Origin of the sequence: Lacticaseibacillus songhuajiangensis, from assembly GCF_003946025.1 — a bacterium.
Lineage (GTDB): Bacteria > Bacillota > Bacilli > Lactobacillales > Lactobacillaceae > Lacticaseibacillus > Lacticaseibacillus songhuajiangensis.
Genome location: NZ_RHNR01000020.1, coordinates 1 through 41,775, shown reverse-complemented (window position 1 = coordinate 41,775; position 41,775 = coordinate 1). Strand labels below are relative to the sequence as shown.

The following is a 41,775-nucleotide window of genomic DNA, read 5'->3' as shown; positions in this document are numbered from 1 at the left end:
GCGGCTTGGTGGAGTGAACGCAGGTAGGTGGCGCGCAAAGAACATGAACAGCCATACAACCGGCGTAAGCCGCATTGTATGGGCTGTTCATGTTCGGGGGGAATCTTTTTGCCAAGGGCCTCGGCAAAAAGTTTAGCGGTAGCCTGGCTTGCCAGGCGTGAGCGACCCCGCGCCACCTACCTGCGGGCACGTAACCAAGTCGCCCCAGGCCCGACCTTGCGGTCGAAGCCCTATTTTCAAATCCGGCATCCTTGCGGATGAAAGTTTCGACGCTATCGCTGACGGACAGCGACAAGTAAAAACGCCCTGCACAGATGTGCAGGACGTTGGCTGTGTTACTTGTCAAAACCGTGGGCGATGTAGCCGCCGTCGGCAAAAGTTTTGCGTAGCTGCAACATGGCCGTGTAGGTGGCCAGCAGGTAGACGGAATCTTCCTTAAAACTGGCGATGCGGTCGGGCAACTTGGTCAGGTCTGGTTCAGTAAGCAGTTCGTCAGGATCCACGCCCGCCACTTCCATCCGGAACTGGATGTCCTTGAAACGCTCGCCGCCGACCATGTAGGTGGTGGCTTGCTTGCTGGCGACGAATTCCTCAAGGTTGGTGTCCCAAATCCAGGAGGTGTCCTTGCCGTCGGCGTACTTGGCGTTCAGCAGGAAGCCGAAGGCGAAAGGCTTCTCGGCGTGGCCAATCATCTCGAGCACTTGGTTCATGCCGACGGGGTTTTTGACCAGGACGAGGGTCACCTGCTTACCCTTAACGTCGACGACTTCTTGCCGGCCGAAAACTTTCTCGTCATAAGCAAACGCCTTCGCACTGGCATCCGCGCCAACACCGAATTCTTGACCAACCGTGTAAGCGGCAAGGGCGTTGTAGATGTTGTAAGTGCCGCCGATGCTCAGGCTGAAGTTGTGGCCGTCGATTGTGAAGTCCGAACTGGTTGGCGTTTGGTCGGTAATGGCCGTCATTTTGGCGACCAGTTCAGGACGCTTGAAGCCGCAGTGGGGGCAGAAGTAATCGCCCAGGTTGCTGTAGCTGATTTCGTGGTAGTGCAGGATGTGCTGGCACTGTGGGCAGAGCACGCCATCCGTGTTCACCGGTGCGAACTTGTCTGCTGTGCCGCCGCGGTCGAAACCGAAGTAGCGCATGGGGTTCTTGAGTTCCCGTGAGTGGAAGATGGGGGCGTCGCCGTTTGCAATGACCAGTGCGTCCGGATGCATTTTGATGCCGGTCAGGATCTTCTCGTAAGTTGTGTAGAATTCGCCGTAGCGATCCATCTGGTCCCGGAAAATGTTGGTGAGCACGTATGCCTTGACGTTCAGGGCAGCGGACACCGGCGCCACGTTGGCTTCATCAACTTCAAGAACGGCTAAGCCGCGCTTGCCGTTCTTGTAACGCTTGCTGTGGGCAAGAAAGGCGGTGATGATACCGCGCATCATGTTACTGCCGGTCGGGTTACTCAGAATGTCCGGGTACTTTTGGGCGAGCACCTTGACCACGAGGTTGGTTGTGAGGGTTTTACCGTTCGTCCCGGTAACGACAATCACGTCGTAATCTTTGCCCAGGGCCGCGAGGACATCAGGGTCAATTTTTTGCGCGAGTTTGCCTGGGTAGGAAGATCCACCCTTGAAAACGCCGTGCAGTACTGAATAGGCCAGCTTCCCCATGCCGGTAGCGAACTGGGCCTTAATTGGGCTAGTGTTTGTGATAATCGTTCTTCCTCTCCGCATACATAATCGTCTCATTTTAGCATATTTTGCCCGTTTTCTGCGCACAGTGCGGTAAAGAGATTCTGAAGAATGGTGGTTGCGGCCGAGTTTACTGAAAATTGCTTCCGGCGGCCGCAACTGTCTGCCGCTCAGCTGTGGAATCTAGGCCTATTTTTTTGTATACTTAGATGGCTTGAGTCTTGCGCTGGAAGAATGCAAGACATAATTCGGGAGGTCAACATGGCACAACTTTTTTATCGTTATGGTGCGATGAACAGCGGCAAGAGTATTGAAATTCTCAAAGTCGCCCACAATTATGAAGAACAAGGTAAGCAGGTTGTGATTCTGACCAGCGCCGTGGATTCACGTTCCGGCGTCGGGATGGTCGCTAGCCGCATTGGCTTGGAGCGTAAAGCGCAGCCGATTTACCCAGACACGAACATCTATGACCTCGTGCAGTCAATCAAAGGACCCACGGCTTGTGTGCTAATTGATGAAGCGCAGTTTTTACTGAAGCGCCACGTGATTGAGTGTGCCCGCGTTGTCGATGAGCTCAACGTACCGGTAATGGCGTTCGGCCTCAAGAATGACTTCATGAACCACCTGTTTGAAGGCAGTGAAGCCCTGCTGCTTTACGCCGACAAAATCGAAGAAATGAAAACCATCTGCTGGTTCTGCGCCAAGAAGGCCACGATGAACCTGCGCATTCACGATGGTAAGCCGGTTTATGCCGGTGAACAAATCCAAATCGGGGGCAACGAATCATACTACCCGGTTTGCCGTAAACACTACAACAACCCGCCACTGGCTGAACTTAAAGCACTGGCCGCGGCGAAGAACAAAGGAGAGTAAGATGGACAAAATTTTTGAGCAACTCGACAGCGTCTTAATTCGCTACGACGAAGTGCAGGAACAAATGTCTGACCCCGAAGTCATTAACGATACGAAACGTTACATGGCTTTGTCTAAAGAAGAAGGGTCCTTGCGCGACGTTGTGGCAGCCTACAAGCGCTACAAGGAACTCGTTCAGGATATCGCCGACAGTGACGAGATTCTGCGTGAAAGCAAAGATCCCGACATGACCGAAATGGCCAAGGAAGAAATCAAGGCCGACGAAGAAGAAAAGGCGGAACTTGAAGAAAACATCAAGATCATGATGCTCCCGAAGGACCCCAATGATGACAAGAACATCATCATGGAAATCCGGGGCGCAGCCGGTGGGGACGAAGCGAGTCTGTTCGCTGCTGACTTGCTGAACATGTACTCCCGTTACGCTGAACGTCAGGGCTGGCAGACTGAAATCATCGACGAATCACCTACGGAAGTCGGTGGTTACAAGGAAGTCGTTGTCATGATTACCGGGGACAACGTCTACTCCAAGCTCAAGTACGAGAACGGGGCGCACCGGGTCCAGCGTGTACCGGCAACCGAAAGTGCTGGTCGTGTGCACACCAGTACCGCAACCGTTGGTGTGATGCCGGAATACGAGAAGGTTGACCTTGAACTCGACCCGAAGGATATTCGGACCGATGTTTACCGTTCCAGTGGTGCCGGTGGGCAGCACATTAACAAAACCAGTTCCGCCGTCCGGATGACCCACTTGCCAACTGGGATTGTGGTGGCTATGCAGGACCAGCGTTCGCAGCAGCAAAACCGCGTGAAGGCGATGCAGATTCTGACCGCCCGTGTTTACGACTACTACGAAAGCCAGAATGAGTCGGAATACGCCGCTAAGCGGAAGACCGCGGTGGGTTCAGGGGACCGGTCCGAACGGATTCGGACCTACAACTACCCGCAAAACCGGGTCACCGATCACCGGATTGGCCTCAGCCTCAACAAGCTTGACCGGATCATGAACGGGGAACTGGATGACATCATCGCAGCTCTAGTTCTGCACGACCAAACAGCGAAGTTGGAGCAGCTTGCAAATGACTAAGACATACAATGAGGCGCTCTCCGGGGCGTCTTTATTGCTAGAAAAAGCCGGAATTGACCCGGACGGGGCAACTTTTGTTCTCAGTGCACGTCTGAATTGGACACGCAGCCAGGTCATTTTGCACGGCCGTGACCAGATGCCGGCGGAAGTGGCAAGGCAATTCGCTGCCGATGTGCAGCAGCTGCTCCAGAATGAACCGGCGCAGTACATCGTGGGCCGGGCACCGTTTTGGGGCCGCTGGTTTCAGGTGGACAAGCGCGTGCTCATTCCGCGGTTTGACACGGAACTGCTGATTGAGTGGGTACTGGCCGACGCGCCGAGTGGTTGCGGGCTCGATCTGGCAACGGGGAGTGGGGCAATCGGGCTAACGCTGGCGCTCGAAATGCCGCAATTGCAGATGACGCTCAGTGATTTATCCGCCGCCGCGCTGACCGTTGCACGTGCCAATGCCGATCAGCTTGGCGCGCAAGTGGTCATCACCCAATCAGATTTGCTGCAAAACCTCGATGGCACATTCGACTTCATTGTCAGCAACTTGCCGTACATTGACCGGGCGGAGATGCCGGTGATGGACACGTCCACGAAGTTGTTTGAACCGGATATGGCCTTGTACGCCGACAAGCATGGGCTCGCCTTGTTTGAGCAGTTGCTACCGCAATTGCCAACGCACGTGCGCCCAGGTGGGGCAGTTTACCTGGAGTTCGGCTATCACCAGCGGGCGGCACTGGCGCGCATGATTAGTACGCTGCTGCCAGATGCCAGTGCTGAATTCCGGCGCGACGACGCGGGTAATGACCGTGCAGTGAAGATTAGTTTCTAAGGTGGACCTAACAGAAAGAAGTGTATTATATGGAAACAAAAATTTTTACACGGGCAACTGTTGCCGATGCAGCTGCTTTAATTCAGGCCGGCGAACTGGTTGCTTTCCCAACCGAAACTGTTTATGGTTTGGGCGCCGACGCCACGAATGTCAGTGCTGTTGAGAAAGTTTACAAAGCCAAGGGTCGTCCGAGTGACAACCCGCTGATTGTGACAGTCGCTGACCGGGAAACGGTCAGCCGCTTTGCCACCATCACGCCAGAGGCCGCGAAGTTAATGGATGCTTTCTGGCCAGGATCGCTCACAATTATTTTGCCCATCAAGCCCGGTGCTTTGAGCATGAAGGTCACGGGTGGTCTGCAGACGGCAGCCTTTCGTAATCCGCAGAATGAAGCCACACTTGATCTCATTCGCACCGCCGGGACGCCGATCGTGGGACCATCCGCAAATCTGTCTGGTAAGCCGAGCCCAACCACGGCACAGCACGTGCTGCACGATATGGACGGCCGCATTGCCGGTATCCTGGACGACGGGCCTTGTGAGGTCGGTGTCGAGTCCACGGTCATTGACATGTCGACTGATGTGCCCGCTATTTTACGGCCGGGTGCGGTTGACGAGACCATGTTGGAACCCATCATCGGCCCAGTGAGCTCCGATAAGCACAAGGTCGGTGCCAAGGAAACCCCGAAGGCCCCAGGGATGAAGTACAAGCACTATGCTCCTGAGGCGCAAGTGGTCATTGTTGACAAGCCTGCTGATTTTCCAGCGGCTATTGCATGGGCGCAGACGACCAGCCAAACTTTTGGTATCCTCGCGACGGATGGTTTGCTCGCGCAGTACGGACAAGACATTGAAGAATACAGTCTCGGCGCGGACATTACGACGGCAACCCGCGACTTGTTCGCCGGATTACGTTACTTTGACTTGCATCCGCAGGTTAGTTTGGTGCTCGCGGAGGGTTTCCCAACAGACGGTTTAGGTAGTGCCTACATGAATCGCATTGAAAAATCTGCCGGTGGTCAGCATTTTTCGTCAAAATCCGAACACTAGACGCGAAAATTCGTTATAATAGCTAACGGCATGTGCCTGTGTGGGGCACTGGAATAGGAGAGGACAAACTGATGGGTAAATTTACCGTATTGAACCACCCGCTGATTCAGCACAAGTTGACAATTATCCGTGATAAGAATATCGGCACAAAGGAATTCCGCGAGGTCGCGAACGAAATCGCCGAATTGATGGTTTATGAAATTACCCGTGATTTGCCACTCGAAGACGTCGTGGTAGAGACCCCAATGGGTAAAACGACGCAGAAGCAGCTCGCCGGCAAGAAGCTCGCAGTGATTCCCATTCTGCGTGCCGGTCTGGGCATGGTGGATGGCGTGCTCGAATTGATTCCTGCTGCCAAGGTTGGTCACATTGGGATGTACCGTGACGAAAAGACCCTGCAGCCGCACGAATACTTCGTGAAGATGCCAACCGACATTGATCAGCGGGACTTGTTCATCGTTGACCCAATGCTCGCAACTGGTGGTTCTGCCATCATGGCAATTGATGCGCTGAAGAAACGTGGCGCTAAGCACATGCGTCTGGTTGTCCTCGTTGCCGCACCAGAAGGTGTGAAGGCAATTCAGGAAGCCCACCCAGACGTTGACATCTACGCCGCAGCACTGGATGACCACCTCACCGAGAGTGGTTACATCTTCCCAGGTCTCGGGGATGCGGGTGACCGTCTCTTCGGTACTAAGTAATTAGCAAGGTAGGTCCGCACTCAGTCAACTGAGGGTGGGCCATTTTTGTACGCTCTGGATTGCTGGTGGCTGCCCTACTGTATGTGCAGATATTCAGGAAAATTGCTTCTTTCGTAGTGAAAACCTGCATTTTTCTGAAAATAATGAGAATGATGCAATGCGTCCTGACAAGCATATTCCGGCAAATATCAAAAATATTTTGCGACATTTTGCCACTTTTATCTGAAAAATGACACGCCGTCATACCCGGAATTTGGTAAAAAGTGCCGTCTTTATTGAAGTTAAAACGCTTTCGCTGTCAAACACGGTGAAGCCCCACCGCTAAGGCTTTTTGCTTTGTCTTTTTGCTGACAAGGTGTTAGAGTTATCAGTGTATTTTGTGGGGTAGTCTGCAAAATCCGCAAAAAGAGAAAATTTTATACCCATCGCGTCCTGAAAGGGTGCATTGGAATTCAATTTTCAAGAAGGAGGTGAATTCTGTGAACGATAAGTATCCCGAATTGCAACTTGGACCCGTTCGGTTCAACCTTGCAAATGACATTCCGATGCTGATTGCCGCCGTCGTTGTTTTCCTGCTGGTATTCTACCTGTCTCGCAAACCGAAATTACGGCCAGGCGGTAAGCAGAATCTGTTGGAATGGATCATTGATTTCACTAATGGCATTGTGAAGGGTGAAATGCCTGGTAAGGAAGGGAACACCTTTAAGCTATTTATTTTTACGATGTTCCTGTTCGTCTTCATGATGAACCAACTTGGGTTGTTCATTGACGTCAAAATTGACGGCTACACCTGGTTCCATTCCCCAACGGCAAGTCCGCTCATCACGATGACCTTAGCGATGATTGTTCTCGTTCTTTCCCATTACTATGGCGTTAAGAACAAGGGCTTCAAGGGTTATCTCAAGGGATATGTCACACCAATGGCATTCATGGCGCCAATCAACTTACTTGAAGAGTTTACCAACTTTATGACGCTGTCTTTGCGTTTGTACGGTAACATCTTCGCCGGTGAAGTTCTGGTTATGCTCATTCGTAACCTGGGGCTCATGGGCGGTCACGCGGCATTCGTCGCGTTCCCATTTGGGTTTATTGTCGAAATGGTATGGCAAGGGTTCTCAGTCTTCATTGGTAGTATCCAAGCATATATCTTTGTTACACTTGGGACAGTTTACATGTCTCACAAGGCAGTCTCAGAATAGTTTTTAGGAGGAAGAAACACTCATGAAAGAACTCGCAGCAGCTATCGTAGCTGGTATCGCAGCCCTCGCCGCAGGTTATGGTAACGGGCAGGTTATTGGTAAGACCATCGAAAGCATGGCCCGTCAGCCAGAATTGTCCGGTCAACTCCGTGGGACCATGCTTCTTGGTGTTGGTCTGATCGAAGCTGTTCCTATCATCGCGATTGCTATCTCATTCCTGATCCTCTTCATGTAATTGTGAAGCCAAACTTAGGAAAGGGAGTGGCATAGATGATTTACGGATTAATTGGTGCCGCTGGCCTTGAGCTTGGCGATTTCCTGTTCGGTCTTTTGACCTTCATCGTTCTGATGCTGCTTGTGGGCAAGTTTGCCTGGAAGCCAGTTGTCGGCATGATGGCGGCCCGTCAGGACAAAATCACTGGCGACCTGGACTACGCTGACAAGTCCCGTGCGGAAGCACAGGATTTGCTTGCAAAGCGTCAGGACGAACTGAAGAACACCCAGGCCGAAGCGGTCACGATTGTGAACAACGCGAAGGCCAACGGTGAAAAGCAGGAAAAGGAAATCGTTGCCGCTGCCCACGAAGAGGCAAGCAGCATTAAAAGTAAGGCACAGCAGGACATCGCTCAGGCTAAGCAGGACGCGCTTAATGGTGCTCGCGATCAGGTTGCAGACTTGTCTGTTACCATCGCCAGCAAGATTATTGGGAAGTCCCTTAAGGCCGAAGATCAGCAAGCCCTCATTGACGATTACATCAAAGGGTTAGGTGATTAGTATGGCGCTTACGAATGCAATCGTTGCCCCACGGTACGGAGCGGCACTTTTCGCTCTCGCTAGCGAAACAAAGCAAGTAGATTTGGTCCAGGACGATCTGCAGCAGCTTGCTGCTGTAGTCACCGCGACGCCAAAGCTTGTAGCAGCTCTATCCGCGCCGGAACTGACACCAGCAGCTCGGCAGAAGCTGCTTGATACACTCAAGCAGGGCGCAAGTCAACTTGTCGCCAATCTGTTGCAGATGGTGTTTGACTACGGTCGCATCGCGGCGCTGCCTGCAATCATTGATGATTACAAGCAGCGGATGCAGGCAGCCGCCGGTATTGTTACCGGAACGGTAACCACCGCCATTGCGCTTTCTGCTGAGCAGGAAGCAAAGATTGCTAGCGCCGTTGCTAAGAAGCTGGGTGTGCAAACCGCGCAGCTTCAGTCAAACGTTGATAGCGAGATTATTGGTGGTGTTCGGGTAGAAGCAGCCAATCTTGTGATTGACGGTACCGTTCGCACCCAAATCAACAAGATTCGTGCAAAACTACTAGCACATTAGATATTTAGCGAAGAGGTGAAGTCATGGCTATCAAGTCAGAAGAAATTAGCGTGCTGATTAAAGAACAGCTCGCACAGTACGAATCCGACCTCTCCGTCAAAGAAGTCGGTACCGTAACCTACGTCGGTGACGGGATTGCCCGTGCACACGGGCTCGACAATGCCATGTCTGGTGAACTTTTGCAATTTGCAAATGGTTCATACGGGATGGCACAGAACCTCGAAACCGATGATGTTGGGATTATCATTCTTGGTGATTTCGACGACATTCGTGAAGGCGACGTGGTCAAGCGGACCGGTCGCATCATGGAAGTTCCTGTTGGCGATGCGCTCATTGGGCGTGTTGTGAACACTTTGGGTCAGCCTCTTGATGGTCTTGGTGATATCAAGACCGACAAGACCCGCCCAATTGAAAACCCAGCACCTGGTGTTATGCAGCGGAAGTCCGTTTTCGAACCTTTGCAAACCGGTATCAAGGCTGTTGACGCCCTGGTTCCTATCGGTCGTGGCCAACGTGAATTGATCATTGGTGACCGTAAGACTGGTAAGACGAGTATCGCGATTGACACAATCATCAACCAGAAGGATCAGAACATGATCTGTATCTACGTTGCGATTGGTCAAAAGGACTCGACCGTCCGCAGTCAGGTTGAAACCCTCCGGAAGTTTGGTGCACTTGACTACACCATCGTTGTTTCCGCGGGTCCTTCCGAACCAGCACCAATGCTTTACCTGGCACCATATGCCGGCGCCGCAATGGGTGAAGAATTCATGTACAATGGCAAGCACGTCCTCATCGTGTATGATGATCTGACGAAGCAGGCCAACGCTTACCGTGAAATTTCACTGTTGCTCCGTCGTCCGCCAGCACGTGAAGCTTACCCTGGTGATATTTTCTACACGCACTCCCGTTTGCTGGAACGTGCTGCTAAGCTCAGTGATGAACTTGGTGGTGGCTCCATGACGGCCCTGCCAATTATTGAAACCCAGGCCGGTGACGTGTCCGCGTACATTCCAACCAACGTTATCAGTATCACTGATGGCCAAATCTTCTTGCAGTCTGACCTGTTCTACGCCGGGACCCGTCCAGCTATTGATGCTGGTACTTCCGTTTCCCGTGTTGGTGGGGACGCTCAGCTTAAGGCAATGAAGAAGGTTGCTGGTACGCTCCGTCTGGACCTGGCATCATACCGTGAACTGGAAGCCTTCAGTCAGTTCGGTTCCGATTTGGATGCCGCAACGCAGGCTAAGTTGAACCGTGGTAAGCGGACGGTTGAAGTTCTGAAGCAGCCTCTGCACAAGACGCTGCCAGTAGAGAACCAGGTTCTGGCTCTTTACGCACTGACACACGGCTTCATGGACGCTGTTCCAGTTGCCGACATTCAGCGTTTCCAGAACGAACTGTTCGACTACTTCAAGGCGAACGCAGCTGACCTGTCTGCAGAAATTGCAAGCACTGGGAAGTTGCCTGACACCGACAAGATGGATGCCGCAATGAAGGCATTCAGCGACGGTTTTGCAGCTAGCTCCGCCAATTAGGAGGTGCACCCATGGCTGATTCATTAATTGACATTAAGCGCCGGATTGCTTCCACGAAGAAAACCCGGCAGATCACCTCGGCCATGCAAATGGTTTCGGGTGCAAAATTGAATCAGGTTGAGAAGCGCTCCAGCGCGTACCAGCTGTACGCTGATAAGGTCCGGGCAACCGTGACGCACCTTGCACAAAGTCAGCTTTTGACCCTTGCCGCCAGCCAGGTGGCAGAAAAGAAGGACGATGACATGCGTGTCCTCGTTTCTGACTTGTTGCAAGAACGTCCGGTTAACAAGGTTGGTTACCTCGTAATCACCAGTGACCGGGGCCTCGTCGGGAGTTACAACAGCAATATTTTGAAATCAATGCTCGATGTTCTGAAGAGTGACGAACACGAAACCACCGTCATGGCGATTGGTGGGGTCGGGGCCGACTTCTTCAAGGGCCGCAACGTGAACGTTGCGTACGAGTACCGCGGTGTGTCTGACACGCCAACGTTCAACGAAGTGCGGGAAATCGTGAAGACGGCCGTCTCCATGTACCGTAATGAGGTGTTTGACGAACTCTACGTTTGTTATAACCACCACGTGAACTCACTGACCAGTGCGTTCCGTGTTGAAAAAATGTTGCCGATTAACGACTTGGACCCAGAAGAAGTGCAGGACGAAAAGCCTGTGCACTACTTGACCGAGCCTGACCTCGACGCAGTGCTGGACGCAGTGTTGCCACAGTACGCCGAAAGCTTGATTTTCGGTGCCATCATGGACGCCAAGACCGCGGAACACGCGGCCTCAATGACGGCGATGAAGAGTGCGACGGACAATGCTGACGACCTGATTAGTAATTTGTCGACGCGTTACAACCGCGCCCGGCAAGCGGCAATTACCACCGAACTGACGGAAATCGTCAGTGGTGCTGCTGCTGTTGAATAGAAAATAATTTTGCGGGGAGGACGACGCAATTGAGTAATGCAACAGGGAAAATCGTGCAAGTGATCGGACCTGTCGTCGATGTGGCCTTTCCTATTAACGATGACTTGCCAAAAATCAAGAACGCCTTGAACATCAAGAAGAGCGCTGACGAGACCCTTGTGGTCGAAGTTGCCGTTGAACTTGGTGATGGCGTCATGCGGACCATTTCGATGGCCAGCACGGATGGTTTGCAGCGCGGGATGGAAGTTACCGATACCGGTGCTCCTATTTCCGTGCCTGTTGGTAAGGACACCCTTGGCCGGGTGTTTAACGTTTTAGGGGAACCAATCGACGGCGGCGAAGAATTTGGTCCTGACCACCGGCGCGACAGTATTCACCGTGATGCACCAAAGTTTGATGAACTGAGCACTGGTTCCGAGATTCTCGAAACCGGGATTAAGGTTATTGACTTGCTTGCCCCATACTTACGTGGTGGTAAGATTGGGCTCTTCGGTGGTGCCGGTGTTGGGAAAACGGTTCTGATTCAGGAACTGATCCACAACATCGCTGAAGAACACGGTGGGATTTCGGTCTTCACCGGTGTTGGTGAACGGACACGTGAAGGTAATGACCTTTACTTCGAAATGAAGGAAAGTGGTGTTCTGAAGAACACCGCCATGGTATTCGGTCAAATGAACGAATCACCAGGTGCCCGTATGCGAGTTGCACTGACTGGTTTGACACTTGCGGAATACTTCCGTGATGTTGAAGGCCAAGATGTGCTGCTGTTCATCGACAACATCTTCCGCTTCACCCAAGCTGGTTCTGAAGTTTCCGCTCTGCTCGGCCGTGTTCCTAGTGCCGTTGGTTACCAACCAACGCTTGCTACGGAAATGGGTCAGTTGCAGGAACGGATTACGTCCACCAAGAAGGGTTCTGTTACGTCTATTCAGGCCGTTTACGTGCCTGCCGATGACTACACTGACCCTGCGCCAGCAACTACTTTCGCCCACTTGGATGCCACGACTAACCTTGAACGTCGCTTGACCCAAATGGGTATCTACCCAGCCGTTGACCCACTGGCTTCTTCATCCAGTGCTCTGAGCCCAGAAGTTGTTGGCGAAGAACACTACGAAGTTGCCATGCAGGTCCAGCAGGTTCTCCAGCGTTACCAAGAATTGCAGGATATTATTTCCATTCTTGGGATGGACGAACTGTCTGACGACGAAAAGATGGTTGTTGCGCGTGCGCGTCGCATCCAGTTCTTCCTGAGTCAGAGCTTCAACGTTGCCGAACGATTCACTGGCCAAAAGGGTTCTTACGTGCCTGTTGAAGAAACCGTTAAGGACTTCAAGGACATTCTCGAAGGCAAGTACGACGACGTTCCTGAAGAAGCATTCCGTCTTGTTGGGGACATCAACGAGGTTCTGGCTAAGGCCAAGACCATGGGTTACGAACCTGCAGCAGAAGCTAGCAAGTAAGGGGGAGCGACATGGCTGACGATAAGCACGTGCTGAACGTCAACATCGTGACGCCTGACGGCTTGGTGTATGATCACCACGCTACGATGGTCGTTGTACGCTCAACCGATGGTGACCTCGGCATTATGGCTAACCACGAGCCGATCGTGGCTCCTCTGCAGATTGGTGAAGTACGTGTTCAGCGTGTTGACAAACCTGGTCATGAAGACCGGATTGCCGTTAACGGTGGGTTCATGGAGATGAAGGACAATGTGGCCTCCATCATCGCGGACTCTGCTGAACGTGCGCGCGACATCGACCTGACCCGTGCTGAGGCTGCGCGTGAGCGTGCCCAGCGCCGGATTGATGCTGCTAAGGAAGAACACAACGTTGATGACCTGCTCCGTGCACAAGTTGCACTGCAGCGGGCGCTCAACCGAATCAACGTCAAAAAGAGTATCTAAGTACGACACGAAACGTTCCTGCTTGCAGGGGCGTTTTTTTGTGCTACTGTCCGGCAGCGTAAGTCCGTGCCTGCAAGGGTGCGACCTGCACTTTAAGCAGCTTTCACAACGCCGCAAGGCGGTGGGGTCGGCAACTCCGGTGGTGGTGCGCTTGGGCTGCGCTCCGGGAACTACGTCGGGCGGGGACCGCTTCAGCCCGCTATCGCGGTCTTCCACTGGCGGAGTTGCCGCAAGAACAGCGTCAACTCCGCGCTCCCGAGATGATTGTGTGCAGCCACGACGGCAAGTGCGGCCGTCCTGTCTCCAAACAATCATCTTTTCGCCCGACTCCGTTCCCTGCGCTTCGCCCAAGCACACCGCCACCTCCGTGACCGACACGTTATTGAGTGGGGACAGTAAGACTAACGATTGCGCGACGGTTACGAGTCACATTGACCTCAATTAGAGATTGAAATCACGGTGACAGAAGGTGTTGGGTCATTGTCACTGTGTCTGCCGGTTCGTTGATGTGTCACACCGCACATGATATGAAATCATCAGGTTAACGTCGCCCGGAAATAACACCACCACAGTATTGTGAATGCACATAGGGTCTGGGGTGGATTGGCGTAGCGGGCAGGGACGGAGTTAGCGAAAATAAAATTGGCGGTGTATTCCCGACATGATTTTCGTCAGGGGGTACACCGCCAATTTTATCGGGAGCGGGATATTGACGCTGGGTTTGCGGCAATATCCCCAGTGGAAGACGGCGTAGCCGGCTGGAACGGTCCCCGCTAACGGAGTTCCTGCCTGCGAAGCCAATCCGCACCAGACCCGACCTTCGGTCTACCCCACTATTCTCAATTCCTGCATCCTTGCGGATGAAAATTTCATGACTCACGCTGACGGACAGCGAAAATCTGCAAAAAAGACTCAATTTTGTTGGTTTTACCCTTTATTAAGCAACACAAGAGCGAACGCGCTTTTGAAACCACGATTTTTTTGGTATCATTAACGCGGAGGATTCGGTAATGGAACAATCATTCGGAGTAAACGCAGTGTTGACAATATTTTCACACCTCATTTTCATCGTGATGGTGTGGCGCACGCTGATTGCTTTGCGTTTTGACAAGTTACTGAAACCAAATCGGGTTCGCGAAGGGCAACTGTTGCTGTTTTTTGTTGCGGTTGGTCTTGGTTACCTCGTGTCGTCTTGCTTCCTAGCGCTGATTGCGGCGGTTCGGAACTTGGCATATTTGATTTAAACCGGTGGTCATTGAACCGCCATATAAACTGAGGGGAGCATTAACTCATGGCAAAAGACATTGGGATCGATTTGGGGACGGCAAACGTCCTCATCAACGTTAAAGGGAAGGGGATTGTTCTGAACGAACCTTCCGTCGTTGCTATCGATACCACGACGGGCAAGGTGGTTGCCGTTGGTGCCGAAGCCTACCGGATGGTTGGCCGTACTCCTGGTAACATTCGCTCCATTCGTCCGCTCAAGGACGGTGTGATTGCGGACTTCGATATCACCGAAGCCATGCTCGAGTACTTTATTAATAAATTGAACGTGAAGGGCTTCTTGAGCAAGCCTAATATTTTGATCTGCGCACCAACTAACATTACCTCAATCGAACAGAAGGCCATCATTCAGGCGGCTGAAAAGTCCGGCGGCGGTAAGGTTTACTTGGAATTCGAACCCAAGGTCGCTGCGGTTGGTGCCGGCTTGGACATTTTCCAGCCCCAAGGAAACATGGTTATCGATATCGGTGGTGGGACCTCTGATGTCGCCGTGTTGTCCATGGGCGAAATCGTGACAAGTCAGTCCCTGCGTTTGGCGGGTGACAAGATGGACGCGGCCATTGTCAGCTACGTCAAGAGTAAGCACAAGCTGCTGATTGGTGAACATACTGCTGAACAGCTCAAAATTGAAATTGGTGCGGTCTACAACGCCAAGGAAGACGCCACGATGGAAGTGCGTGGTCGCGACATTGCGACCGGTTTGCCACGTGAGGTCGTAGTCACGGCTGTTGAAGTGCAGACTGCACTGAGTGACGTGATGAACGCCGTGATTGCCGCTGCTAAGGGTGTGCTGGAGAAGACGCCACCTGAACTGTCTGCCGACATCATTGATCGTGGTGTCATGCTCACTGGTGGTGGTGCCCTGCTCAAGGGGATTTCCGAACTCTTTGCGGACGAATTGCACGTACCAGTGCTGCTCGCAGAAGACCCACTGGACGCTGTTGCGTTGGGGACTGGTGTCCTTTTGGACAACATTGCGCACCACAAGCAGTACTAATCTGGAGGCGGTGCTATGTCAGATTTCCGCAGCGCGCTGAAGTGGATTGGTATCATCATTCTGATCTGTCTGCTCATGATTGTGCTCGGTACAATGATTGGTTACGGCATCGGTGGGGGCAATCCCTTCCAGGTGTTCATGCCAAGCACTTGGACGCACATCTTTGACTTTTTGCGGTGAGCGTCATGATTAGAAAGATTGTGATTGCACCAATTCGCTTTTATCAGCACTTTATTTCACCGCTGCTGCCGCCATCATGTCGGTATTACCCGACGTGTAGTGCGTACACTGTCCAGGCCATCACGAAACACGGTGCCATTTTAGGCATACTTATGGGGATTGCCCGCATTTTGCGTTGTAATCCCTTTGTTCGTGGGGGCTACGATCCGGTTCCGGATCACTTCAGCCTGCGCCGTAATGAGCAAGACAAGCAGCATGATTGATCAATGGAGGTATCATGGGAAAAGAACGCAAAATTAAAATTAGCATGGATAGTGTCCAGCGTGGCGGCCAGACAGTGTCTGTGTTCAACATTGGCAATAAAGAAATCGGGTCAATTGAACCTGATGGCAGCAAGTTTAAGGCGTATGTCGCAGGTGCTGACAACGCCCAGCTCTTCAAAACTGAAGATGAAGCGGTCAATTACGTCATTGCGACTTACCACCTGCACCAGGCTTAAGTACGTTTAAGGAGGCATCCTGTGACAAAGCAAGTGAACCAAGAAAAGGAACAGGGCGACCGCATTGACTACGGCATCATCATGACCATCATGCTTCTGGGCCTGATTGGAATGGCAGCCATCTACATGGCCATTTCCTACACGAGTCCCAGCAGTACGGCCATTCGCGCTGTGATTATGCAACTGGTTTGGTACGTCATTGGGGGTATTGGGGTGGTCTTCGTGATGCGCTTTGATGCCGAGCAACTGTGGCGGATTGCGCCGTACCTGTTCGCCCTCGGGATATTCCTCCTGATCGCCGTTTTGATTTTCTATAACCGCGCGGTTGCCGCTAAAACCGGTGCCAAGTCGTGGTTTGCATTCGGACCCATTACGTTTCAACCCAGTGAGGTGATGAAGCCGGCGTTCATTCTGATGCTGAGTCGCGTTGTCACCTTGCACAATACGGCAATGCCGCACACAACCAAGAACGACTGGCTCCTGATTGGCAAAATGCTGGCGTGGACGCTCCCTGTTGTTGCCTTACTGCTTTTGCAGCATGATTTGGGGACGACACTGGTGTTCCTGGCAATCTTCGCGGGAATTGTCCTGGTTTCCGGGGTGACCTGGAAAATTATTGCACCTATTGGTGGGGGCGCCATCCTGATCGGCGGCGGTGCGCTCTTCATGGCCACCCAAACTTGGGGTCGGGTGCTCTTGCGGCACGTTGGCTTTCAGGCTTACCAGTTCGCCCGCATCGACTCCTGGCTCAACCCCTCGGGGGCAACTTCTGGGGACTCCTACCAAATTTGGCAGGCAATGAAGGCCATTGGCTCCGGTCAACTCACCGGAAGCGGGTTGGGCAACCTGAAGGTCACCGTGCCCGTGCAGGAGTCGGACATGATTTTCTCCGTTATCGGGGAGACCATGGGCTTCATTGGCGCAGCTGCGCTGATTCTGCTCTACTTCCTGCTGATTTACCAGATGGTGCGCGTGACCTTCGACACAAAGAACGAGTTCTACGCGTACATTTCGACGGGCGTCATCATGATGATTATGTTCCACGTTCTGGAAAACATTGGGATGAACATCGGACTGCTGCCACTGACAGGTATTCCCCTGCCATTTGTGAGTCAGGGGGGCTCGTTCCTGCTGGCCAACATGTTATCGGTCGGTATGGTACTGTCGATGCGCTATCACCATCAAAGTTATATGTTTAGTCGGGACGATGAATTTGGTAGTCCGCAACCTAAAAAGGTTTGACGAAGAAGGCCACGCGCAAAGCGTGGCCTTTTGATTGCACAAAAATAGCCTCGCCAACGCGGCGAGACTGAAGTTACTTGAGATATTTTTCATACTTGCTGGGCATTTTTTGGTAACCCGGTTTTGCGGGTTTCTCCGTGCGGGTTAAGGAGATGTGGTCGGCGTGGAGCACCGTTTGGTAATCCTTGTTGATTGCTTGCACGAGTGCGGCAGTTTGCGTTTCATCAAGCTCAGCGATGCTGCTTAACTGCGCCTGTTCTACCGGCAGAATCTCCAGCTCTTGGCGACCGCCGGGTTCACTGGCAAAATGCTTGCGCAGGTGCGTAGCCAACCAGGAGTCGCTGCCCAGGGACAGTTTGGTGAGCGGGGAGTAGGGGCGGTTGCGCACGATTGCAACCTTTTGCAGGGTGTGCATGGCTTCCCCGCTAATTGTGAGGGGACTGAGCTGCTGCTCAATCAGGGGCAACAACGCGCTGATGGTCGTGACGGTTGCTGTCATTTGCAGAATTCCCGTGCCAGATCAGCGTAGATCTTGATGGCGTTCTCGAAGTCACTCAGTGCGACGTGCTCGTCAATCATGTGCGCCTGGTCCCATGCACCAGGACCGTAAATGAGCGTTGGTAGTTGTTTGTTGGCCAGGGTGAACTCACTGGCGTCAGTCGCGCCATGAATGATGTCGAGTGGTGCTGGTTGCCCATTTTGCTTGGTGATCGCCGCTTGCAAGGCCTGCACGATGTCGGCGTCTGCTGGGGTGCTGACGGGCCGGAAGGAGTGGGTGAGTTCAAAGGTGAGCGTCCCCTTGCTCTTCGCGTTCAGCTGCGCGCAGACTTCCTTGAGGCGTTCAATGACGTGCTCGTTATCGAAAGTCGGCACGGGACGAATGTTGCCGGCAACTTCCCCGTAGTCGGGAATGGTGTTCACCTGACTACCAACCTTAGCAATCGTAACGGAGTGGACGAGCTTGCCCAGAACGGGGTCAGCAGGTGCATCATCGAAGGCGGTGCGCTCGGCAATCATGAAGTCGGTGAGCAGGCTCAGGGCGTTCACCCCGAGCTCAGGCATTGAACTGTGGGCAGATTGACCGCGGGCAATGATTTTGTAGTTAAAACTCCCAGAGTGGGCGTGGATGATGTTAGGTAGCGTTGGTTCCCCAATCACGAGGCCGTCAATGTCATCCGCGTAACCGGCCTTGGTGAGCTGCCGGGCACCCATTGCGCCGTATTCTTCGCCCACAGTGGCCATGAAGCGTACGTGACCTGCAAAATGCGTGTCGTGGAGTTCAATGAGTGCAAAGACCATGGCGGCCAGACCACTCTTCATGTCGGCGGCACCGCGACCGTAGAGGACGCCATCTTTGATTTCGGCGGCGAAGGGATCGTGATGCCACTTGGCCCGGTCACCGATGAGCACGGTGTCCTGGTGCCCACTGAGCGCGAGTGTTTTGCCAGGCGCGTCAGGGTTGAGTTCCGCAATAATATTGCTGCGGCCATCGGAATACGGTAGCAGTTTGCTACTGATTCCGTGTTCCTGTAACTTCGCGGCAATCAATGCGCTAATTGCTGCCTCATTGCCATTTTCACTGTTCGTTTGAATTAATTTAGTCAGAAATTCAGTTTGTTCATTCATGTATAAGACCCCTCTCACCAAACGACTTTAGGTGTTAGCGCTTTGAAAAGCAAGCGCAAAATTTCAAGACTGTGGCAAAATTATGCTTGACAGCAAAGAATTGTGGCGGTAACATTAGGCCATTCTTAAAATGAACGAAACGAGTGAGATGAGAGAGACGGTTCGCACGACCTTGAAAGAGACCCCGGATGGTGAAAGCGGGGAGGCACGGCAACCTGAAAATGGCTCATTGATCGGTGCAACGAGGCTTCGGCGTAGTTGCAATGGCTGGCATCCATTATCTTGCACGGGACTTGTTGGAGTCCTGAGTGAGGCCCATTTCGGTGGGCGAATTAGAATGGTACCGCGGGAAGCCGCTTCTAAGCAATGCTTAGGAGCGGTTTTTTCGTGTCCGGCACGGCGCGTTCGTTTTGACACACAAGACATTTTTGGGAGGAATTATTCATGAAGAAGAACATTTTGGCAGCGGGAATTAGCGTATTGGCATTGGGTCTGGTACTTGCCGGTTGCGGCAGCAAGCAGAAGGCCAGCAGCAAGGTGACCACGGTGCGCGTGGGGATTGTGGGCAGCGATAAGCGCGTGTGGCAGCCAATCGCCAACCGGCTCAAGAAGCAGAACATCGACATTAAAATTGTCAGCTTCGCCGATTACAACAAGCCGAACCAAGCCCTGCTAGATGGGGACATTGATCTGAACGCCTTCCAGCACCAGTACTTCCTGGACAACTGGAACAAGACGCACAAGTCCAACCTGAAGGCAATCGGTCAGACCGTCCTGGCACCACTTAAGGTGTACTCCAGCAAGATTAGCAGTCTCAAGAAGCTCAAGAAGGGTGACACCGTCACGGTGCCGAACGACCCAACCAACGAAGGCCGCGCATTGCAGCTGCTCGAAACGGCCGGTCTGATTACCCTCGATAAGGCGGCATTGCCAACGACCCACGACATCAAGAGCAACAAGTTGAACTTGACGGTCACTGCCATTGATGCATCCCAGACGGCGCGTTCTCTCAAGTCTGCACAGGCGGCAGTGGTTAACTCCGGGGTGGCAACAGATGCCGGATTGAAGGTTTCCGATTCCATCTACACCGAAAAAATTACCGCCAAGAGCAAGCCTTGGATTAACATCATCGTGGCCAAGGGCAGTCAGAAGAACAACAAGGTTTACAAGAAGATTGTGAAGGCCTTCCAGACTGAAGCAACCGCCAAGACCATCAAGAAGGTCTACAAGGGCAATGAAGTCCCAGCCTGGAACTACAAGTTCTAAGTCCGAACGGGTTAAAAAATAAATCAGAGTTGACAAGAGATTAAAACATTGCCATAATACAGGCAATTGATTCAAACGAATGACGTGAGAGAGAGAAACTCAGCGGCAATGCAGAGACCCCGGATGGTGCAAAAGGGGATGCCAAGTGTTTTGAGAATGGCTCACTGATCGGCTCACTGAGGCGCAAGCTAAGGTGTAGATGGCTGGCATCCATTACAATGCACGGGAGATAACTCCCAGAGGTTCCGTGTTAGTGGCACGGAATGAATTAGAATGGTACCGCGGGAAGCCGCTTCTAAGTTTTGCTTAGAGGCGGCTTTTTGTTTGGTCAATGTAGAAAAAGTCATGATGACATGGAGGAATTACTAATGAAGAAGAAGAGTTTTGCAGTTGCAGGGGCCGCCCTGCTCGCCACCGTTTTGCTTGCCGCTTGTGGTAGCAAGTCCGCAGACACCGCCAAGACCACCACAGTTAAGCTGGGTGTCATTGGTTCTGACGCCGATGTGTGGAAGCCAGTGGCTAAGCGCCTGGCCAAGCAGCACATCAACCTGAAGCTGGTGCAGTTCACCGACTACAACAAGCCTAACCAAGCGGTGCTCGATGGCGACTTGGACTTGAACGCAATGCAGCACTACGATTTCTTTAACAACTGGGAAAAGTCCCACCACGACAGCAGCTTAACCGCGATCGGGAACACCTACATCGGACCACTGCGCGTTTACTCCAACAAGATTAAGAGCCTGAAGGACCTGAAGAAGGGCGATACCGTTGCCGTGCCAAACGACCCAACCAACGAAGGTCGCGCGTTGATTTTGCTTGAAACCGCCGGCATCCTCAAGCTGGATGATTCCAAGACGCCAACAACTCGGGACATCAAGTCCAACCCGAAGAAGCTCAAGTTCAGCGCTGTTGACGCTTCGCAGACAGCCCGGAGCCTGTCCTCCACAACCGCTTCCGTCGTCAACAACGACATGGCCCTGAACGCCAAGCTCAAGCCAGCGGATGCCATCTACGTCGAAAAGATTAACGCCAAGAGCAAGCCATGGGTTAACATCATCGTGGCTAAGAAGTCCGAAAAGAACAAGGCTGTTTACAAGAAGATTGTGAAGGCTTACCAGACTGAAGCAACCAAGAAGCAGATCAAGAAGATTTACGACGGTTCGACGATTGCCGCTTGGGACTACAAGTTCTAAAATTAAGATTTAAACCATCCTGAACTCGGGTTTGTTCATTGCGAACGAACCCGACGTTTAGTTAGGCGGTGAAAATCAATCGCTTTCATAACCGCAACTCGGAACAACACGGAAGGAATTTGCAAATGAGTGCTGAAACAGTGATTACATTCGATGACGTTGACGTCGTCTTCAAAGAAAAGAAAAAAGAGGCCGTTCACGCTGTCGACCACGTCAGCCTCGACGTTAACCGCGGCGACATTTACGGCATTGTCGGGTACTCTGGTGCCGGCAAGTCCACACTGGTGCGTCTCATCAACTTGCTGCAGCGGCCAACCTCCGGTAGTGTGACCGTCCTCGGTGATGACATGGCCAGCTTGTCCGCCAGCGAATTGCGCGATAAGCGCCGTAAAATCGGGATGATTTTCCAGCATTTTAACTTGATGGCCAGCCGCACAATCGCCGACAACGTGGCGTTCCCACTGCGCGGCATCAAGAGTAAGGCGGAGATTAAGCAAAAGGTAGCCGAATTGCTCGACCTCGTTGGCTTGTCCGACCGTGCCGATGCTTACCCAGCTGAACTCTCCGGTGGTCAGAAACAGCGTGTCGGGATTGCCCGCGCGTTGGCTTCAGATCCGGAAGTGCTGATTTCCGATGAAGCTACCAGCGCACTGGACCCCAAAACGACTGTGTCCATCCTGAACCTGCTCAAAGAATTGAACACCAAGCTGGGGCTCACCATTGTGCTGATTACCCACCAAATGGAAGCCGTTAAGCAGATTTGCTCACGTGTTGCCGTGATGGAAGCAGGTGCGGTCATTGAACGTGGGTCACTGCTCGACATCTTTGCGCACCCGCAGCAGCCGCTCACCAAGGACTTCATTGATACCACAATGCAGCTCGACAGCACGCTGGAAACTATCGCCAAGCAGCCAGCCGTCCAGAACTTGGGACCAAATGAGCGTCTGATTCGCCTGACCTACTTAGGGGATTCAACCGACCAGCCAATCATTGCAACCTTGTTCGCTAAGTACCAGGTGACGGCTAACATTTTGTTTGCCGACATCCAGAGTCTGCAGGACACGCCGTTTGGGAACCTGATTGTGGTGCTGACCGGTGAAGCGGCCAACATCGACACTGCATTGCAGTTCCTGAAGGACGAGGGCGTGACGGTAACTGCAGTCCAGATTCCAGGAGGTAAGAAGTAATGGGTATCATTGAAAAATTCTTCCCGAACGTTGTACCGCTATGGAGCGGTCCTGATGGTGTTGTCGATGCCATCAACCAAACTTTGTACATGACATTTTGGACCACACTGGTGGCCGGAATCATCGGCCTCATCGTTGGCATCTTGTTACTGCTGACGGGGGAACATGGCCTCTGGGAAAACCGGCCGTTCTACTCGGTACTCGACAAGCTGGTTAACGTGTTCCGGTCCATTCCGTTCATCATCCTGCTCGCGGTTTTGAACGACGTGACCCGCTTTATTGTTCACACCGGGATTGGCCCAACCGCCGCCCTGGTACCCCTGATTGCTGGTGCCGCACCGTTCTACGCGCGGCAAGTGCAGAACGCGCTGCTGACAGTTGACCCTGGGGTGGTTGAAGCTGCCGAATCAATGGGCCTGTCGCCAATGCAGATTGTCTTTCGCGTCTACCTGCGCGAAGGCTTGTCGGAGCTCATCCGTGTGTCCGTGCTGACCATCATCAGTATTATCGGACTCACCGCCATGGCTGGTGCCATTGGTGGTGGTGGTCTTGGTAACCTGGCCATCAACACAGGGTACCTGCGCTACCAGAACGACGTTATCTGGGTCAGCCTGATCTTCATCATGATTCTGGTTTTCGCTGTCCAGTTCATCGGCGACATCTTCGCTCGCAAAACACATCATTAAAAACTATGCAAAAGCCGTCCTTGGGGGCGGCTTTTGTTGTCCGTCAGCGTAAGTGTTGAAAATACCATCCGCAAGGATGGCTTCTGTGAAAATTGACCGAAGGTCGGGCCTGGGGCGAATTGGTTCCACACTCGCGGGCAGGCAACGCGGGGTCGCTCACGCCTGGCAAGCCAGGCTACCGCTGAACTTTTTGCCGAAACCCACGTCAAAAAGGTTCACCCCGAACAGGCAGACCCATGGCAAAACGGCTATCGCCGGTTGACATGGGTCTGCCTGTTCTTTTCGCGTCACCTGCCCGCGAGTGCTCCACCAATTCACCCCAGGCCCTAAGTACATTCATTATACGACTGTGGTGGTATTTTCAACGCCACATTGAGATGCCCGCATATCACGAGTCTCTCCTTGCACGCGGCCTAGTAGCGCAACTAGTCAGTGCTGGTTCTTTGTGAAACTCTCATAACTGAGTATTCGTGTGAATACTACTCACGCCGGAGTTGCCGACTTCACCGCCTAGCGGCGGTATGCAAACGGCACAGAGGCCGTGCGCGACTTCGTCGCCAAAACACTTACGCTGACGGACAGCGTTTGTTGTGGAATTCACATGCAGTTAAGTCTAAACGTATCAGAAAAAACTAATGGTCAAATGTGGATTGCAAATAAAACAATATTCTCAATCTTGTCACGACAGTATAATTTAAAGTGTGATACAGATATTAATTGCTGGTGGGGTTCAGTTTAGTAAAGGAGAATATGAATGAGCGACAAGAAAGATGGTACCAAGAAAGATAGCAAGAAGAGCGAGAAAGTCATCAACGTTCGTGGTGAACGGGTGCGCGAGTTGCGGCGGCAGCGGGGGATGTCGCAGAGCGTACTGGCAAAAGGCATTTGCACGCAGGCGACAATCTCGCTCATTGAGAAGAAAAACAAGGTGCCTAGTTTGAATACCCTCGTGAAGATTGCGCGGCGACTTGATGTTGCGCTTGAGGACATCGTTCAAGGCGATTCAATCACAACACAGCATAAACTCAGTCAGATTGAAGAATACCTCAAACAACGTAATTATGACGCTGCATTCAGTATTTTGAGCCAAAATGATCCGGAACAAATTAAGGATTTGGAAGCACGGCGGCAGTTCGGCTATCTTTATGGGCTGGGCGAATTATTGGGACACGCCGATTACGATGAAGCAATTTATTACTTTAACCGGGTGCTCGCACCCGCACAGCAGGGACCGCACAACAGCCTGACTGTGCTGGCGACAATTGGGTTGGCTCTCGCCTACGCGCGTCAGGGAAAGCTGGATCGTGCGCGGATCTATCTGCGGGAAGCACGCAACTTTGTGGATGAGTTAACCTTCACCAAACCGCGCCAACTGGACGTGCAACTCACGATGCGCCTGCAAGGCGGCCAGTGCGCGCTTTTGCTCGGTAATCCAGAAGAGGATTTGCATGATGCGGAAAGCGGCATTGCGCAGGCGGTTGGTCAGGGCCGTCTGTACTTGCTGGATGAGTTGTATGATATGCGCGCTCAATGTCTCCAGAAACTCGGCAGTGATCCGAGCGCGGACGAGGAAAATGCGCGGGTACTCGCGCGCATTATTAACCTGGCCGCGCATACCGTTGTGCTTGAGGCCAATGCGGAAGTACCAGCCGCGGCGGAAGAGGCCGTGTCTGAATCAAAAAACGTCGCTTCCGCTCAATAATTTTGATAATGGGGTGAACAAAAAAGACGTGCACCATTTTCCGAGTCTGGAAAATGGCCACGTCTTTTTTAATCGCTCATAAAACAGAGCTTATTCTGGCGGTGATAATGTGAAATTTGCTACTAATTACTTGCCAATTTTTGCAGTTTTACCGATGGCAAGTGCCGGTTTGTTTTCAAGGTCGGTGCGGACCACGAGGACATCGCAAGTTGCCTGGCGGGTGACGTATTCGGTGACGGAACCAATGAGCAAGCGTTCAACCGCGTTGAGCCCAGTTGCCCCAATCATGATGAGGTCGATGTCATGTTGCTTCGGAACATCGCGGGCAATGATCGTTTTCGGTGCGCCGTATTCGATGGAGTAACTGACCTTCTCGAGGCCTTCCTTCTTAGCAGCAGTGATGTATTCTTCCATGGTGTTCTTCGCCGTGGCGGTCACTTGTTCAACCATCGCGGAGTCAAAACTGGATACGTTCTGGAAGGCGCGAGTATCTACAATGTGAATTAAGAACAAATCTGCGTCGTTACGCTTCGCGACTTCGACCGCCTTCTTGAATGCAAGTTCAGCTTCGTAAGAACCATCAATCGCGACAAGAATGTGTTTGTATTGTTGCAACATAATAAACGCCCCTTTCAATTTCTAATTTAAGCATACATGGTTGTGAAAGCTTTTTCAAGAACGTTTGGGAGTTAATTATGGCAATCTGACTTAGTTATTCATGGCGCGGGTGAGGCCGCTTGCAAACAGGAAAATAAAGAGCAGGGAGAACGCAATGACGATGAGGGCAATCATTTTGCTGCCGATGAAGCCGGCCACCACAGCGGCAATTGCGCACAGGATGAGCAGGATTGCGGTGACCGTCATGCTGGCGGATAACTCACCACTTGGTTTGCTGAAGAGTAAGAAACTGCGCTTGCGGTGAGTGAGCAGGTAGGCCGCAACCACGAGTAAGAGTAGGGCGTAAATAATCATGACAATTTTGAGCATGTGAAATTCCTCCATAAATAAAAAGCTGGCACAAGGCCAGCCCAAAAGAAAACTTTTGTTTACGGATAACTAGCAGTGCCGTTTAAGCTTCCCCGATCGTGTGAACCCGCGTTAAGCAGGTGGGGCAAAGTACCACTGAGCTGTGTGCTACGTGTAATAGCACAATCGTCAGCGGCGCCAACATGCCCCAATGTATCGAGATTGTAAGCTCAACTGATGTAAAGGGAAGAGCGAACACCTTAGTAACTTCCGTACCCTCAATATAGCATCATGGGGACCCACGTGCAAGGAATATGCGTGGCGGTGCTGGTCAACTTTTCCGAACTGTCTTATGATGGAAAAGATAGCTTTTGGCCGGGCTTTTCTACGGGGTGATTCACAAGTACTTGGTCCCGGAAAGCCGAATAAATGAACGAGGATGAACATAATGTCAGATTATACCAAAATGGCTGCGCTGGGCATGGCACCTCTGCGCCACAACGTACGAGTGCGGGTGCTCAGTTTACATGACGCGCAAACAGTGCCAGCAGCGCTCGTGAAAAAGAGCACGCACAGCCCCTTTTTCTTCGCCGCGGGGGCACAGTTTTTTGTGACGAGCAAAACAGAAGCTAATCTCGCACTGGCGCTCCAGCAGCGGCAGTTGGCCTTAGCTGCCATTCATGATGCGGGCGGGGCGGGGACCTTTCTGACGTCTGGACTGCGGGTCCAGCTGACCCTGCCCGAGATGGCTTTGGGTGATAGTTACGCGGCGCTGGCGCAGGAAGGCAAGATGCCGAGCTACCTAGAGTACCGCAACCACATCTACCTGCGTCTGGCTGCTAAACTCGCGCATACCCCGTCGCTATACGCGCTCTTGGGGGCAAAAGTAACGCCGGCTGCTACTACTGATTGGTCAAGTCTGCAAGCCTATGCGCAGACTTTCAAGGTGCGCCCTGTCGGCGAACAGTTGGGGACTGTTGGCTTAGTGGGCCAGCATTTTGACCAGCAAGGCGTTCTGGCACTGGAAGTGGACGTGCCACTGCTGGTCGGGACCAACGTGGCGGCGTTGGCCTTGCTGCGGGATACTGTGTGGGCCTTGCTGGATGCGGACAAGGCGCCACTTGATCTTGCGGCCTACCTGCGGTCGTTCTACAGCGCCGATTATCAGCTGCCAAACCTAACGGAACCGGCTGCTGCCGTTTCCCAAGACAACACGGGTTTACTGATGAAAGCGAACATTGCCGCCGGCGGGGATGTGCAGCAGCTGAGCCCACAGACGGCACTTTATGAATTAAAGCTGGGTCAATCCCAGGCACTGATCAGCAGCAACGCGTTGGGCCTCAACACGGACGTTGCCACTGAGCTGAGTCAGGATCGCTTTGCGCGGCGGAACGCACTGGCCGCGGCTGGTATCAACACGCCGCTGGTTGGTGTCTATCGTGACCCGCAACAATTAATGCAGGATTGGCGCAGCAGTTTTGCAACGAAGGCCATCGTGCTCAAGACGCGTCAGCAAGGGGCTGGTGTGAGCGATATGCTGCTCAGCACCCCGCAAGAAGCGCAGTTGCAGGCCAAAATTGCGGCGCTGGACGGTGAACTCCAGATTGAAACTTTTCAGAGCGGGGACATCTTCAAGCTGCTCGTGCTCCGCGGCAAGGTGCTTGGCGTTCTGGCGACAGATTTCGCCTACGTGGTTGGCGATGGTCGCAGCCAGGTGCAGGCGCTGCTGACGCGGCATAATCAGCGTAATGCGCAGTTGGGCTACCCCGAACTGGCATTTGATACGCGGGTGCAGGAATATCTAACGTTGCAGGGCGTTGCGGCCGATGCGGTTCCGGGGCGGGGTAGCCAGGTATACTTGGGCCGCAATAGCATTGCGCTGGCGGCCGGTGAGCACCGCAACGGTCGCGCTGAACTGGATAGCAGCTATGAGCAAGTGGCCATTGACGCGGCCGCGGCGTTAGGGCTGGAATTTTGCAGCGTGGATCTGGCCGTGGTCAACAGTTATGTGCCCCTGGATCCGCAGCAGGAAAATCAGGTGAGTGTGGTGGGGGTGAATGCCAACCCCGCTTTGCATTCCTTCAGCAAGCCGGCATACGGCGACGCGCAGGATGTGCTGACGCCAGTTTTGCGGGCAGTTCTGGCTTAACTGAAGATGGCTGAACGAAAAAGGGTGACAAATCGTTACATTGTGGTCGCGCTCCAAAAGGCAGCCAGTCGACCTAACGCTTCAGCGCGTAGTGAGACGGACACCGAAGGGCTCCCTAATATATAAGACAAGGCCAGTGGAAATCCTAAGTTCGGGATTTCCACTGGCCTTGTCTTATATACCGGTAGCTAACCGCCTTTTGTCACAGCCCTCTTTATTTGAATAGGGATGAGAACCAGCCGGACTTCTTTGGTTCTGCCTTCGGTTCTGGTGGTAGCTTAATGTCGTCGTCACTGCGGAAAACCGCTTCCTTAGCAACAATGAGCAAACCGCTTTCATCAGGATCCAACTTGGCATTTTCGTTGTTGATGAGGGTGAAGGGAATTTTGGACTGAGAGCAGAGCTTAACGTAAGGACCGCTGATGCCCATGCCCTCCTTACCGTTAATCAACACCTGCAAATCCTTATCCAGGTATTGTGGCAACACCGCCTTGAAGCGTCGTAGTGTCGCCGGATCACCAATCTCATCGTTCGTTAGCCGTAGTTCCACGCGTTCGCGCAGTGAGCCGAGGTAGTGCCGCCGCTCATCAATCTTCGTTTGCCGAGGACCAAAGATGGCACTGGTAATGTGCTCTTGGACTTGATCGTCATTCGCAGCCATTGCGCTCGCCTCCTTATAGCAATTACTTCTATTGTAGCAAACTAGTATTATTTTGCTAGTAATCGGCGTGAGAGCTAGGAAAAATTAACGAACAACGAAGCCCTTCATCCGCATCACGTCGGCGTCTGCGGAACTAGCGGGTTCGTAGCCGTTCGCAATCAGGTCGTTGATGTAGAGCTTATTGTAAATGAAGGCAAAAATAATGGAAATGATGCCAGTGCTGATCCCAAAGGTGAAGGCGCCGGTAGCAATCTGGAGAACGGCAATAATCAGTGCCCACTTCCAGTCGCTCCGGAAGAGAGCGGGGAAGAAGCCGAAGAAGAAGGTAGTCCAGGAAAAGCCGATTTTGGCTTGCCGCGCCTGACCGGTGCGCGCATTCGTAAGTGTGACAAACATAATAATTCCTCCAAATTAAAAATAACGAATTTTTTATTTCTTAAGCAATAATACTAGTCTAGTGCAGGGGGATTGTCCATGTATTTAATCATAAAAAAGCCACCAGCGCCGAACAATTTGTTCAGCGTTGGTGGCTCATTATTCATTTAGTGCCGCAACTGCGCCGCGGTGACTGGTACCACCTGGAAATGTTCTAGGTGCACCTTCTTTGCAAACGTGCGTGCCTTGTCCGGATTGCCAAAAATAATTGCATTTTGTTCGTAAGTGCAAGGCAAAATTGGACCACCCTCGACAGGCGCATTGTTTGGTGCCACATACGTCTGATCATCAATTTTGAGAACACAAAACTGTATCGCCATACCCAATCCCCCCAGATTTGGTCAGTGTGCTAGTAAAGAATATTATACACTGAATTATTGGCAGATGAGCGAGAATTGGTATAAAGATAATTTATATGATGATCACAAGTTTATTCAGTGTAACGCTTGATGGACAGCACGTTATTCACGTACATCACAATGAAGAAGCCAAAACCAAAGATGATGAGTTGGAGCCAGTCGGTCACTGTGAGGTGGGCCAGTGATTCTCCTGAGGACCACAGCCAGTTGAGTAGCCCGTAGCCGGCGGTGCTAATGATGGTTGTCCAGGAAGTGCGGTGTAGTTGGTGGCGGCGCACCCGGGCATAGTCGGCGGCGGAGACTTCACGCCGCGTGAGTTGGGCGCGGCTTAAGGACCGAGTGCCGTAGAAACCAAGCGCCCCAACTAGGCTCAACAAGATGATGCTGACCAGCGTGTTGAACGCTGCTGCATCACCGTAGCGAGCAGATACCCACAGGGCAACACCGAGTCCAATGAGTTGCACAACGGCAATGAATGCCAAAATGTTCGTGCTGATGCGTCCCAGTTCCTGGCGTGCATACTCATCCAGCGGTCCGGGGATGCCGAACACGATGCGCACGCAGTGGTCACGTAAGGATTCATTCGTTCTCGTCTTCATTTTGATTCCTCCAAAATAAGCTGTTCAAATCGGTACCCAACGCCCAAGCCAGTTTGAGACACAGATCGAGGGAGGGATTATACTTTCCGTTCTCAATCAGGTTAATCGTCTGCCGGGCAACCCCAATCTCCTTGGCAAGCGCTAATTGCGAGAGTTTCTGCGCGCGGCGAAACTCGCGAACATGATTCATGGCCATCCTCCGTTCTCAATTAAGTGTCACATTTATCTGACACTTAGAATATACGCAACTTGTTAGCTTGTGTCAACTATAATTGACATTTCACCAAATAAAAAGCGCTACTCGTCAGAGTAACGTTTTTCTAGTCTAGCCAAGTTTCATTTTGACTTTCTGTGGAAGTTTGCTGGCCGTCGTTGCTTGCCAGCTGACCACGTTTTGGCCCTTGGCCTGAATGGCGAGGTAGCGGTTCGGCTTAAGTCGCCATTGAGACAGGAACTGGAGCTTACGCTGCTTGCCGGCTGCGTTGACACTGGTGACGGTGTAGACGTATTCGTCTTCGCCGCCGCCACCGATGAAGTGGCGGTCGGGTTTAACGTTGGTGGAGACATAGACTGTCTCGTCCTTCACCAGTGGATTGAGATTGTCTAGTGCTGCCGCGAATTCACTCGTGTTGTTGCGCGTGTTGGCGGCAGCAACGCCGAGACCGGCAGCGCCAATCAAGATGAGCACGAGTAGCCCAGTGAGTACATGTTGCAATGTTTTCATGATTCCCTCCAAGGTATCTGTTGATGGTTCTAGCATAACGGCCTTGGCGAATTGAAACATCGGACTAGAGGCGGGTTCTGTTCGGCAGGATTACCAGATGGTTTTCTTTCCGTTGAGCAACTTGGGTTTAGCTGGCAGTTTGGCGAGCACCCAGAACGCGCGGGCAGCAAAGAAAATCGCCACAACGCCGACGACGTAGAACCAGGGATTGTTGGTCATCGAGAAGTAGGGACTGATGACGGGCCACATGTTCAGCGGCAGGAAAGAATTGATGGTGCCGATGAGAATCACAATGGCGAGTCCCCAGCTGGCACCTAAACGCGTACCGCGTTTTTCCCAGTACAGGCCGGGCATGATGCCCATCAGGATGTTGGTGAAAATGTACCACTTGAGCATGACCGGATCGTGCATGAAGACCCGGAATAAGTTAACAGAGACAATCATGACGATGATCCAGCCGCAAACGCGCTGCCAAGCAGAGGCAACGCTAACGCCGACGCCCCAGATGTCTTCACGTTCGACATACACGCACAGGACGAGGTTATAGACTTCAAAAAGCGTCCAGACAACTTCGGCGAGGGAGGCGAAAACAAAGATCCAGAAACCACCGGTAGCGTGCGCCGCCAGGGCGAATACGAAAATCCCCATCGAATCAATGGCGAAGTAGAAGGAATGCATCAGCAAGTTATAGGGCGACTTTTGCTCACGGCGGACTAAGAAGAAGCTGTAAATGTACTCGATGAAGCCAATCGCAAAAGTTAACCCTGCCACCGCCAGATTGCGGATGTAATCGGGATTACTGCTACCGAGCGCCGACACGAAATCGTGGGCACTGTAATTCACGCTTGGAAAAGTGCTAAATAAACTTTGTAATAAATGCCACATGGGTAAACCTCCAAATGTGTTAGGATGGATACAAGTTTAGCCACTAATAACTGGCATTGGGATACATTGTAGCCGTAAACTGTGTATTATCTGGAGGTTGGCATGGATCGACGAGTCGTCAAAACTAAAACCGCGTTGCGCAAGGCGTTGTTCGTGTTGCTTGCGCATGAGCCCATTGACCGTATTAGTGTCTCTGCACTTTGCCGAGAAGCCCAGGTAACGCGGCGCACCTTTTACACGCATTACGACCGGGTGGAGGACGTCTTCACGGAATATCAAGAGGACATGCGCCGGCAAGTGGAGCGCGCGCTGAGCACTGGCAAAATGGATGCGCAGACCTTGCTGAAGGTGTTTGACCGCATCCTGATGGCCAATTTTGATGCTTTTGCCTACATGTGTCGAAACCTACATGAACAACAGTTGGTGCAAGAGCTCCAGGAGATGCTATTTGCCACCTTTTGCGAGCAGCTGGTATCCGGCCAGCCCACCGCGCAGCAACAACTCACACTCCAATATGCCGCTTATGGCGTCGTGAATTCTTATGTGTACTGGTTCAATCATGTTAAGCGGGTGCAGTATGCGGACGTGGTTACCACCAACCGGCAGTTGCTCACCGCCACACTGGCAGTATTGGCGTAGTTGCACTGCGTGTGATTAACAGGTATCCTGGCGATAAATACGCGATAAGAGGTTAACGAGATGGAAATTCGGGAAGCACGCGCCACAGATATTCAGGCCCTAATGCCACTGGTGGACGGGTACTATGCCGCCAGTCCAGTACCGCACACGGCGGATCACGCAGCGGTGGCCACGCACGTTCAGCAATTAATTGCCGCCGATAATCCTTTGGGCGGGCTGCTACTCGCGATTGAAGATGACAACATCGCGGGCTTTGCCTTTCTGTATTACGGCTTCAACAAGCGGTCCCTGAAACGGACGGTTACTTTGAATGACTTGTTTGTTGCCGCGGCATACCGCCGCCGCGGGATTGCCCGTGCACTCATTACAGCAACGCTGCAGTGGGGCCGCGACCATGGGGCGATGTCGGTTGACTGGCAAACGCGAGTGTCAAATACCGGCGCCCAGGCGCTGTATGATCAAGTTGGCGAGCGCGAGTCTGGCTGGATTCATTACCAGAGTAAATTGTGAGTGACGGGCTCATTGGCGACTTGAGTCAACAAATGTAAAGTTGCAACAAAAAAACACCGGATTCGAGTCAGAATCCGGTGTTTTGACGTGCTGGGGTGGGTTGAAGTTGGCAATGCGCGCCGATGTATTAGAAGCTGTGCTGAGCGTAACCCAGGAACTTCTTGCCGTTGCTGGTGTACAGGGAGACCATTGGTGCGCCCTGTGCAGGGTAGTAGCCGTTCTTCATCAGGTAGTTGGTCCCTTTGGCCATTTTGCCGATGCGTTTCAAGCTGCGGTTGTAGATGTAGTCATCCTTGTCATTGGCACCATCATCACCAGCGGTGATGACATGTTTGCCGGGAAATACCAAGGTGCCTAGACCCATGTAGTCCGTTTTCTTGGTCTGGCTAGCATTCAGGTAACCATAGAACTGATTGCGGAAGTACAACTTGTAGTAGGTGGCACCGTTACTGTGGTAGTAGATTTCTTTTACCGTGTAGGTGAATGGCAAGCTGGTCAGGTTAATGAAAACTTTCTTCTTGAAGTTCATGTCCATCCAGCCAGACTCGTGGTGGAAGCGCTGCTTGTTGAGCACGGTACCGCCGACGTACAGAGTCTTGCCCGGCTTCACCGCTGCGCCGTACGCATACTTGGTGTTCGCCACCGCCTTGGCGTTCAAATAGCCGTACCATTTGCCGCCGCGGTAAACGGAGTAGTACTTGCTGCCGTCTTTGCGGCCATAGATGCGCTTGACCTGCAAGGTGCGTTGCAAGTAGTTTTTGCTGTCGTGGAGCTTGGTCTTAAAGCCAAAAGTTTTCCAGAAAGCATAACCGGACTTCTTTACCGTCACATATTGATTGGTCGCTTTGGAATACGCCTTGGCCGCCTGCACGGTTTGGCCTCCGTGCGTTGTATTCGCGGCGCCGATGGCAACCCCGATGGTGATGCTGGCGAGCAGGGCAAAGAGCCCAGTCCGCAAACGTGATTTGCTGATCATTTGATTCTCCTCCAATTGAACATTCCCAACTTCAAAATAAATATAACAATTGTTCTTGGAAAAGAGAATCCCCATTTTGCTTCTGGTCGGGGAACATTCTTGCCAGTTGCACATCCGCAACTTGAGTGTGCGGGCAGTCCTCATGACTAAAGTGGCACTTTAGGTTAGACTAGTAGGGTTATCGTCAGTAGTGGATTTGTGAGGAAAGACATCGTGATTGAAAAACAAACACTTGAATTGGTGCAAAAAGAACTAAACGGGATCACGCCGCACCAGGTGCAAACCGTGCTGAACTTGATGGACGATGGGAACACCGTGCCGTTCATTGCCCGTTACCGTAAGGAAATGACGGGAAGTTTGGATGAAGTCCAGATTCAGAGTATCGAGGCAGCCTACAAGCGGGCAACTGCCTTGCAGGACCGGAAAGTAGCGGTTATTAAGAGTATTGCGGAGCAGGGTGCCTTAAGCGCCAAACTGGAACAAGCCATTCAGGCCAGTACCAAGCTGCAGGATGTCGAGGATATTTACCTGCCGTACAAGCAGAAACGGCAGACTAAAGCAATGGTGGCGCGCAAACGGGGCCTTGAACCACTGGCCAAGTGGCTACTCAGCTGGCCGAATGGACAACTGGAGCAGGAGGCACGGCAGTACGTGAATGCTGCCAAGGAAGTGGCAACGGTCCAGGATGCACTGGCCGGTGCCCACGAAATTCTGGCCGAAAGCTTTAGCGAGATTGCATCCATTCGCAACTGGGTGCGCGCTTATACGCAGCGTACGGGGCTGCTAGAGACGCGCGTTAAGAGCAAGGACAAGGCCCTGGACGAGAAGGGGGTTTATCAGCAGTATTATGCCTTTCAGGCGCCATTGAAGAAGGTGTCCGCAACGCAGACACTTGCCATTAACCGCGGCGAGAAAGCGAAAATTCTGAGCGTTAAAGTGCAAGTCGACTCGGCCACAATCATGAACTACTTCCATTTTCGGATTGTGGGTAAACGTTCGGAAACCCCCGCAACGGCATTTGTGGCAACTGCTTACCAAGACGCCTACAAGCGCTTTGTGGGTCCTGCCATCGAGCGCGAACTGCGCGGCGCACTCACTGAGACCGCAGAAGCGCAGTCAATTCAGGTGTTCGGGCAGAATTTGTATAATTTGCTGATGCAGACCCCTATCAAGGGCAAGGTGGTGCTGGGCTTTGATCCCGCGTACCGGACCGGTTGCAAGCTAGCCGTGGTGGATGAGAATGGGAAGTTCTTGGCTAAGGCGGTAATCTACCCGCACAAGCCAGCACCAGAGGCCAAGCGGCAGGCAGCCCAGCAGGAATTCATTGATTTGCTTGAACGTTACCAGGTGACGATGATTGCCATCGGTAACGGAACCGCGAGTCGGGAATCCGAGCGGTTCGTGGCGGAGGCACTGAAGCACATCAAGCGGGATGTCTTCTACGTCATCGTCAATGAGGCTGGCGCGTCCGTGTACTCCGCGAGTCAGGAAGCCCGCGATGAATTTCCAGATCTGCATGTCGAGCAGCGCAGTGCTATCAGTATCGCCCGCCGTTTGCAAGACCCCTTAGCCGAACTGGTCAAAATTGACCCGGAAGCGGTCGGCGTGGGGCAGTACCAACACGACTTACCTGCACAGGCCCTGTCTAGTGAAGTGGACGCGGTGGTTGAACGGGCGGTGAACCGGGTTGGGGTCAACCTCAATACGGCGAGTTACCAGTTGCTGACCCGGATCTCGGGTTTGACGAAAACAACGGCGACCAATATTGTCCATTATCGGGATGAACACGGCCGTTATGAAAGCCGCGCGGAGCTCAAAAAGGTGCCGCGCCTGGGACCAAAGGCATTTGAGCAGTCTGTGGGGTTCCTGCGCATTGTCGGTGGGAAGAACCCGCTCGACAATACGGACATTCACCCAGAAAGTTACAAGGTGGCCAAGGCCATTTTGGCGAGTGCGCGACTCCAGCCGGCTGACTTGAGCGATGCCGCGGCTCGTGCGCGGGTGAAGGACGTTGATTTACAGCCGCTAGTTGCGGCTGGCGTTGGTGCCGCGACTGCCGCTGACATTGCGGATAGTTTGCAGCATCCTGGCCGCGATGAGCGGGACAGGATGTCCGCGCCGCAACTACGCCGGGATGTGCTGACGATGGCAGACTTGGCGGCAGGTATGAAGCTGGAGGGGACAGTGCGCAACGTGGTTGACTTTGGCGCTTTCGTTGACATTGGCGTCAAACATGACGGACTTGTCCACGTCTCACGAATGAAGCGCGGCCAGTTCGTGCGCGATCCGAAAACGGTGGTCGCAGTCGGCGACGTAGTGACAGTATGGATTGAGTCCGTTGATACCCAGCGGGAGCGTATTCAGCTGACGATGGTGGACCCAGCGGGCAAGTAAATTTGGATACACCAAAAGGTGCGGCCAGTGGAATTCTGAAGTGAATTCTACCGGCCGCACCTTTTGTGCTTAATTAGTCAACGATCGTGACGTACTGCTTGATGAGGTCGAGTTTTTCTTCATCCGTCCGTGCCCAGGTGAAGCCTTGGCGGAACGCGAGCGCGAGAAATGGGTAGTCACTTGCTTGCAGCTTTGCCTCGACTTTTTCGATTAGGGCACTCGGACTCAAACCCACCCGTTCAACTCGAATATCCGTTTTTGCCATCAGTCTGCCGCCACTGAAACGCCTGTCTAGCAATGTGGTGTGTATGCGTCATTCTTTACACTGCGAGCATCGAGCATACGCCCAACGTGGCAGCAGCAAATCGGACTAAGGACGGATTTGTGCGGTGCCACCCACGCGGCTATTTTTCCTTGCGTGCGAGATACAAGGTGAGAAGCAGGGCCAGTCCCGCGAACAGTGCGCCACCCATCGGGGTCATGTGCAAACTGAAGCTGTCCAGAATCCGGCCGCCGAGCGTGCTGCCGAGTACGATCCCGATATTGAACGCGGAGATGTTAAGGGCGGAGGCCAGCTGCGCATCTTGGGGATGCTTAGCTTCGGCGACTTGCATGGTGAACAGCTGCAGACCTGGCACGTTCATGAAGGCAAACAGACCCATGAGGAGAATGGAAATCACGCCGCTGATCGAGTTAACTAGTCCCAGTGGCATGAACAACATGATGGCAAAATCGGCGGCAAACATCCAGGCAAGTGCGTGCAAGGGGCGCCGATTGGCGAAGCGGCCGCCGAGGGTGTTGCCGATGGCCACCATGATGCCGTAGAGCAGCAGGAACCAGACTTGGGATTGGCCGGTAAAACCAATTTTGCCTAACACGGCCGAAATGTAGGTATAAACGGGGAAACTAGCACCATAACCCAAAGCGGTAATCAGCAGGCCAGTCACCAGCCGCGGTTCGCGGAGCAGGCGCATGAAGCCGCCGGCATTCGTCCCGCTTGGTTGGGGCAGGTTCGCTGGGACTAGCCGCCAGTTGGCGAGGAGCGCCAGCAAGCCGAATGCAGCGATAAACGTAAAGGCAATGCGCCAGGTGGCGTTTTGCGCGATGAAAGTTCCCAGCGGCACGCCCGTCACGGTCGCAACGGTTAAGCCGGTGAACATGGTCGCAATCGCGCTGGCCCGTTTATCTGCGGCGACAACTGAGGCTGCAATTACCGTTGCGGTTGACATGAACAAACCGTGGGCGAAGGCGGCAATAACCCGGCCGACCAGCAACAGGGTGAAGCTCGGTGCAATGGCGGTGAGTCCATTACCAATGATGAAGGTGATCATCACGGCGAGCAGCAAGTGTTTGCGCCGCACACTGCCGGTGAGTGCCGTCAGCAGGGGCGCGCCGACTGTGATTCCGGCGGCATACAGGGACACAGTTAATCCGGCCGTGCTCAGTTTAATGCCGAAGGTCGTGACCAGCATGGGCATGACCCCGACGGCAATGAATTCAGTGATGCCAATTGCGAAGGCGGATAGAGCAAGGGCGAGCAGTGTGAGCTTGGCGCTAGTTGATGCTTGTGTGTTCGTTGTGCGTTCCATAATTGTTCCTCCAATTGATTTGGTTACGAATAGTAAGTATACTGGGTAGGAACAATTACACAACTACGCACTATTTAGTGCGATACGCACCTTTTAGTGCCTATGGGGGACTTATGCAAACATATAACATTGGCGTAGAAGCAACGATGGCGATTATTGGCGGCAAGTGGAAGGCAATTATTCTGTGCCACCTGCGGCATGACACCATGCGCACGGGCGAGTTGCGGCGGGCGATTCCCAAAATCACGCAGAAAATGCTCACGCAGCAATTGCGTGAGCTCGAAAGTGACGGCATCGTTAAGCGCCATGTTTATGAGCAGGTACCACCGCGCGTGGACTACTGCTTAACAGAGCGGGGCGAGAGTCTCAGCGCGATTCTGACCGCCATGTGCCAGTGGGGTGAACGGAATATCGACGAACGGCGCGCCTGTGGTGAGGAGATTGAACTCGTACACCGCGATGACGTGCGGCTAGAACCGAAAGCGGAGTAAATTGGTGCATGGCTTAGCAGAGTCAGGCAGTCCCGGCTGGTATTTGGATCAAGTTTACAGTATGGTTGAAAATGACGTTTTATTGACGGAAAAAAGTGGCTAGAGATGGTCACGGATGTTCGTGCGAGGTGGTAAAGCGCCGATTAATCATACAAGGAGGGACTCTGCATGTTTTTAGCGCCACTTTTTGAGAATGATGTGCCATTTTACTAGTCGTCGCTGATGACTAGTGAAATGGAGGAAAATTTTGAATCATCGTAAAATAATTGGTGCCTTGTTCCTAAGTGTTGCGGCCAGCATCTGGGGTGGCATGTTCGTTGTCGTCAAGTCGGTCGTTGGTGTGATTCCGCCAGTGGAATTGGTCTGGTTGCGCTATCTCGTTGCGGTCATCGTGCTGCTGGTGATGATGGTGGTGAAGCGGGTTCGCTGGCAGTGGGACTGGCGCAACGGGCGCTTGATGCTGCTGATTGGCCTGATTGGTTATGCCCTGTCGATTGTGACCCAGGAGACGGGGACGCTATTGTCGTCCGCGCAACTAGGTGCTGTGGTGACGTCTGCAACCCCAGCCTTTATGATCTTGTTTAGCTGGGCCTTGCTGCACGTCAGACCCACTCGGGGTGACTTGATTAGCCTGGTTCTGGCTAGCGCTGGTGTCATCTTGATTGTAGGTTTGCAGTTTACGGGTCGGCGCGTCTTACTCGGCGCGCTGTGTTTGGTTATTGCTGCACTGACTTGGGCATTGATGTCGGTGCTGGTACGGATGGTGGATGCCAAATATGATGGTCTGCAGGTCACCTTTGTGGGTACTTTGGTTGCGTTCGTCACGCTCACGCCAAGTACGATTGCAAATTGGGGCAGCATTGCCCACGTGAATTTTCTGCAACCGCATATCTGGCTCAGCATCCTCTATCTGGGGGCAATCTCGACGGCTTTGGCCTTTGTAATTCGGAATGCTGGCTTGCGCTTGCTGGCCAGCAACTTATCGGGTTTGTTCTTCTTGTTTCAACCCATCGTTGGGGCGCTACTCGGCTGGCTCTTCTTGGGGGAGACACTCACAATTGGTTTTGCGCTTGGCACCTTGCTGATTTTTGGTAGCATCTGGGTCGCATTGCGGTTGCGGTGAATATCAAGCTGACCAATGTATCATGAAAAAAAGAATCAATTCCGCTTGCGGGATTGATTCTTTTTTTGTGCGGTGAGTGCTTGGTGCAGCCTGGTAAAATGCAACAAAAAAGCACGCCCCGAAAGGCGTGCTCCATGAATCGATTACAGCATCTGGTGGTAACGGTGCGAATATTAGCAATTTGGTTCAATTCGAATCCAGGCATATCAAGGAATTCAAAGAGGATTTCTTAATGTAATGCTGTGAAACCCGGCATGAATTGATAACTTCTGCAACAGCGTGCAACATTTGAGCTGGCCCGTGAATACTTACTGACGAATCGTAAATTCAACTTGTGTACGATTTTGTTGACTTAATTATTCAACTTGGCAAAGTGAATTGTTTAGAATTGTGCTAAGGAACGACAGTAGCCTACGAATAATCATAGGCCTATGGTTCAGGAAATTGCGCATACTTGTGCGTCGGCTGTGTTCCGGTTGAAGTCGTAACGGGATGTTGAGATTATCAAGTAAAGTTATTACGGAGAATGGCGTGGGACAAGAGGAATAACAAGTTCCGTAAGGGGTTGTTTGTTTTTGTGTAAGTAACATTGTCTTACACAAAAATGACTCGTTAAAATTCAACGTTATTTCGAGATTCCTCCACTACAGCTGCCTTCAGTACCAAACGTACAGGAGAAACAGTTTGCAAATGATGCCCATGAGTTCTGATTATCTGATATCTCTGTGATGTGTTTTGAGTCTCTCGGCACACAAAGTGCGTTATGATATATTCTGAACGATGATCGAAGCAAAATGTTGATTCAGCTCCTGAATCAACATTTCGTATCAAGTGGGATATCTTTCGAAATTGATTGCGATTCGTTTTTTGCTGAATATTAAAGGAAAAAATTGGAGAAAATCATATTATGAATTTAGTTATCATTGGAAATGGTTTTGATTTGCATTTTGGGTTAAAGACTGGCATTAAAGATTTTCAAAATGTTTTAGCCAAACTTGATTCTGATTCTGTGTTTGAATCGTCATTGCAGTGGTGGAGCGGCTATGAAGAAGACTTGGGCAATATGGACTTTGAAGATCTTGAGACGAATGAGATAATCCCACCAGATTACATGTCCGACCATGAATCTGACCGAGATTCAGGAATTGCAGCTATGGATGAGAGAATGTCGCAATTAATGAACACTCGTCAAGAGGCCCTTGCACAGATGGCTAACCAAGCAAATGTGCAATTAGAGAAGAAATCAAACAGGTATGCCTTTGATTCTGATTGCGCTATTGTAAGCTTTAATTATACTTCCACTCTGGAAGTTTTGTTTCAATATGATAGTCATATTAACGGTATTCTGCACATACATGGTTTTGCAGAAGATGATGACCCAAGTGCGTTACTCTTTGGATATTCTGAACCCAACAGAGACATTCTACGAAAATTCTCTAGAATAGGTTTGGCTACGGGTGATGAAGCATTAGACTCACAATCTCGACGAGAATATGACGAAGCGAGAAAACATGGTGATGAAGATGTACCAGATTACTATATTACCCAGCAAGAAGAACGAATTCTTGCATTCTACAAGAAAAATCAAAAAAAGTTGGAATTAAAATCTTTGGATAAGTATCTCTCTGATAAGGTTGGCCAGATTGACGAGATTATTGTTGTTGGGCATTCTCTGGGCATTGTTGATAGACCATACTTTAACTTCATTGACAATAAATTGAATCAACCTATGTGGACGATATTCAGTTTTCATAAGCAATTAGGAGATTCGGACATTGCTCAATTGCCATTCAAAAACCGAGTTCGATGGTTCACTGAGATGGATCTTGTTATTCATCAAATGTAATACATGAATTCCGGGACATGAATTGGGAAAAGATCTAGGCCATACAAATCCAGACGCATCAAGTTATTCAAAGAAGATTCCTCGACGCAACACTGTGAAAATCGACATGAATCGATAACTTCTGCAACGGCGTGCAACATTTGAGCTGACCCGCAAATACTTACTGATGAATCGTACATTTGAATCGTACATTTAGCTTGTGTACGATTTTTTAGACGTTTTTGGGAGACTTAATTATTCAACTTGGCAAAGCGAATTGTTTAGAATTGTGCTAAGAAACGACAGTAGCCTACGAATAACCATATGCCTATGATCATTCAGGAACTTGCGCATACTTGTGCGCCGACTGTGTTCCGGTTGAAGTCGCAACGGTATGGTGAGATTATTAAGAAGTGGCTGGTGAATAATTTGTCCAAGCTATCTGTAACAGTTCCTTAACCCGTTATCGTTGTATAATAGATGCATAGG

46 protein-coding genes are annotated in these 41,775 nt (G+C 52.0%); 31 read left to right on the top strand and 15 right to left on the bottom strand.

Annotation, left to right across the window (positions count from 1 at the left end; all coding sequences use genetic code 11):
* Positions 1 to 335 precede the first annotated feature (335 nt).
* Positions 336 to 1,727, bottom strand: coding sequence for a Mur ligase family protein (locus tag EKM97_RS06440; RefSeq protein WP_125571573.1), 1,392 nt, complete (start codon positions 1,725 to 1,727; stop codon positions 336 to 338).
* A gap of 219 nt (positions 1,728 to 1,946) precedes the next feature.
* Between EKM97_RS06440 and EKM97_RS06435 the strand changes: the two genes are divergently transcribed.
* From EKM97_RS06435 to EKM97_RS06345, 19 genes are all read left to right on the top strand, one after another.
* Positions 1,947 to 2,558 carry a thymidine kinase gene (locus EKM97_RS06435; protein WP_125571572.1) on the top strand — a complete coding sequence of 204 codons (612 nt, stop codon included), beginning with the start codon at positions 1,947 to 1,949 and terminating at the stop codon, positions 2,556 to 2,558.
* Between the two features lies 1 nt (position 2,559).
* Entirely contained in the window at positions 2,560 to 3,642 is a 1,083-nt protein-coding gene (gene prfA, locus EKM97_RS06430) for a peptide chain release factor 1 (protein ID WP_125571571.1), read from the top strand.
* Positions 3,635 to 4,462, top strand: coding sequence for a peptide chain release factor N(5)-glutamine methyltransferase (gene prmC, locus EKM97_RS06425; RefSeq protein ID WP_125571570.1), 828 nt, complete (start codon positions 3,635 to 3,637; stop codon positions 4,460 to 4,462). The genes prfA and prmC overlap by 8 nt, the downstream gene beginning before the upstream one ends.
* Before the next feature lie 29 nt (positions 4,463 to 4,491).
* The gene (locus EKM97_RS06420; protein ID WP_125571569.1) at positions 4,492 to 5,511 is read left to right on the top strand and encodes an L-threonylcarbamoyladenylate synthase; all 1,020 of its coding nucleotides are present in this window, start codon (positions 4,492 to 4,494) and stop codon (positions 5,509 to 5,511) included.
* A gap of 71 nt (positions 5,512 to 5,582) precedes the next feature.
* The gene (upp, locus tag EKM97_RS06415; RefSeq protein WP_125571568.1) at positions 5,583 to 6,212 is read left to right on the top strand and encodes a uracil phosphoribosyltransferase; all 630 of its coding nucleotides are present in this window, start codon (positions 5,583 to 5,585) and stop codon (positions 6,210 to 6,212) included.
* A 479-nt stretch (positions 6,213 to 6,691) separates the two neighbouring features.
* Positions 6,692 to 7,411, top strand: coding sequence for a F0F1 ATP synthase subunit A (atpB, locus tag EKM97_RS06410; protein ID WP_125571567.1), 720 nt, complete (start codon positions 6,692 to 6,694; stop codon positions 7,409 to 7,411).
* Between the two features lie 22 nt (positions 7,412 to 7,433).
* Positions 7,434 to 7,646, top strand: a complete 213-nt coding sequence (gene atpE / locus EKM97_RS06405; protein ID WP_125571566.1) for a F0F1 ATP synthase subunit C — start codon at positions 7,434 to 7,436, stop codon at positions 7,644 to 7,646.
* A 35-nt stretch (positions 7,647 to 7,681) separates the two neighbouring features.
* Positions 7,682 to 8,185, top strand: a complete 504-nt coding sequence (gene atpF / locus EKM97_RS06400) for a F0F1 ATP synthase subunit B (RefSeq protein WP_125571565.1) — start codon at positions 7,682 to 7,684, stop codon at positions 8,183 to 8,185.
* Position 8,186: 1 nt separating this feature from the next.
* Positions 8,187 to 8,732, top strand: coding sequence for an ATP synthase F1 subunit delta (gene atpH, locus EKM97_RS06395; protein WP_125571564.1), 546 nt, complete (start codon positions 8,187 to 8,189; stop codon positions 8,730 to 8,732).
* Positions 8,733 to 8,755: 23 nt separating this feature from the next.
* On the top strand, positions 8,756 to 10,270 hold the full coding sequence (atpA, locus tag EKM97_RS06390; protein WP_125571563.1) for a F0F1 ATP synthase subunit alpha: 1,515 nt from the start codon (positions 8,756 to 8,758) through the stop codon (positions 10,268 to 10,270).
* 11 nt (positions 10,271 to 10,281) lie between these two features.
* Positions 10,282 to 11,196, top strand: a complete 915-nt coding sequence (locus EKM97_RS06385) for a F0F1 ATP synthase subunit gamma (protein WP_125571562.1) — start codon at positions 10,282 to 10,284, stop codon at positions 11,194 to 11,196.
* Positions 11,197 to 11,225: 29 nt separating this feature from the next.
* A complete protein-coding gene (gene atpD, locus EKM97_RS06380) occupies positions 11,226 to 12,656 on the top strand; it encodes a F0F1 ATP synthase subunit beta (protein ID WP_125571561.1) in 1,431 nt (476 codons plus the stop codon).
* 11 nt (positions 12,657 to 12,667) lie between these two features.
* Positions 12,668 to 13,099: a F0F1 ATP synthase subunit epsilon gene (locus tag EKM97_RS06375; protein WP_125571560.1), complete on the top strand. Its 432-nt coding sequence runs from the start codon at positions 12,668 to 12,670 to the stop codon at positions 13,097 to 13,099.
* 1,010 nt (positions 13,100 to 14,109) lie between these two features.
* Positions 14,110 to 14,343: a DUF1146 family protein gene (locus EKM97_RS06370; protein WP_125571559.1), complete on the top strand. Its 234-nt coding sequence runs from the start codon at positions 14,110 to 14,112 to the stop codon at positions 14,341 to 14,343.
* Positions 14,344 to 14,390: 47 nt separating this feature from the next.
* A complete protein-coding gene (gene mreB, locus EKM97_RS06365; RefSeq protein ID WP_125571558.1) occupies positions 14,391 to 15,380 on the top strand; it encodes a rod shape-determining protein in 990 nt (329 codons plus the stop codon).
* A 15-nt stretch (positions 15,381 to 15,395) separates the two neighbouring features.
* Positions 15,396 to 15,560, top strand: a complete 165-nt coding sequence (locus EKM97_RS06360; protein WP_125571557.1) for a DNA-directed RNA polymerase subunit beta — start codon at positions 15,396 to 15,398, stop codon at positions 15,558 to 15,560.
* A gap of 5 nt (positions 15,561 to 15,565) precedes the next feature.
* Positions 15,566 to 15,823, top strand: a complete 258-nt coding sequence (gene yidD / locus EKM97_RS06355; protein ID WP_125571556.1) for a membrane protein insertion efficiency factor YidD — start codon at positions 15,566 to 15,568, stop codon at positions 15,821 to 15,823.
* A gap of 14 nt (positions 15,824 to 15,837) precedes the next feature.
* On the top strand, positions 15,838 to 16,059 hold the full coding sequence (locus tag EKM97_RS06350; protein WP_125571555.1) for a DUF2969 family protein: 222 nt from the start codon (positions 15,838 to 15,840) through the stop codon (positions 16,057 to 16,059).
* Positions 16,060 to 16,140: 81 nt separating this feature from the next.
* The gene (locus EKM97_RS06345) at positions 16,141 to 17,301 is read left to right on the top strand and encodes an FtsW/RodA/SpoVE family cell cycle protein (protein ID WP_125571574.1); all 1,161 of its coding nucleotides are present in this window, start codon (positions 16,141 to 16,143) and stop codon (positions 17,299 to 17,301) included.
* 73 nt (positions 17,302 to 17,374) lie between these two features.
* On the opposite strand, the gene EKM97_RS11945 is transcribed toward EKM97_RS06345, so the two are convergent.
* Complete coding sequence (locus EKM97_RS11945; protein ID WP_164507462.1) at positions 17,375 to 17,800, bottom strand: hypothetical protein; 426 nt, start codon at positions 17,798 to 17,800, stop codon at positions 17,375 to 17,377.
* The gene (locus EKM97_RS06335) at positions 17,797 to 18,927 is read right to left on the bottom strand and encodes an ArgE/DapE family deacylase (RefSeq protein WP_125571553.1); all 1,131 of its coding nucleotides are present in this window, start codon (positions 18,925 to 18,927) and stop codon (positions 17,797 to 17,799) included. Before EKM97_RS06335 ends, EKM97_RS11945 begins: the two co-directional genes overlap by 4 nt.
* 444 nt (positions 18,928 to 19,371) lie before the next feature.
* Between EKM97_RS06335 and EKM97_RS06330 the strand changes: the two genes are divergently transcribed.
* From EKM97_RS06330 to EKM97_RS06310, 5 genes are all read left to right on the top strand, one after another.
* On the top strand, positions 19,372 to 20,193 hold the full coding sequence (locus EKM97_RS06330) for a MetQ/NlpA family ABC transporter substrate-binding protein (protein WP_125571552.1): 822 nt from the start codon (positions 19,372 to 19,374) through the stop codon (positions 20,191 to 20,193).
* 368 nt (positions 20,194 to 20,561) lie between these two features.
* The gene (locus EKM97_RS06325) at positions 20,562 to 21,386 is read left to right on the top strand and encodes a MetQ/NlpA family ABC transporter substrate-binding protein (protein WP_125571551.1); all 825 of its coding nucleotides are present in this window, start codon (positions 20,562 to 20,564) and stop codon (positions 21,384 to 21,386) included.
* Between the two features lie 125 nt (positions 21,387 to 21,511).
* A complete protein-coding gene (locus EKM97_RS06320) occupies positions 21,512 to 22,573 on the top strand; it encodes a methionine ABC transporter ATP-binding protein (protein ID WP_125571550.1) in 1,062 nt (353 codons plus the stop codon).
* Positions 22,573 to 23,259: a methionine ABC transporter permease gene (locus EKM97_RS06315; protein ID WP_125571549.1), complete on the top strand. Its 687-nt coding sequence runs from the start codon at positions 22,573 to 22,575 to the stop codon at positions 23,257 to 23,259. The genes EKM97_RS06320 and EKM97_RS06315 overlap by 1 nt, the downstream gene beginning before the upstream one ends.
* Before the next feature lie 754 nt (positions 23,260 to 24,013).
* On the top strand, positions 24,014 to 24,961 hold the full coding sequence (locus EKM97_RS06310; protein WP_125571548.1) for a helix-turn-helix transcriptional regulator: 948 nt from the start codon (positions 24,014 to 24,016) through the stop codon (positions 24,959 to 24,961).
* 126 nt (positions 24,962 to 25,087) lie between these two features.
* On the opposite strand, the gene EKM97_RS06305 is transcribed toward EKM97_RS06310, so the two are convergent.
* A complete protein-coding gene (locus EKM97_RS06305) occupies positions 25,088 to 25,579 on the bottom strand; it encodes a universal stress protein (RefSeq protein ID WP_125571547.1) in 492 nt (163 codons plus the stop codon).
* A 90-nt stretch (positions 25,580 to 25,669) separates the two neighbouring features.
* Positions 25,670 to 25,948, bottom strand: a complete 279-nt coding sequence (locus EKM97_RS06300; RefSeq protein ID WP_125571546.1) for a hypothetical protein — start codon at positions 25,946 to 25,948, stop codon at positions 25,670 to 25,672.
* Between the two features lie 427 nt (positions 25,949 to 26,375).
* On the opposite strand from EKM97_RS06300, the gene EKM97_RS06295 reads away from it, so the two are divergent.
* Positions 26,376 to 28,076, top strand: a complete 1,701-nt coding sequence (locus EKM97_RS06295) for a hypothetical protein (protein ID WP_125571545.1) — start codon at positions 26,376 to 26,378, stop codon at positions 28,074 to 28,076.
* Positions 28,077 to 28,290: 214 nt separating this feature from the next.
* On the opposite strand, the gene EKM97_RS06290 is transcribed toward EKM97_RS06295, so the two are convergent.
* The 7 genes from EKM97_RS06290 to EKM97_RS06260 form a co-directional block, all read right to left on the bottom strand.
* The gene (locus EKM97_RS06290) at positions 28,291 to 28,737 is read right to left on the bottom strand and encodes a YueI family protein (RefSeq protein ID WP_125571544.1); all 447 of its coding nucleotides are present in this window, start codon (positions 28,735 to 28,737) and stop codon (positions 28,291 to 28,293) included.
* Positions 28,738 to 28,821: 84 nt separating this feature from the next.
* On the bottom strand, positions 28,822 to 29,133 hold the full coding sequence (locus tag EKM97_RS06285; protein WP_125571543.1) for a DUF2628 domain-containing protein: 312 nt from the start codon (positions 29,131 to 29,133) through the stop codon (positions 28,822 to 28,824).
* Between the two features lie 146 nt (positions 29,134 to 29,279).
* Positions 29,280 to 29,492 (bottom strand): hypothetical protein, encoded by a 213-nt coding sequence (locus tag EKM97_RS06280; protein ID WP_125571542.1) that lies wholly within the window; start codon positions 29,490 to 29,492, stop codon positions 29,280 to 29,282.
* Positions 29,493 to 29,602: 110 nt separating this feature from the next.
* Positions 29,603 to 30,130, bottom strand: coding sequence for a DUF3278 domain-containing protein (locus tag EKM97_RS06275; RefSeq protein ID WP_125571541.1), 528 nt, complete (start codon positions 30,128 to 30,130; stop codon positions 29,603 to 29,605).
* Complete coding sequence (locus EKM97_RS06270; RefSeq protein ID WP_125571540.1) at positions 30,111 to 30,320, bottom strand: helix-turn-helix transcriptional regulator; 210 nt, start codon at positions 30,318 to 30,320, stop codon at positions 30,111 to 30,113. Before EKM97_RS06270 ends, EKM97_RS06275 begins: the two co-directional genes overlap by 20 nt.
* 135 nt (positions 30,321 to 30,455) lie before the next feature.
* Positions 30,456 to 30,854, bottom strand: a complete 399-nt coding sequence (locus EKM97_RS06265) for a YxeA family protein (protein WP_164507461.1) — start codon at positions 30,852 to 30,854, stop codon at positions 30,456 to 30,458.
* Between the two features lie 90 nt (positions 30,855 to 30,944).
* On the bottom strand, positions 30,945 to 31,739 hold the full coding sequence (locus tag EKM97_RS06260; protein WP_125571538.1) for a hypothetical protein: 795 nt from the start codon (positions 31,737 to 31,739) through the stop codon (positions 30,945 to 30,947).
* A 102-nt stretch (positions 31,740 to 31,841) separates the two neighbouring features.
* On the opposite strand from EKM97_RS06260, the gene EKM97_RS06255 reads away from it, so the two are divergent.
* Positions 31,842 to 32,378: a TetR/AcrR family transcriptional regulator gene (locus tag EKM97_RS06255; protein WP_125571537.1), complete on the top strand. Its 537-nt coding sequence runs from the start codon at positions 31,842 to 31,844 to the stop codon at positions 32,376 to 32,378.
* Positions 32,379 to 32,438: 60 nt separating this feature from the next.
* The gene (locus EKM97_RS06250; RefSeq protein WP_125571536.1) at positions 32,439 to 32,888 is read left to right on the top strand and encodes a GNAT family N-acetyltransferase; all 450 of its coding nucleotides are present in this window, start codon (positions 32,439 to 32,441) and stop codon (positions 32,886 to 32,888) included.
* Positions 32,889 to 33,015: 127 nt separating this feature from the next.
* Here EKM97_RS06250 and EKM97_RS06245 read toward each other — a convergent pair whose 3' ends face one another.
* Positions 33,016 to 33,864, bottom strand: a complete 849-nt coding sequence (locus EKM97_RS06245) for a GW dipeptide domain-containing protein (protein WP_125571535.1) — start codon at positions 33,862 to 33,864, stop codon at positions 33,016 to 33,018.
* Positions 33,865 to 34,077: 213 nt separating this feature from the next.
* Between EKM97_RS06245 and EKM97_RS06240 the strand changes: the two genes are divergently transcribed.
* Complete coding sequence (locus EKM97_RS06240; protein ID WP_125571534.1) at positions 34,078 to 36,258, top strand: Tex family protein; 2,181 nt, start codon at positions 34,078 to 34,080, stop codon at positions 36,256 to 36,258.
* Between the two features lie 73 nt (positions 36,259 to 36,331).
* On the opposite strand, the gene EKM97_RS06235 is transcribed toward EKM97_RS06240, so the two are convergent.
* Together EKM97_RS06235 and EKM97_RS06230 are read right to left on the bottom strand one after the other, a co-directional pair.
* Positions 36,332 to 36,523 carry a hypothetical protein gene (locus EKM97_RS06235; RefSeq protein WP_125571533.1) on the bottom strand — a complete coding sequence of 64 codons (192 nt, stop codon included), beginning with the start codon at positions 36,521 to 36,523 and terminating at the stop codon, positions 36,332 to 36,334.
* Between the two features lie 139 nt (positions 36,524 to 36,662).
* Complete coding sequence (locus EKM97_RS06230) at positions 36,663 to 37,847, bottom strand: MFS transporter (RefSeq protein ID WP_125571532.1); 1,185 nt, start codon at positions 37,845 to 37,847, stop codon at positions 36,663 to 36,665.
* Between the two features lie 113 nt (positions 37,848 to 37,960).
* Between EKM97_RS06230 and EKM97_RS06225 the strand changes: the two genes are divergently transcribed.
* The 3 genes from EKM97_RS06225 to EKM97_RS06215 all read left to right on the top strand — a co-directional run bounded on the left by EKM97_RS06225 (position 37,961) and on the right by EKM97_RS06215 (position 41,307).
* Complete coding sequence (locus EKM97_RS06225; RefSeq protein ID WP_125571531.1) at positions 37,961 to 38,338, top strand: winged helix-turn-helix transcriptional regulator; 378 nt, start codon at positions 37,961 to 37,963, stop codon at positions 38,336 to 38,338.
* 247 nt (positions 38,339 to 38,585) lie between these two features.
* On the top strand, positions 38,586 to 39,461 hold the full coding sequence (locus EKM97_RS06220; RefSeq protein ID WP_125571530.1) for a DMT family transporter: 876 nt from the start codon (positions 38,586 to 38,588) through the stop codon (positions 39,459 to 39,461).
* A gap of 907 nt (positions 39,462 to 40,368) precedes the next feature.
* The gene (locus tag EKM97_RS06215) at positions 40,369 to 41,307 is read left to right on the top strand and encodes an AbiH family protein (protein WP_125571529.1); all 939 of its coding nucleotides are present in this window, start codon (positions 40,369 to 40,371) and stop codon (positions 41,305 to 41,307) included.
* The last annotated feature ends 468 nt before the right edge of the window (positions 41,308 to 41,775 follow it).

Coding starts and splice junctions, on each gene's coding strand:
- EKM97_RS06290 (WP_125571544.1), bottom strand. CDS start 28,737: ATGGCTGCGAATGACGATCAAGTCCAAGAGCACATTACCAGTGCCATC.
- atpH (WP_125571564.1), top strand. CDS start 8,187: ATGGCGCTTACGAATGCAATCGTTGCCCCACGGTACGGAGCGGCACTT.
- EKM97_RS06235 (WP_125571533.1), bottom strand. CDS start 36,523: ATGGCAAAAACGGATATTCGAGTTGAACGGGTGGGTTTGAGTCCGAGT.
- prmC (WP_125571570.1), top strand. CDS start 3,635: ATGACTAAGACATACAATGAGGCGCTCTCCGGGGCGTCTTTATTGCTA.
- EKM97_RS06245 (WP_125571535.1), bottom strand. CDS start 33,864: ATGATCAGCAAATCACGTTTGCGGACTGGGCTCTTTGCCCTGCTCGCC.
- EKM97_RS06350 (WP_125571555.1), top strand. CDS start 15,838: ATGGGAAAAGAACGCAAAATTAAAATTAGCATGGATAGTGTCCAGCGT.
- EKM97_RS06250 (WP_125571536.1), top strand. CDS start 32,439: ATGGAAATTCGGGAAGCACGCGCCACAGATATTCAGGCCCTAATGCCA.
- atpF (WP_125571565.1), top strand. CDS start 7,682: ATGATTTACGGATTAATTGGTGCCGCTGGCCTTGAGCTTGGCGATTTC.
- prfA (WP_125571571.1), top strand. CDS start 2,560: ATGGACAAAATTTTTGAGCAACTCGACAGCGTCTTAATTCGCTACGAC.
- EKM97_RS06360 (WP_125571557.1), top strand. CDS start 15,396: ATGTCAGATTTCCGCAGCGCGCTGAAGTGGATTGGTATCATCATTCTG.
- EKM97_RS06280 (WP_125571542.1), bottom strand. CDS start 29,492: ATGGCGATACAGTTTTGTGTTCTCAAAATTGATGATCAGACGTATGTG.
- yidD (WP_125571556.1), top strand. CDS start 15,566: ATGATTAGAAAGATTGTGATTGCACCAATTCGCTTTTATCAGCACTTT.
- atpE (WP_125571566.1), top strand. CDS start 7,434: ATGAAAGAACTCGCAGCAGCTATCGTAGCTGGTATCGCAGCCCTCGCC.
- EKM97_RS06225 (WP_125571531.1), top strand. CDS start 37,961: ATGCAAACATATAACATTGGCGTAGAAGCAACGATGGCGATTATTGGC.
- EKM97_RS06215 (WP_125571529.1), top strand. CDS start 40,369: ATGAATTTAGTTATCATTGGAAATGGTTTTGATTTGCATTTTGGGTTA.
- EKM97_RS06385 (WP_125571562.1), top strand. CDS start 10,282: ATGGCTGATTCATTAATTGACATTAAGCGCCGGATTGCTTCCACGAAG.
- atpA (WP_125571563.1), top strand. CDS start 8,756: ATGGCTATCAAGTCAGAAGAAATTAGCGTGCTGATTAAAGAACAGCTC.
- EKM97_RS11945 (WP_164507462.1), bottom strand. CDS start 17,800: ATGACAGCAACCGTCACGACCATCAGCGCGTTGTTGCCCCTGATTGAG.
- EKM97_RS06305 (WP_125571547.1), bottom strand. CDS start 25,579: ATGTTGCAACAATACAAACACATTCTTGTCGCGATTGATGGTTCTTAC.
- EKM97_RS06270 (WP_125571540.1), bottom strand. CDS start 30,320: ATGAATCATGTTCGCGAGTTTCGCCGCGCGCAGAAACTCTCGCAATTA.
- EKM97_RS06420 (WP_125571569.1), top strand. CDS start 4,492: ATGGAAACAAAAATTTTTACACGGGCAACTGTTGCCGATGCAGCTGCT.
- EKM97_RS06285 (WP_125571543.1), bottom strand. CDS start 29,133: ATGTTTGTCACACTTACGAATGCGCGCACCGGTCAGGCGCGGCAAGCC.
- EKM97_RS06230 (WP_125571532.1), bottom strand. CDS start 37,847: ATGGAACGCACAACGAACACACAAGCATCAACTAGCGCCAAGCTCACA.
- EKM97_RS06255 (WP_125571537.1), top strand. CDS start 31,842: ATGGATCGACGAGTCGTCAAAACTAAAACCGCGTTGCGCAAGGCGTTG.
- EKM97_RS06260 (WP_125571538.1), bottom strand. CDS start 31,739: ATGTGGCATTTATTACAAAGTTTATTTAGCACTTTTCCAAGCGTGAAT.
- EKM97_RS06310 (WP_125571548.1), top strand. CDS start 24,014: ATGAGCGACAAGAAAGATGGTACCAAGAAAGATAGCAAGAAGAGCGAG.
- EKM97_RS06345 (WP_125571574.1), top strand. CDS start 16,141: ATGACCATCATGCTTCTGGGCCTGATTGGAATGGCAGCCATCTACATG.
- EKM97_RS06325 (WP_125571551.1), top strand. CDS start 20,562: ATGAAGAAGAAGAGTTTTGCAGTTGCAGGGGCCGCCCTGCTCGCCACC.
- EKM97_RS06375 (WP_125571560.1), top strand. CDS start 12,668: ATGGCTGACGATAAGCACGTGCTGAACGTCAACATCGTGACGCCTGAC.
- EKM97_RS06300 (WP_125571546.1), bottom strand. CDS start 25,948: ATGCTCAAAATTGTCATGATTATTTACGCCCTACTCTTACTCGTGGTT.
- EKM97_RS06295 (WP_125571545.1), top strand. CDS start 26,376: ATGTCAGATTATACCAAAATGGCTGCGCTGGGCATGGCACCTCTGCGC.
- EKM97_RS06265 (WP_164507461.1), bottom strand. CDS start 30,854: ATGAAAACATTGCAACATGTACTCACTGGGCTACTCGTGCTCATCTTG.
- EKM97_RS06275 (WP_125571541.1), bottom strand. CDS start 30,130: ATGAAGACGAGAACGAATGAATCCTTACGTGACCACTGCGTGCGCATC.
- EKM97_RS06320 (WP_125571550.1), top strand. CDS start 21,512: ATGAGTGCTGAAACAGTGATTACATTCGATGACGTTGACGTCGTCTTC.
- EKM97_RS06335 (WP_125571553.1), bottom strand. CDS start 18,927: ATGAATGAACAAACTGAATTTCTGACTAAATTAATTCAAACGAACAGT.
- EKM97_RS06330 (WP_125571552.1), top strand. CDS start 19,372: ATGAAGAAGAACATTTTGGCAGCGGGAATTAGCGTATTGGCATTGGGT.
- mreB (WP_125571558.1), top strand. CDS start 14,391: ATGGCAAAAGACATTGGGATCGATTTGGGGACGGCAAACGTCCTCATC.
- EKM97_RS06315 (WP_125571549.1), top strand. CDS start 22,573: ATGGGTATCATTGAAAAATTCTTCCCGAACGTTGTACCGCTATGGAGC.
- EKM97_RS06440 (WP_125571573.1), bottom strand. CDS start 1,727: ATGCGGAGAGGAAGAACGATTATCACAAACACTAGCCCAATTAAGGCC.
- EKM97_RS06435 (WP_125571572.1), top strand. CDS start 1,947: ATGGCACAACTTTTTTATCGTTATGGTGCGATGAACAGCGGCAAGAGT.
- EKM97_RS06370 (WP_125571559.1), top strand. CDS start 14,110: ATGGAACAATCATTCGGAGTAAACGCAGTGTTGACAATATTTTCACAC.
- upp (WP_125571568.1), top strand. CDS start 5,583: ATGGGTAAATTTACCGTATTGAACCACCCGCTGATTCAGCACAAGTTG.